The organism is Paenibacillus sp. RS8 (genome assembly GCF_041956825.1).
Lineage (GTDB): Bacteria > Bacillota > Bacilli > Paenibacillales > Paenibacillaceae > Paenibacillus_AQ.
In genome coordinates this window covers 745,825-803,495 of sequence record NZ_CP168131.1, presented here as the reverse complement: position 1 = coordinate 803,495, position 57,671 = coordinate 745,825, and the positions used below count along the sequence as shown (strand labels likewise).

Here is a 57,671-nt window from a genome sequence, read left to right as displayed (position 1 = left end):
TGTATTGGATCAGGCGTTTGTTGAAACGGCAACGGTAAGTCTTGGACGTTGGGAGGCTGAGCTTGGATTAAATATCGATTCATCCAAGTCATATGCCACACGCCGTGAGATGATTAAAGCGAAGCTGCGTGGAAACGGGACGACAACGCCGGAGATGATCCAGCGGACGGCGTCCGCTTTTTCAGGTGGAGTAGTTGAAGTTAAGGAAGTGCCTGATGAGTATCGTTTTGAGATTCATTTTGTGAGTACACTGGGCATACCTCCGAATATGGCAGGGTTGATTCAAATCATCGAAGAGATTAAACCCGCACATTTAGCATATGAATTTGTGTTCAGCTATACGTGGTGGGACTCTGTTAAGGCTTTGACCTGGGAGAATGCTCACAGTAAAACATGGAACGAATTAAGAACTTATAGATAGGAGAGTGACACATGCAAACCACAGGGAATTTGGGCTTAAAAAAGCCAGAGGGAACAGATATTGTTGATATTGCCGATTTGAACGGGAATATGGATATCTTGGATAATGCCGTTACTAGCAAGGTCGATAAAGTTACTGGTAAACAGCTGTCTACGAACGATTACACTACGGCGGAGAAAACTAAGCTGGCGGGTGTTGCTGCGGGTGCAACTAACTATACACACCCGGCTACCCACCCACCAGCTATTATTGCTCAAGACGCGAGTAATCGATTTGTTACTGATGCTGAAAAAACGGCGTGGAATGCTAAAGCCGGTACAGCCGTAGCTACAACTGCTACGAATGGCTTGATGTCTGCTGCGGACAAGACACTACTGAATAACAACACTGGATTCGGTACTACGGCTGGTACAGCAACCGCATATACCCTTACACTTAGCCCAGCACCTACGGTGCTGATAGCAGGACTTAAATTTAGTTTCAAAACACATATTGCTAGCGGAGCCAATCCTACACTCAATCCTAATACTTTAGGGGCCAAAGCAATCAAGAAACCCAATGGAAATGCTGCAACACTTGCCCTGAACGGAGTTTACACGGTTGTATATGATGGGACGGCTTTTATCTTACAGGGTGAAGGAGGTGAGTATGGAACAGCGACAGCAGCGGACGTGCTAGCGGGTAAGACGATAGGGACAGAGGGCGGGCTAATTGATGGCGCGATAGTACAAAGAGGTGCTACGGACGGATACACTAATTCCGTTAGTGCAGCATGGGCAGCGGGTGGTGGATGCTGGGTCCGAATACCAGCGGGGGCATATTTGAAAACTACGGCGGTAGGAAACCCCGAAATACGAGTCACTGATCCTAACGTTGTTCCTGCAAATTGGCTACGAGGGGTATCAATGTTTGGGCAGGATGGAGCTATAGTCAATAGATCTGTGGAGAATAATCACTCTCCGTCAAATGCCGCAGAGATATGGGCGACAGGCGATGTGTTCTTAATGCCGCAAGCGGGCTACTATAATGGGGTTACCTGGACAAAAAGTACATTTCCAACTCTCGTACCTAGTAACGTCCGCGCGGGTGTCTCTATAGGAACCTTAGTTGGCACACTCCAACCCTGGGTTGGTGGGCTTACAACGGTTGACTTTGCAACGCAGGCAGGGGCTGACGGTAAGACTGAGGAAATGTTTAGATTTCCAGCCGGGTTCACTATCGGATCGTTTGCTGGCTCGATTCTTTTCGGAACGTCGAACAACAACAGCCACCAGGATCATTCAATCGTGCTGCAGGACATCCATGGAAATCGGTTAGTGCTAATTCGTCACTTTGTGGACGGATGGTCGATGAACACAACACAGCAAGCTACGGGGCTAATAGTAGATAAGCGGTCGCGGCGAATTACAATGCCTAGTACCCAATATATGTGGGGCTTCGGTCACGATGGGGACATTGCGGCGGACGGATCTTTCTCGAAGCCTTTCAATATGGATGGTGAGGTAATGTTGGTTCACGTCGTAGTAGCATCGCTCGGCGGAGGTTACTCTACTGCCTCTGCACGCGGAGCCGCGGTATGGAATTAGAAGGAGAAAAATAGTAATGTACTTTTGCGCATACAACAGCATCAAAACAATTTACGCGATCTATCACAACGACTGCAGGCGGTATTACCGTAACTAATTCATATAATCAGATTGTAGCTCAAGAATATAAATGGGTGGCTTGGGGCTAAGAAAGGGAGTGAATATAAATGCAAATAGGCAGAAAAATTTATTATGATAACGCCACAGGTAACGTATTAGTTGATACCGGAGAGCGTTCCGGCGATGTGGTGGAGACAACACAGGCGTTGGATTTCACAGTCTATAAAGCACTAGCCGAACGCGTAGCGGAAACGGTGGGGTGCTTAGAGCTTGATTACGAGCAATACAAGCAAGACTTTGCAGCGTGCAGCGGCTACAAGGTAAGCATCGAAACGGGAAGATTGGAGTTTAGCTATCCTGACCCTAACATCGAACCTGACGAGCCGCAAGCGCTTGTATATCAAGTACCTATGTCCGAGCGTATCGAGCTTGTGGAGTCCGATAATGCCGGGCTGACGCTAGAACTAGCGCAAACACAGGCTAGACTCAACCAGGCGGAACAAGACCACGCCGACTTGTTGCTCACTCTTGTAACGGGAGGTGTATTATAATGGATTGGTACGTAATCATTAAAAGCTATTATGACGCAGGATGTTATTCAAAGGATCAAGTTCAAGTATTTGTAACTGCCAACAAGATCACATCAGAGCAAGCTATAGAGATTACAGATAGCGCCATATAGTAGGCGTTGTTATTTTGCCCTCGTAGCTGCTACGGGGGCTGTTTTATTTATCACTTAGAAGGGGGCTGTTATATGACCATTGTGGGAGTAAATTCAGGAGGAGGCGATGCTGAAGCAGCGCCCATTGAGCACCGTTTAGAAGATGTTGAAAATAGACTTGTAGTCATCCAAGACGAGATTTTTAGATTTGGAACGGAACATCTAAGTTTTAGTAATGAGCTTCAAATATTAAAAGAAAAACAATCACGCCATGAGGAAGATGTGAAGCAAATTAAACAATCAACAATAGAAATGAAAATTCAATTTAACGAGATTATGAGACGTTGGGATACTTTGGACTCTCGTGTGTTCCAGCTATTACAACAATCTCAGACAGACAGCAAGAGCGAACGAAAGGTGTTTATCGATCTATTAAAATACGTTCTAGCTGGCACTATCTTTGCTATTATTGCCTTTTTATTTAAAGGAGGGGTATAGATGCTCACTTTGTCCCAAATCCAAGAAAAATCAAGTAAACGTCTAACCAACCTACATCCCGTAGTCCGTTCCGCTGCTACTGCTCTAATCGAACGTTGCTACAAACTCAACATCCCCATTCTCATTACCCAAGGCCTCCGCACAATAGCCGAGCAAGATGCACTCTATGCACAAGGACGCACTAAGCCGGGAGCAATTGTCACGAATGCACGTGGAGGATATAGCTACCACAATTATGGATTAGCCGTAGATTTTGCTCTTTTGCTACCGAATGGATCGAGTGTGTCATGGGATATGCGACTGGACGGGAATAACAATCAGATTGCAGATTGGCAGGAGGTTGTAAAAGAGGCCAAGGCACTTGGATTCGAATGGGGTGGGGATTGGACTAGCTTCAAGGACTACCCTCATTTTCAAATGGCTTTTGGGTTAACGCTCACTCAGCTACGAGCAGGGGCAAAGCCCTCAACATCGGCAGTGGAGGCAGCGTACAAAATCATCAATCGGAAGGAGGAGGAAACCTTGAAGGGTGATGCAATAGCTGTCGTAAAGGTTAACGGAGTTAAGGTTGCAGATGGAGTGCTTGAAAAAGGCATTACCTACGTTCCCGTTCGTATTATTGCAGAAGCGCTAGGAGCACAGGTGGGTTATGATTCCGCCACTAGGACGGTTGAGATTAAAAGTACTCACTAAGGAGGTATCTATCATGGGAACTAGAGAGATTTTAGATGATGTTATGGCGTTTGCCTCTATATTAGCTGTATTCGTACTTGCTTTAGTTCAATTGGTTAAAAATAGTATCAACATCCCCCGTAATGCAGTCCCTGTCATCGGACTATTGATAGGCTTGCTCATCGGAGCGGCAGCGTATCCTTTTACCGAACTGGATATCGTTCTTCGCCTTTGGGCTGGAGGTCTAGCTGGTTTATCTGCGACGGGGTTGTTTGAGCTAGCTTTTAAGGATCGCCCGGGGACGACGAAAGAGTAAATGGATAATAGCTACGAATCATAAAAAAGGGCTGTTCCAAAAAGTCTGAATAGACCTAAGGAAGAGCCCTATTTTCTCCTAACGTAGTTAAACTTTAGAACGAAAGCGTACTTCCAGGCAGCAAAGAGTACAGCCCTGCAAAACCTTCTCCTTCTAATATAGAAGTGACATGATCAATATGCGATTTGGGAGCATGAACGAGCACCGACCGGCGGCTGGGAACCGTTTGGAGCATTTCTCGAATGTCCGGTAAGCCTTGGTGGACTTTATAGCGAATTAATGAGATTGTACAACTCGTGTTGCTAGATTCTTCTCCCAAAGACCCTTTAACGAGACGGTGCCCGAAACTACCTGCCGCCAAATGTCCCGTGAAAATCACATGGTTGTCAGGAGAAGCAGAGAGCTGATGAAAGTACGCTTGTGCTTTTGCCGATTGCATCATCCCGTCATTGGTAAACACGATTGCACCCTTAAGATTCAACAATGCCTTTGCACGTTCGTCTGCATTAGATACAATACTCAAGTTCTTTCTGTTAAAAAGCACATCTACGCGCTGAATAGCGCCCTCTTTCAGCCATTCGGTCTTATCGCTCAAACTTCTTAAAGGTGCTATGAGCTCTTCTTCGACGATCAGCTGATCATCCGGGAAACACTCGCTTGCCCATACGATCAATTCCTGGCTTCTGCCATGGATAGGCACCGGCAGGAGGATTGATCCCTCTCTTTGCAGAGTGTTACAGATCGCTGACTCTAATTGCTGTAACTTTACAAGCTGCTCATCAGGATCAGCCCCATATGCGGCATCGATAATGGATAGATCGACGATATCTTTAGCTCCGGCTTCCATAATCGTTGGTGAATCTGCCATGAGCAGCAGCGACTCCTTCGTATAATCCCCTGAGAAAAATACGACTGTTCCGTCCCATTCGAGGATCAGCCAGACCGAACCTGCTAAATGTCCGCTTCGCCCCCATTGTACTCGAAGATTAGGGTCAATCCTCAGCCAAGTCTGAGGGGGGATATGCTCCTCTAAATACATGAACTCAATAGATTGTTTATCTATTTCTTCGTAAGGTAGTGATACAGACTGAGCGGCCACGTATTTATCCCATGCTTCGAAGTAATCGGGAAGCTGTTTAACAGTAGCTTTCGTTGTCCATACCTTACCTGAATATCCATACTTATATAGTAGGGGAAGTGCTATGGAATGATCCTCATGCGCATGGGACAGAAACACGGCCTGCAAATGTGGGATGATGTCTGTGTCTAGCAGGGGGTATTCACCTGGGCCTTCTTTTTTGACACCACAATCGAGTAGGATACCAGATTGCCCATCTTTGTCTTGCAAAAGATAGGAGGAACGGCCATGCTCTCCGGCCCCTCCCCAAATCGTTAGTGTGCTCATCGTTGTCTCCGCTTTCTATCTGGGCTTAAATATTCTAATACTAGTAGTAATATAGTAGTAACGCCGACAGAGATTACTGCCATGGCCATCCCCATCGCCACTGCACCTTGTTCAAACTGGGCAAAAATATAGGTTGCCGAGGTCTGCATTGAAGGTGGAAGAATGAGTAAGGAGGCTACCAGTTCCCGATTGGATATGGTGAAGGTCATCATCCATCCAGCCACCATCCCCGGAAAGATGAGAGGGAGCAGGATACGGCGGAACACATAAAGCTTGCTTCCTCCGAATACTTGACCCGCTTGCACAAGGGAAGAATCGATCTGCCCATAGCTCGCTTTTACATACTGAACAGTATAGGGGATGAATAGTACAACGTAGGTTAACACAACCATCCAGTAGGTATTATAGAGCGGAATAGGCATCCAGCGAGCATTCCATAGCAGGATTAGCCCTACTACAATTACAATTCCAGGAACTGTATTGGGGAGTAGGCTGAATAGATCTGTAATTTTCTGCTTGAATGTAGCTCCTTTTCCTACAGTTAAGGCAAACCAAGTCCCAAGAATAACCGCGATACTGGAAGCAACAATGGCTAATGTGAAGCTATTCAATAAGGCCTCAAGACCTTGAGAACCCGGTGATAGCAGCTCTGCATAATGCTTTAAGGTTAAATTGCTCCAAGATACGCCTTCTCCTCGCAGCTTTAATAATGAGGCTGTTATGATTGAGAAATATGGAATGCCGATGGATGATAGCAGTAATAGAACAACATATCCCCAACTAAGGACCCCTACGATTCCCGTACTTCTATAACGTTTGGTACGCGTCCCTTTTCCGCCTATTAAGCGATAAGAGAAGCGGCTGCTTATTAGAGTCTGGATGTACCACATGACGAGACAAACTCCGAGCAGCAAGGAAGCTAGTGAAGTAGCTTTTCCAAAATCTATTGGCCAACTAGAGATATACTTATGGATCTCAGAGGTCAGAACATAAAATCCGATCCTACGACCAAAGGTCGCAGGGGTACCGAATTCGGCAATCGTTTTGACGAAGATGAGAAGAGCTCCAAGCCCATAGCTGGATAACAGCAAGGGAATGATTACTCTTTTAAATCTGTAAAAGAACGGAGCACCATGAACAGAGGCTGCTTCCTCCAGATTGCCCCCGATCTGCAAAAGTGCATTACGCAGCAGTAAATACAGGAAGGGGAATAAATGCAGGCTCATGATCAGCACCATCCCTCCATAACTAAAGAAATACGGAGTCAGCACGGAGGAAGCGGGCAGAAACTGTTCCATATACCCACCCGTCTGCATAAATAACATCCAACCCATTGAACCAATGTATGGCGGAGTCATAAAAGGAATTAGTAGCACAACATCCAGCCAGTTATGATGCCCTAAGTCCGTTTTAGCCATAATCCAGGCCAGAGGTAGTGCAAATAGCGTAGTTAGTAGAATAACGCTTACCCCGAGCCCGATAGAATTCAGCAGTACCTCAACCAGGTCATGACTACTCATAATGGTTCGTAGTGGCGCGGCTATATCCAACTGCTCATTGGGATAGATACTGGTCCAAAAAATGAGCAGGAGTGGCAGCAGTACGAGCACTGTCAGTATAAATAAAGCAAGTCCGCCGCTCACCCATTTAAATGAGCGTAAAGAGTTAATATTCATTACGCTTATTTAAAAATTTGTGTGAAGGTCGAGGAAACTTCATCGCTGTGCTCGTTCATCCATTCCCATTTCACATCAAATGTCTTAATTTCATCGAGATTCGCACGATTCTCTGCTTTCACGTCGGTTCTGCCTGGCAATAAGTAGGCTTTAGCAACTAGCGCTTGAGCTTCATCAGATAGGAGATAGTCGATAAAAGCCTTAGCATTATCTACATTTGGGCTTGTCTTAATAATCGCAGCCGGACGAGGGCTGATCACTGTTCCTTCAGCAGGGTAGACGATATCTACAGGCTCACCGTCAGCTTTTGCCTTATAAGCCATGTAATCTACACCTGAAGCAACGACGGATTTAGCGCCGGTAATAACTGGATCAAGTGCCTCTTGATTGGCGCCCGCCATCGCTACACCATTGCTTTTGTATTGTTTAAAAAGATCCCAGCCGCTGTCCCCTTTAGCGCTTAAATATCCAGTTACGAAATCTAGAGCCGAGCCAGATAGCGAAGGATCTGGAATATTGACGGTTCCTTTCCATTCCGCTTTAGTGAGATCATCCCATGAAGTCGGAGGCGTACTAACTTTTTTTGTATTGTAGACAATCCCCAGTGCGGATGCGCTGTAGCTGAAATAATTTCCATCTGCTGTGTCTGACCAATCGCTTACGAGTTTATCTGCATTCACTGCTTCTTTATATGGAAGTAATAATCCATCGTTCTTCATCCCTTGCATAGACGGAAGGGAGGCAAGAACGATAACATCGACTACCGGATTAGACTTCTCTGCTTCCATACGGGCTAATATTTTTCCTGTAGTGCCTTGGAACATTTCGACCTTAACGCCGGTTTTGGCTTCAAAGCCTTCCTTAATTTTATTGGCTAGACCTTCTGGACCTGCACTGTAGACGATAAGATTGCCACTTAGAGCTTTCTCTGTTGGTTGTGGTGCTTCAGTTTGAGCTGTAGTGTTAGCGTTTGAGGTTGGATTGCTTGCGTTAGCTGCAGGAGTGTTAGTAGAGCTACAGCCGGCAAGACTTGCTCCGATTATAGTTGTTAGAAGAAGTGTGCTAAGTCCTTTAGTGTTGTTCATTGGTTTCAATGTGAATGCCTCCCTAATATTTTTTGCATCTTGCTGCATGGAACAGCATCATACGAGCTATTCCATGCAGTGGACGCTTAATTCAGATGATGGATCTGGTGCTCAGAAGCGTAGACCTGGATCGTTTCTCCAACTGGTAGACGTTGATCATGATAAGCGGTCCAAGTAGTTCGGTTCTCCATATCGAGAATGACCTCATAGCGATCACCCATATAGCTCACATGCCGAATCGTCCCCGTAAAAGGAAGAGAGGAAGCATCCTCCTGAGACCAACGTAAATGTTCCGGACGAAGCATTTGCTTATCGGGAACGATCCAGTTGGATTTTCCAATAAAATGAGCTACAAAAGGATGATCTGGTTTCTGATAAATCTCCTCAGGTGAACCTGTTTGTAAAATAGTTCCGCCTTGCATCACGACCACTTCATCTGACATAGACATTGCCTCGGTTTGATCATGGGTGACGTATAGAGCGGTAATGCCCATGTTCCTCACCAAGGAGGTTAACTCCAGCCTCATTTCATCTCGCAAGACCGCATCCAGTGCACTTAGCGGCTCATCGAACAATACAAGCTGGGGTCTAGTAACTACTGCTCTGGCAAAAGCAACCCGTTGCTGTTGTCCACCAGATAGCTGATGGGGAAAGCGTAGCTCCAGTCCTTCCAGCTTTACGGAACGAAGGGCTTGTTGAACCCTAATCCGTAAATCTTTTTTCTGCTTAGAGGCACGAAGTCCGAAGGCGACATTCTCGAAGACAGTTAGATGCGGCCAGAGCGCGAAATCTTGAAAGACCATCCCAAAGTTTCGGCTATGGATAGGGCGACTAATTCTTTTGTTGCCTGAGAAAATAAACTCGTCATCCATTAGGATTTCTCCCGCATCCGGTGTTTCTAGCCCAGCAATCAGACGGAGTAGTGTCGTCTTTCCACAACCTGAAGGACCGAGTAATGTCGTAAAGCTTCCAGCGGGAATCTTCAAATCTGCAGCCTTCAAGGCATGCACATCTCCGAATTTCTTTTCCAATCTGTGGATTGTAATTTCCTTCATCTCTATCTACCTGCCTGTTCTTAAGCTTGTTCTTAGTGTAAAGGTAAAGAATTCCCGCTATATTTGCTGAATGTAACTGTGATATTAACTTTTTTGCCGATTTATTTTAACATTCATAGAATTCTTCTATGGTACCGTTTAGGGAATAGGCGAGGGAGTGGATGATAATGAACCTTAATTTAATCAAGCTGGAAATCGTAGAACTGCTAAATAAACATAAAAAAATAACCACAGTGGCCGATAAACTTGGACTGAAGCAGCCCACCGTTACGTATCATTTGAAGAATTTAGAGCAGCAATTGGGGGAGAAGTTATTTGAATCCAGAATGGATAAAATGATTCTTACGGAGAGCGGGAAAGCGTTTCTTCATTATGCGACTAAAATCAATGCACTGGCTGCAGAAGCGGAGCGGGTTGTAAAAGAGTTCAGTCAGGCGGGGCGAGGAACGCTTAAGATTGGTGCCAGTTACGTTCCAGCTACTTATATTCTTCCGAAAATATTAGGGCTGTTTGGAGAACAACATCCGGGGATTACGATCTCTTTATCGGTTAAGCCTTCCCCTGTGATCAAAGAAATGCTGGCTAGTCATGAGATTGACCTTGGTATTTTGTCTACGGAATCTTTTTATCTGCCTGATCTGCATACTCAAGCTTTGTGTGAAGACGAGCTTGTGCTTGTTTTTGCGCCATCTCACGAATTTGCCGCATTTTCTAATTTAAACCCGGCTATGATTGCTTCAGCGAGTTTTATATTACATGACAAGGAATCAAGTACACGCCAACTGACGGATAAATGGTTTGAGCGTGAAGGGAATGAACCCAGAACCTATATTCTGCTGGATTCACTGGAGGCTATTAAGCAATCACTTATGAGTGGAAAGTACGTTTCGTTTATCTCGCGGCTTGCTGTGGAGGACGAGGTGGCCAGAGGAAGATTGCTAATGCGCACCATTCCAGATTATAATTTTCAAAGACATATTTATTATTCGTATAACCGCGATCGTCATTATTCTCCGCTTATTGGCCTGTTCATCGATCAGATTCGAACACTCCGTATTTAAATACACATACTGAAGGCATTCTAGAGCCATTATATATAAGAAAGAATACATAAAATATAAGGACTGTATAAATTGAGAAATTGGTGTATAATCTTAATTACTGTGTCGCTTTACAGCACAAAAAAGTTGGAGATTTTCACGCGGTTTTATTGTATGATATGAGGAAAGCTTTAATAGAAGATATTTAGACAGACAATAATTAACACATTGATCCGGAAGAGAATGGGGGGAGCAGCATGACCGAACTTACGACTACCGTCAGCAAAAGCAACTCTAACAATCTGCTGCGACGGGACGTACGGTTCTTGGGGAACATTTTAGGAGAGGTCTTGGTTCACCAAGGCGGTAACGAACTACTAGAGATCGTGGAGAAAATTCGCGAAACCAGTAAATCGCTGCGCTCACTATTTTTACCTGAACTGCACAGTGAATTTAAGGAGTTAATCAATTCTTTGGATCCAGAGAACCGTCATCAGGTAATAAGAGCGTTCGCCATTTATTTTCAGCTCGTGAATATTGCCGAACAGAACCATCGGATTCGCCGCAAACGTGACTATGAACGTTCAGCTGGGGAGACAGTCCAACCCGGTTCTATAGAAAGCGCGATTAAAGAGCTTCGTGAACGTGATTTCTCTCATGAGGAAGTTAACGAGATTATTGCAGGATTATCTCTGGAACTTGTAATGACGGCACATCCTACGGAAGCTATGCGCCGTGCTATTCTCGATATTCATAAGCGGATATCTGATGATGTTATGGGTCTGGATAACCCTACTTTAACCTTCCGGGAGCGTGAACAGCTCCGTGAGAAGTTATTAAATGAAGTGATTACGCTATGGCAAACGGATGAACTGCGTGACCGCAAGCCAACAGTACTCGATGAAGTGCGCAATGGGATGTACTATTTCCACGAGACGATTTTCCATGTATTGCCGGACGTTTATCAAGAACTTGAACGTTGTCTGAGTAAATACTACCCAGGACAGAACTGGCATGTACCAACCTACTTGCGTTTTGGTTCATGGATTGGTGGAGACCGCGATGGTAACCCTTCGGTAACTTCAACAGTTACCTCACAGACTTTGCGTATGCAGCGTAAGCTGGCGATTCGGGAATATCAGCGGATTATGCGTGAACTCATGAAATATCTAAGCTTTAGCACTAGTATTGTTAAGGTAACGCCGGAGCTCATTGAATCCATCGAAGCTGATCGTAAGATCATCAATCTCGGCAAGATGGAAGAATGGCGCAATGACAATGAACCTTACCGTATTAAGCTTAGTTATATGATCTCCAAGACACAAAATGTTCTGGATGATGAGAAAAAAGATACTCTTGAGCGTTATTCTACACCTGAAGAGTTTATCGATGATTTGAACGTGATTGACCGCAGCTTACGGCATCACTATGCCGATTATGTGGCCGACACTTATATTAAGAAATTGATCCGCCAAGTGGAGCTGTTCGGTTTCCATACGGCGACACTTGATGTGCGTCAGCACAGTCAAGAACATGAGAATGCTATGACTGAAATTCTGGCGAAAATGAACATTACGCCGGATTACTCCAAACTGTCTGAAGATGAGAAGATTGAGCTACTGGAGAAGCTGTTGAATGATCCACGTCCAATCACTTCTTCTTATCAGACTTATAGTGAGGGTACAGAGGAATGTCTTGCAGTGTACCGGACGATCTTCGCTTCGCAAGAAGAGTACGGCAAACAATGTATCACTAGTTATCTGATCAGTATGGCAGAGGCGGCAAGCGATATTCTGGAGGTTATGGTCTTCTCCAAGGAGGTAGGACTATTCCGCAAAGATAATGACGGTACAGTCGTATGTACGCTGCAAGCTGTGCCACTTTTTGAAACGATTGATGATTTGCATGAAGCACCACAAATTATGAATAGATTGCTCAACATGCCTATCTACCGCGATGCAGTAAGAGCAATGAATGATTTGCAGGAAATCATGCTTGGATATTCAGATAGTAACAAAGATGGCGGCGTGGTTACCGCTAACTATGAACTGCGTGTTGCTCTGAAAGAGATTACAGCTACAGCCGATAAGTTCGGAATCAAGCTGAAGTTCTTCCACGGTCGTGGTGGAGCGCTCGGCCGTGGCGGTATGCCGCTTAACCGCAGCATTCTGGCTCAGCCAGCCTCGACGATTGGCGGAGGCATTAAGATCACCGAGCAGGGAGAAGTGATCTCCTCCCGTTATTCGATGCAAGGGATTGCTTACCGCAGTCTAGAGCAAGCGACATCTGCGCTTGTGACTGCAGCGATCAATGCGAGAATTCCACAAGCGGATTTATATGAAGAGAAGTGGGAAGAGATTGTTGCCCGTATCTCTGAAGTTTCGCTTCACAAATATCAGGATTTGATATTCCGTGATCCGGACTTCCTGACTTATTTCAAAGAATCCACACCTCTGCCTGAGGTTGGAGAGCTTAATATTGGTTCACGCCCTTCCAAACGGAAGAACAGTGACCGCTTTGAAGACTTGCGTGCAATTCCGTGGGTATTTGCGTGGACACAAAGCCGTTATTTGCTTCCAGCGTGGTATGCTGCTGGAACCGGACTGCAGAGTTTCTATGAGGGTAAGGAAGAGAATCTGAAGATAATGCAGCATATGTATGAGAACTTCTCATTCTTTACTACACTGATAGATACGCTGCAAATGGCTATTTCAAAAGCGGACTTGAACATTGCTAAGGAATACGCCAGCATGGGCAAGAACGAGGAAGCGCGTCAACGGATCTTCGGCCAGATTGAAGATGAATTCAAACTGACCTCTGAACTAATCCTGAAAATTACTGGCCAGCAGGATATTCTGGATAACGTCCCTGTGATTCAGGAGTCGATTAGACTCCGCAATCCTTACGTTGATCCGCTTAGTTACCTGCAGGTTCAATTGCTATCTGAGCTTAGAGCGCTTCGTGAAGTTGACGGAGACGATAGCGAATTGCTTCGCGAAGTACTGCTTACCATCAATGGTATTGCCGCTGGTCTTCGGAATACCGGCTGATATAGTATTAAGCACAAAAAGTCCGCCCTTTATTGGGGCGGACTTTTTGTGCTCTAGTACGAGTTGTTATGCTCATAAACTGTATATTGTGTAGGATTTTCTTGAAGAAATATCTCGGAGAAATGACGAATATGAATTTTTTTCCTACCAAGTAACCGAGATGTGGTCAGAGGTAATTGATAAGAATAATAAATTCTGGTGAAAGTGGGCATGGAGAAGGATTTTGGAACTGTAGGAGCGAATGCGATAGCCCGAAAGCTTTCCATAGGAAAGCTAGCATCGTAAGCATATGCTATCCTCAGATTTCGACCGCTATATGCGGTTTATAATCAGGAAATCAGAGGATAACAGCGACCGAAAGTCCAACATTCTTAGGAATGTCATTGGATTCACCCTATCTATTATTCCTAGAAATTAACTCAGTTTACAGAGGAGGTTACAATACAATCCTTGATTTTTATACAAACTTGAATTACGATTTAATTGCTTGTACCGTGGATATTTCAAAATAAATACCAAGGGCGGCAAGTCTGGGGGAGTTAACAGGTGGAGAATTTGGAAGGCAGATTGACAAAGCTCGCCTTAAAAGGCGACCAAAGAGCATTTGCCGAGCTTGTGGAACTATATAAAGACAAAATATATCATCTGGCGTACCGGATGCTGAATAATCGCCATGAGGCGGAGGATATTGTTCAGGAGACTTTTTTGCGTGTGTATAGAAACTTGGATCGGTATGATGATAAACAGAAGTTCTCTACCTGGATTTACCGGATTGGAACGAACCTCTGTATTGATAGATTACGTAAACGGAAACCAACCTATTCGCTCGATGCAGAAATGAACGATCAGGAGGGCCTTGACGGCTATTCATTGATTCCAAGTGATAATGTGACACCTGAGACCGAATTACTGCTCTCTGAGACGCAGGGGCTAATCTATGAGGCGATTGACAGTCTGCCTGTGAAATACAGGTCTGTGATGATTCTTAGATACCTGCAGGACTTATCACTTCAGGAGATCAGTGATGTGCTCGACATGCCTGTAACCACGATTAAGACACGTGTTCACCGCGGTCGTGAATTTTTGCGTAAAAAATTAGGCCCGAAAATGTAATAATTGATTTTTTTTATGAAACATCTTTTGAAGAGCAACGTATGTAAGTTAAGCAAGTCTTATGTGTCCTGACCCTTTGTCTTAGGATAATTAAATAGCACTCATGAAAGGATTGGCTCCTATGGAATGCAAACTGGCCGTCTCTATGATGCACGATTACTTGGATGACGACTTGCCCGAACAGCAGCAGAGGGAATTGAAGGAGCATCTTCTATCCTGTCCAGATTGCCGTGCAAAGTTTAAAGAATTAGAACAGACAGATATGTTGATGTTCTCCCTTATGCATCAGAATCCCGTCGCCTCAGATGATCTTGTGAGCCGGATAATGAGTTCATTGCCAAAGTCCAAGAAAGAAAAAGCTTTTATTACCTGGATCAAGAGACACCCTGCACTTACAGCGGCATCTCTGTTTCTTGTCGTAATGCTAATGAGCACCGTAACTTTTTGGAGTCCAGATAGACAACTTGTAGTTAGAGGAGTAGATCTGGATCAAGTGGTCATCAAAGGGGATACTGTAATCGTACCTTCCGGCAAGATTATTACCGGTGACCTTACCATAGAGAATGGTAAAGCACAGGTATATGGGGAAGTGAATGGTAACGTAACAGTTATTGACGGCTCTTTGTATCAGGCTTCAACGGCTCATATTTCTGGGCAAGTCAAAAGCATAGACCAAGCAGTAAGTTGGCTCTGGTATAAAGTGACGAACATGTTCTCTGAAGTTGCCTACCGTTAATGCGGGCAGTGGTTACCTTGAGCTGGAATATTATTTTGCGCCTCTTTTTCCGGAAAGATGGCGCTTTTTTGTTGCCTTAAATTAGAAAATTTAGAAAATGCGTGAGGCACTAAACTTGCAACTGGAGCCCGAACGTTATAACCTAGATATGATATAGATCTAACAGACATTTTACATAAACCCAGCTAATATGAAATGACGGGGGTTTTAGGCAATGAGTTATTTTACAGATTTAACATGGAAAGACTCCATTAAAGATATAATTGATATCTTGATCGTCAGCTACATTATTTATAAAGTGCTTAATATGGTGCGCGGAACTCGAGCGATTCAACTGCTAAAGGGGATTCTCGTACTGGTTTTGATTTGGGCTGTGAGTACCATCCTAGATCTCTATACGCTCAAATGGCTAATGAATCAAATGTTTACATTCGGGGTGCTGGCGGTCTTTATCATTTTTCAGCCGGAACTACGAAGGGGACTGGAGCAGCTTGGACGAGGCAGATTTTTCGGACGGGCTGGGGAAAGTGATGAAGAGCTCAGTAAATTAATTGGCGAAGTCATTAAAGCCGTAAATTATTTATCACATAGAAAAATAGGGGCATTAATCGTATTCGAGCGAGAGACAGGCCTCAATGAATATACGGAATCGGGTATCGCGATGCGTTCTCTAGTCAGCTCGGAGTTGCTGATTAACATCTTTATTCCTAACACACCTCTGCATGACGGAGCCCTTATTATGCAAGGAAACCAGATTGCCGCCGCTGCTTGTTATTTACCTTTGTCTGAGAACCCTTTTATTAGTAAGGAACTGGGGACACGGCATCGTGCAGCTATAGGGATCAGTGAGGTTGCGGACTCTGTGTCTGTCATTGTCTCAGAGGAGACAGGACAGATTTCTCTGGCCATCAATGGTCAAATTGTGAGGGACATTAAAGAAGAATCAATGATTTCGAAGCTCCATCAAGAGCTAAGTGTAAGTTCATCGCTGAAGGAGAAAGGTTCAACTTTCTGGAAACGGAAGGGGGACAAAAATCATGGATAAGTGGATGAGCAATAACAATTTCAATAAGATTCTTGCCCTTGCGTTTGGGATTATTCTGTTTACAATGGTTCGTGTCGACACAGCACCTGTTGGACAGACCACGGTCGATACTAAGTCGAAGATTATTGAGAATGTAAAGATCGAAGAGGTCGGTCTAGATAAAGATAAATATGTGCTGGAATACAAGGATGTAGATAGTGTCAGTATGGAGGTTAAGGGGAAGAACTCTGATATCTCCTTTCAGTTCTCGGACGACTATAAAGTGACTCTTGATCTAAGTAAGGTTGAGCCTGGAGATAATACGTTGCCACTCTCTTATTCATTACCTAGAGGTGTAACGCTCGTCAGAATGACTCCTAAAGAGGTCAACGTACATGTAGAGCTGCGAAATACAAAGTCTTTTCCCATAACCTTGGTTACCAAGGGAGAACCAGCAGCGGGTTATCAATTGGGCACCCCTGTCATGCAGCCTACAGATACTGTTGAGGTTACGCTTCCTGATAATGAGTTAAGCAAAGTGGTAAAGGTACAAGGCACCATTGAGCTAAATGGGGAGAATGAAACCTTTAAAGAGAAGAAATTGAAGCTGCACGCTTATGATAGTGAAGGAAAAGAAGTGAAGGACGCTGTAATTGAACCAGCTACCGTATCGGTGGAATTGCCAATTACTTTGCCTTTTAAGAGCCTGCCACTGGATATCGGCTTTACCGGTCAACTTCCAGATTCTCTCGTCTTATCGAATGTGACACCAGAACTGGAATCAGTTGTCGTATATGGTCAAGCGAATGCATTAGCTGCTTTATCTACCTATGAAGCAAGTGTTGATCTTAGCGCTATAGATTCTGCAGGAACGAAGCAGCTGAAGGTAGATCTGAAGCCTCCGGCTGGAACTGAGAAGGTCATGCCTGAAACTGTGAATGTTTCATTAACGATTTCAGAAATTGCTGAACGGAAGGTTGAAGCGGTACCCATCAAGTTACAAGGTGTGGGTGATGGGCTAGAGGGAAGTATTGTTAATCCATCAAGTAAGGATATAGACCTTACCTTAACGGGTGCGCCTACTTTGTTAAATCAATTAGATAAGAAAGATTTAAGTGTTGTGGCAGATGTGACTGGGCTTACTGCTGGGACTCATGAGGTTTCTTTACGGGTATCACTGCCCAAATTCATTGCACTGGCTAATTCAGGCGTGCCTCTTACGGTGACTGTGCAACTACTATCACCTGCAACGCCGGTGCCTACACCTCATCCAGATACGGGGAGTGTAACTACTCCTGAGCCAAGCTCTGAGCCTGTTATAGGCGATGAGGGAGCCACTGAGAAGCCCACCCATAGTGGAGAGGCTGGTGGGGGGACAGCAACGCCTGACCCGACAGATAGCAATCCAGAGAATAACGGCACAGCTAACACAAGTGCGAATTCCGAAAATCCTGTAGGTACAGGGGGAACATAACCTTTTATTGAAATACGTCTTTTAGGATATGTCCCAAAGGTACACCAAAATAGTATTCAAGTCATATGATAGAACATTAAGCTAATGTAGCGTATTCAAAGGAGAAAAATAATGGGGAAGTATTTTGGAACTGACGGTGTGCGGGGAGTAGCGAACCGTGAATTAACAGCAGAAATGGCCTATAGCATTGGTCGTTGCGGTGGATATGTACTAGCGGGTAACGTGCATAAACCAAAGGTTGTCATCGGAATGGACACACGTATTTCCGGTCCTTTGCTTGAATCGGCTCTTATTGCTGGTTTGCTGTCTATTGGAGCAGATGTAATCCGTATAGGTGTAGTGAGTACGCCTGCTGTTGCCTATATTACTAGATTATTAAAGGCCGATGCAGGGGTAATGATTTCTGCATCACATAATCCGGTTGAAGATAATGGCATTAAGTTCTTTGGCGGAGATGGTTTCAAGCTTACGGATGAAACTGAGCTGCGTATTGAAGAGCTTATGGATGCTGAGGTAGATGAATTGCCGCGTCCTATCGGTTCAGGTTTAGGCATGGTTACGGTTGATAATGATGCTAAGTACCTCTATTTAGAATATTTGAAGACTACAATTTCTCAGGATTTTAAAGGGGTCAAGGTCGTACTCGACTGTGCTCACGGCGCAGCGTATGAACTTGCACCAAGATTGTTCAGAGAGCTTGGCGCTGAGGTTATTTCTATTGGATCTGAGCCTGATGGCTTGAATATTAATGCTGGATTTGGTTCGACACATCCAGAGACTTTGCGTGAAGAAGTATTGCGTCAAGGAGCGGATTTGGGGCTTGCTTTTGACGGAGATGCTGACCGATTGATTGCGATTGATAATAAAGGTGATGAAGTTGACGGAGACTTTATCCTTTGTATTTGCGGGGATGCAATGAACCGTGCAGGCAAGCTAAAAGATAGTACAATTGTATCAACGGTTATGAGTAATATTGGATTCTACAAAGCTACCGAGAAATTATCTCTGAACACTGCTAAAACAGCTGTAGGTGATCGGTATGTGATGGAAGAAATGCGCCGTGGCGGCTTTAATCTAGGTGGAGAACAGTCTGGACATGTTATCTTCCTTGATTATAATACTACAGGTGATGGTATTCTGACGGCTATTCAGCTGGTAGATACACTTATAGCTTCAGGTAAGCAGCTTAGTGAACTCAAAAGCATGATGACAAAGTATCCGCAAGTACTGGTTAATGTTCGTGTTCAGGATAAGACCAATTATCCTAACAACCAGGCTATCGAAGCGGCTATCGCTGAAGTAGAAGGCAAGCTAGGCGACAATGGCCGTGTGCTTGTACGTCCGTCCGGTACGGAGTCTCTAATCCGCGTCATGGCAGAGGGACCTGATAAAGCAGATCTAGATCTTTATGTGAATCAAATTGTAGAAGTGGTTCAACGCGAATTGGTATAATTCATTCCCATAACTATATAGCCGGTGTAGTGAGCGAGATCAATTCGGACTCATTACACCGGTGTTTATCACTTTTAGGCCGGATCCAATGAACAGGAATTGGAAATTTGGGTTGGTGCAGCATTGCCAAAGTACTACAAGGTGCATATAATAGATTAAGTGTCATTCTAGAAGGAAAGCGGGGATTGTGAGGTTCGCAATAGCAAGCGCCAGAGCTTGGTCGAGCGCGGGGGAGAAGGGAAAGCTGCTACATAGCTATGTAGACAAGGGCTTGAACGGATCACGGCAGACGTAAGCTGACGAGGTGGAGGTGTTCGAAATGTTCGGCGGGGACCTCCCGGTGATGCACCAGAGCCGTAAATGGAGACGGAAAATGGAAGGGCGACCTTTCACACAACGTTTTCATGGGTGCATAAGAAATATAAAAATTCATGTGTGCGCGCATCGTAAAGAAACACGGTAGTTCTGCCACGGCAGAGAAGAAGGCTGTGCATTTCATGAACATAAGATGTAAGTGACAGTTTATTTTGTTGATCCAAAATACAACAGAATATTTGCTTTTTCTCAAAAACATGCCGCACGGCACGTTTCTTTCCTTATGCCGCCACATTACGATAACTCGGACGGGGGAAATTATAATGTGTGGTATTGTAGGATATATTGGTAATCAGAATTCGCAGGGGATCTTGGTTGAAGGATTGAAGAAGCTGGAGTATCGGGGATATGATTCTGCTGGTATTGCTGTATTTACTGGGGAAGGACTGCAAGTAGTGAAAGCACAAGGCCGTTTGGCGAATCTGCAGTCGAAGCTGGAAGGCAGTCCACTGGCAGGTAGCGCCGGTATCGGACATACACGCTGGGCAACCCACGGTAAACCATCCGATGAGAATTCGCATCCACATACGGATAACAGCATGAAGTTCTCGGTCGTTCATAACGGTATTGTTGAAAACTATCTGGATCTGAAAGAAGAGCTGATTGCTGGCGGATGCCACTTTGTCTCCGAAACAGATACAGAAGTGATTTCACATCTGATTGCTCGTGAATATGATGGGGATATCGTGAAGGCTGTGCAAAAAGCGATTACCTTCATGCGCGGTGCGTTTGCATTAGGTGTCCTGACTGAATATGAACCAGATAAATTGGTGGCTGTGCGTCAAGCGAGCCCGCTCATTATCGGTCTTGGCGAAGGAGAAAACTTTATCGGGTCAGATATTCCTGCATTGCTTGAGTATACCCGTAACGTATATATTTTGAACGACGGCGAAATGGCAGTCCTGACAAGAGATGCTGTCGAACTGATGACGATTGAAGGCAACTTTATTTCTCGGGAAATGATTACTGTCGATTGGGATGCAGTTACCGCGGAAAAAGGCGGCTACGAGCATTTCATGTTGAAAGAGATCCACGAGCAGCCTAAGGCTTACCGCGACACTATGCGTGGTCGTATTAATGCCGAAGGCAACAAGGTTGTTTTGCCAGAGTTGAACATGACGGAAGAACAAATCAAGAACATCCGTAACATCCAAGTTGTTGCTTGCGGAACGGCATACAACGCTGGTGTGGTAGGACGTACTATGATCGAATCTTTGGTTCGTATTCCGGTTGAGAATGATATCGCATCGGAATATCGTTACCGTTCACCAATCGTGACACCAGAAACTTTGGTTATCGTTGTCAGCCAATCCGGTGAGACCGCGGATACATTGGCTGCTCTGCGTGAAGCGCAAGCTAACGGTGCACATGTATTGGCGATCACTAACGTAGTGGGCAGTTCTATTGCTCGCGAAGCGAATGATGTGTTGGTAACTTTGGCAGGTCCTGAAATTGCAGTAGCCTCGACCAAAGCCTATACTTCACAATTGGTTGCCTTCGGATTGTTTGCTCTTTATTTAGCTGAAGTTCGTGGTACACAAACCGAAGCACAAGTGGCTAAGATTCTAGCAGCTATGCAAGCTCTACCAGAGCAAGTGGAAGAGATCCTGGCTCAAAAAGAAGCGATCAAAGGTTATGCAGAACAAATTTCTGAGCACAAAAACCTTTTCTTCATCGGCCGCGGCGTAGACTACGCTGTTGCTCAAGAAGGATCCTTGAAGCTGAAAGAAATCTCTTATATTCACTCCGAAGCTTATGCCGCAGGTGAATTGAAGCACGGTACGCTGGCTCTAATCGAAGAGGGCGTTCCGGTTATTGCCCTGGCAACTCAGGAAGCTGTGCTTGAGAAGACTGTGAGCAACATTAAAGAAGTGAAGGCTCGCGGCGCTGACGTGCTTGCGATCACTCATCAAGAGCATTTGACTGACCTGCTTAGATCAGTGGATCAAGTGTTTGTGATTCCTAAGACACTGCCAATGCTGACAGCAGCGTTGTCCGTAGTACCTCTGCAATTATTGTCTTATTATGCTTCTCTTGCGCTGGGTCATGATGTGGATAAACCACGTAACTTGGCGAAGAGTGTTACTGTGGAGTAGGGTTTGTTGGGAATAGACAATGTGTGTAAATGTCTGGTGATATCATAGTTGTGAAATTGACATTAAAGTTTTGAAATAGACATTAAAGTTGTGGAATTAACATTATAGTTGTGAAATAATGATTGGTATCCGGTAATAAAAAAGTGTGTGTCATGACAATAAGGTTTTGTTCTAAACAATAAAGTTTTATGCTTAATTTAGAAAAACTATAGTTAAACAGTCATCTAAGACTAAATTAAATACTTCATACTAACAGTCCTGAAGAAGTACTTACCTTCCTCGGGACTGTTTTTTTATTTATATAGGAGGTGAAAGAGTGAAAACTCTTGGTGATAAAATAAAAAACATCAGAAAAATCAACAAACTGAGTCAGGTCAAACTTTCGTTTTGATTGGTATTTCCCAGGGTACATTGAGTGAATTGGAACAAGATAAGTACAGCCTTCGTTGGAAGCTGTTATGGCAGTAAGAAAAAATTTCGATTTTAATGTAAAATGATTATTATTTTGAAATAATATGGTTTTCGATAACAATAGACTTTACTATGCGAGACTATAACAAAGAAGAATCGAAATAATAAATACACTTAGGGGATTAAAGTCAGAAGATAAAGAAGAGAATAAGTATATAATAGATTTGAAATTATACCGTTATAAAAAGGATGAATTCGGATTAGCATCCTAATTCCTTCATTGCTGGTTCCGGACCGTGATTTAGCTATCCTTCAGCAGACATTGCAATTGCTTTTGTTTCATGAACTGTTCCATATGGATGCTCAGGCGGTGCATAGATAACATAAATTTTAAGGGGACTATTCCCTGTATTGGTTATATTGTGCCATTTTCCAGCAGGTATCATAATTGCATAGTCATCATAGGCCATCACTTGGAAATCCAAATTATCTTTCCTATCACCCATTTGAACAAGTCCCTGACCTTCTTCTATACGTATGAATTGATCAGTTGTCGGATGGACCTCTAATCCGATATCATCGCCAATATTGATACTCATCAAAGTCACTTGAAAATAATTCCCTGTCCATAATGCGGTCCGGTAAGTATTGTTTTGCTTTGCTGCCTGGTCAATATTTATTACAAGTGGACATTGTCCATAATCTCTTAAATTCATTATCTCATAGGGATTACTATTGGTATTATTCCAATTATATTGAGGATGATAACCCTGATAGTTTTTATTCTTGCTGTTATGCATAGGATTATGCCAGTGATAGTGATGACATGATTTATGATACATACTCATTCTCCTCTTTAGATTTAGTGTTTACTTTTATCATATGTAGTTGCCTATATAAAGGAGTGCAAAACCTAAAAATATGGGCAAGAGCCTAAATGATGACAAGACAAACTAGATGGAGAAGTCTTGTAGACATCCTAATTTAATTCTTCGCCTATCCTACAAAGTCTGCCTCTCAATACTAAACACATCCGAGCGAAAATCAGGATAGACCTCTGAAATTCGCTCGGATGTGTTTGTATACCGTCCAGTTCTAACATATTTCACTTCAGGGTAGATGTATTTAGTGTGAACAATCAATATGATTTTTTCATGAAGAGATGAAAAGAAAATGCTGAACTGGAGTAATAACACCTTATTCAGAAATTAATTAGATCGAAGTAATGTATGAGTTCAATGTTCATTATCGATCACCGAAGTCAATTAGTTCTCTAAATACCGGTACAAGGTGGATTTGCTGATTCCCGTTTGTTCTTTAATCTCAGTGAGTGTATATTTTTTGGACTGATACATAAAGATCGCTTTCTCCACGTTTTCATCAGCTTTTCGGGGGCGCCCGGGAACATTCCCCTTTTGCTTCGCTTCAAAGAGTCCTCTTTTGGTTTTTTCGCTAATCACATCACTTTGGAACTCTACCAGGTGCTTCACAATATCACTAAATGAATACCCTTCAGATTTGCTGGTGTCTATATTTTCCGTTATGGAGTAAATATAAGCCTGCTGACTGTCCAGAACCTCAAGCAGCTCCACAAGGTGGCGGGTGGAATCCGCAAAGGCAAATAGTTTAGCAACTATGATGGTATCTCCAGGATTTAAATTGCTCATCATATGGTTAAGATGGGTTCGCCGCTTCGCTGAGGCGTGTTCTTCAACAATAACGGTATCACATGAGAAAGAGGTTAACATTTGTGTTTGTGCTTCGTAATTCAAATCGTCTTGATAAGGTCTCATATATCCAATACGCATTTTGTACGCTCCTTACTTTATAAACCTGCCGTTATCATACCACAAAATTTTGTTTCTAAAAGGTTCCATTATGGGAAGATTGATGCTAAACTGTTTGTAGAAAACCGGCCTGTCATCTTTAAGATTACAGTGCCGAAAAATAAGAGGTGGGAAACAGAGTGATTGAGAAACTAAAACAAAACTGGTTTTTTAATGTGAAGGGAGATGTTCTGGCAGGGATAGTCGTGGCATTGGCGCTGATTCCGGAAGCCATCGCATTTTCGATTATTGCCGGTGTTGATCCTATGGTTGGCCTTTATGCGTCCTTTTGTATAGCGGTCATTATTGCTTTTGTAGGCGGTCGGCCAGGTATGATATCGGCAGCTACAGGAGCCATGGCATTGCTTATGGTTCCGCTAGTCAAGGAGCATGGGCTTCAGTACCTGCTTGCAGCAACGATACTGACTGGAGTGATCCAGCTCGTGTTCGGTGTTCTCAAGATTGCCAGGCTGATGAAGTTTATTCCGAGACCGGTTATGATTGGGTTTGTCAACGCTTTGGCTATCCTGATTTTCATGGCCCAGGTACCACACTTCTGGGGAATTAACGGGATGACGTATGTTTTTGTCGGGATCACGTTAGTCATTGTATATGTTGTTCCCTTATTTTTCAAGGCGGTTCCTGCTCCGCTGATTGCCATTCTTGTATTGACGGTAATAGCCATTTTCACGGGGGTTAACCTGAACACAGTGGGGGATCTCGGTATTATTAAGCAAGAGCTGCCATCCTTTTTTATTCCTGATATTCCGTTTAATTTGGAGACACTGAAAATCATCTTCCCGTATTCCATTGCACTGGCTATTGTCGGCCTGCTGGAATCGCTGCTAACCTCTTCTATTGTGGATGATATGACAGGAACGGACAGCAATAAGAACCGGGAGGCCAGAGGTCAGGGAATCGCGAATGTAATCAACGGTTTCTTCGGCGGTATGGCTGGATGCGCTATGATCGGGCAATCGGTGATTAACGTCAAATCAGGCGGAAGAGGAAGGCTATCAACTTTGGTGGCGGGCACGTTCCTGATGTTCTTGATTCTTGTACTAGGCGATTGGGTGGTGCAAATTCCAATGCCTGTCCTGGTAGGCATTATGATTATGGTATCCATTGGTACTTTTGACTGGTCCTCGTTTACTTACCTGTTAAAAGCCCCAAGAACCGACGCAGCGGTGATGCTCGTAACGGTTATTATCGTGGTGGCTACCCATGACTTGTCCAAAGGTGTCATCGCCGGGGTGATTTTGAGTGCGGTCTTCTTTGTATCCAAAATCTCCAATATTGAAGTCCGGAAACGCGTGGAAAAAGCGAAAACCATATTCGAAGTCGAAGGTCAGCTGTTTTTTGCCTCTGTAGACGGCTTTGTGGATACCTTTGACTTCACAGTAACGGATTCCGATATTGTAGTGGACTTCTCAAACGCTCATATTTGGGATGACTCAGCCGTTGGAGCGATTGACAAGGTAGTCATTAAATACCGGGAGAACAATAACAGGATTGAAATTAAAGGATTGAATTCTTCAAGCCAAAAGATCGTTGATAAACTGGCTGTTTATAATGATGCCAATGCAAAGTTAAGTGCCCACTAATTTGACTTCAGGAGTGAATGAAGGATGTATAACCGGATCGTATTAGCTGTAGATGGGTCAGAGAATTCGCTGAGAGCGACCAAAGAAGCGGTAAAGCTGGTATCTTTAACACCAGGCTGCCAGATAGATGTGATTAGCGTTGCCGACTTCTCTAAATCGAAGAGTGAAATTCTGCATACCCAAGGCAGAGAAGAGCTAGAACTCAAAAGACGGCAAAAGCTGGCGCTTGTCGAAGAAATACTGAAGCAAGGAAATGTTGCTTATAAATTAAAGATTCTGCATGGAGAACCAGGCCCGACAATCATTGAATATGCCAATAAGGAAAAAGTGGAGATGGTTATCATCGGAAGCCGGGGATTAAATGCGCTCCAAGAGATGGTTCTAGGAAGTGTCAGCCATAAGGTTGTAAAAAGAGTGCATTGTCCTGTAATGATAATAAAATAGCAAAAGCTTGCTTTTACCTAAAATTAAAGATCCATCCCCGACGAGTGTCGAGGTTGGATCTTTTGATTCTGGAATCAAGCCGATTAATGGAATAAATCTTCAAGGATCACAAGTACTAACGTTACGCGTTAATCTCCAAAAAAACGTCCAATGGTTTCGTCTAGATTTTCAATGCGTTTTTTGCTTATAATCACCTACTTACTTTAAGTAAAGAGAATAAATATCAAGAACGTTATTCAAGCCATCCAACAATTCTTTAACTTCTGTACTTTTCTCTGGGTCAGCACACTGATCTGAGTAAGTATACGTTATTGGATTTATAGAAATGAGAGGGGTTATAAAATAGTTATCTGAAAGTTCAAATGTTATATTAATCTTTTCAATTTGCTTATTATACTCCATGGAGTTTAGGCATTTTCCTTTGATAATCTGATCTATGGTAGCTCGGGAGATGTCTGTTAGTTTAGATAAAGACAATTTGGAATAACCTTTCTGCCGAAGGAAGGTTACCAAGTTTTTAGCAATTATTTCACGGTGATCAAAAAAATTTAAGCTCATGTTGTAACACCTCATTTATCATTCGATGAGAATATCGGCTTTACTTACACAGAAAGTAGTTGATAGACAGACCTATTCAAAGCAGAGATATGATTATATTTTTTGTTGATTACAACAGTTTTTCCATAATCAACACATCTATAAAAGCTCCATCCATAACTCCTTGTTTCTCAAAAACTCCAACCTGCCGATAGCCCCTTTTTTGATATAACATTTGACCTGCTTGATTGAATGGAAAGGTAAATAGTACAATTTTATAAAATTCTTGTTCCAGTGCAGATTTTTCCAAGACTTCTAGGAGGGTATTTCCTATACCTTGTCCACGAAAGTGACGATCAATATAAATTGAGAGGTCTGCAACACCGTTATAGGCGCACCGATGGGAATAGGGGTTAAGAGAGGCCCAGCCTATCACCTCGTCTTCTCTTACAGCTACTAAAATGCTGTAGCGACCTCGGTGATTTTGGAACCATCCCTCCATAAAAGCCGAATCTTTTTCCTCGGTTTCAAGTGTAGCAATCCGATCTTCGATACCCTGATTGTAAATCCGAAGAATACTTTTCAAATCCTGTAATGTTGCATGACGAACGTTGAGTGTAGACATATCTGAACACTCCTTCTGAATTTAAGTCATTTGCTGATTTATGGTTGTAACTACCGTTGCTCTTTGTGAAGGAGAGATAGGGTATGCGTCTTCAATCATTAGCATCAGGTGTCTATTTAAACCTCATAAATAGTATAATTCTAAAAGTTGCAAAATATAATTGGAAAAATTCAGATTGCCAAATCAGGATTATAGAATAATTATATACTGTTGTTTTACATTGCGTTAACACAAAGTACGATTTAAATATAACAATTTAATTATATAATTATATACAAATAGAAAGGGGCTGAGAAGATGCAACAACCAATTCGTCTTTATTTTCTTTGTATCCAGAATCGTTGCCGAAGTCAAATAGCCGAGGCTTTTGCCAGACATTATGGTGGTAATCATGTGGTCGCTGAAAGTGCCGGACTTGAATCCGGAGATATCCATCCATATACCATTGAAGTCATGAAGGAAATAGGAATTGATATTTCAAACAAAAGCTCAAAAACAATTGATATGAAAACGTTTATGCAATCGAAAGTCATTATAAAGTTATGTGAACAAGTCAATGAAAAATGTCCAATCGTTCCCTTTGCCATCAAAAATATTCAATGGAATGTTACTGATCCGCTAACACTTAACGGCCATCTGGGAGACGTAAGAGCTGCAAGGGACGAAATTCAACAGAAAGTTATTGCACTATTGAAGGAAATGAACATACCAGTTAACGAATAAAAATCTTTATCGATATCGGGTGTAGTATCATCGTATATTCAGTTGTGGACATGTGGATGAACAATTTAAAAGAAGTGGTTTATTGAACGATTATCCAAGACAAATCATTAGAATATATAGATGTTCTTGAATTAAGCTAATGTACCTACAGAAATAGCCTTTCTTGATTTTGAAGGAATCAAACAATAATATATGATTATATATTATTTTGTTCGTATTCTTGAGGGGACTGTGTATATGTTCGATATGGAAATGGCTGAAAAACTGAAATTATTAGGTGACAAAACCAGACTCACAATAATGGGACTACTGAAAGATAAAGAATGGTGTGTGTGTGATCTAGCGGGAATCTTAGATATGACTCAGCCCAATGTCAGCCAGCATTTAAGGAAATTAAAGGCGCTGGGAATGGTTAAGGAAAGAAGACGTGGACAATGGGTATACTATTCACTTGATATGGATGATAAACCCTTTATTCAAACCGTTCTAGATACCTTACCCGATACTCAGACGTTGCTGTCTTTGTTAAAAGAGAACTATACTGAAGCTGATTGTGATTAATCGAATGATTTAATTTCACAAAGGACTAAGCAGATGCTGATTTGTATATTACCTATTGCTTATATAAGCATATGGTTATATAATGATGGAGGAAAAGGAGGAACGGAATATGAGTTTTTCTCTAGATGATTTGGATGAAATATCATTGGTATTAAAGCTTTTGGGGGATAAAACGAGGCTTACCATGATGAAACTGTTGGAGAAGCAAGAATGCTGTGTATGCGAACTTGTCGAAGTTTTCAAAACGAGTCAACCGTCTGTCAGTCAGCATTTACGCAAACTAAAGGATGCAGGTCTGGTAAAGGAAAATCGGAAGGGTCAATGGATTTTTTATTCGATCAATTCTAATAGTAATCATAATGAGTTAATTCAGAAATTGCTGAACTTTGTTCCTTCACAAGATCATGAATTGGAAGAGCTCGATAAGAAAGGTCTTAGAATTTCTTGTAATTAATATACGTACAAGGATCTAAGTGATAAGGAAAACTTATCAAAGGAGATTGATCACTATGAGTCAAAGAGAAAAGAAGTTGTCTTTCTTGGATCGTTATTTAACCTTATGGATCTTTGCGGCAATGGGAATTGGAATTTTGATCGGCTTTTTGGTGCCAAGCTTTTCGGAAAGTTTATCGAAGATGCAGGTAGGATCGACTTCAATTCCTATAGCCGTGGGATTGATTCTGATGATGTATCCACCGCTAGCTAAAGTGAAGTTTGAGAAACTGGGAAGAGTATTTAAGGACTGGAAAGTCCTACTGCTCTCCTTGGTGCAGAACTGGATTATCGGTCCAGTATTAATGTTTCTGTTAGCCATCTTATTTCTGAGCGATATGCCGGAATACATGATCGGTTTGATCATGATAGGTTTGGCTCGGTGTATCGCTATGGTTCTCGTATGGAGTGATCTGGCAAAAGGCGACCCGGAATATACAGCAGGTTTAGTAGCTTTTAACTCCATATTCCAAATTATTTTTTATTCCGTCTTTGCATATTTGTTCATCACTGTAATGCCCGGATGGTTTGGCGTACAGGGAGCAGTCGTTGATATTACGATGGGGCAAATTGCGGAAAGCGTAATGATTTACTTGGGTATTCCATTTGCAGCTGGAATATTGACGCGAGTGATTGCACTGAAGACAAAGGGTGAGGCTTGGTTTGAGAAGGTTTTCTTGCCAAAGATTGGTCCTCTTACTTTGATTGCCCTTTTATTTACAATCGTGTTGATGTTTTCACTTAAAGCAGATTTAATGATTCAGCTACCTATGGATGTCGTTAGAATCGCTATACCGTTATTAATATACTTTGTCATTATGTTTTTCTTGTCCTTCTGGATGTCCAAAAAAGCGGGAACTTCTTATCCGGTAGCAGCCTCACTTTCTTTTACTGCAGCCAGCAACAATTTTGAACTGGGTATTGCAGTGGCCATCGGTGTGTTCGGATTAAATTCAGGGGCGGCATTTGCCGCTGTTATCGGACCGCTTGTTGAGGTGCCTGTTCTTATCGGGCTTGTAAACGTCTCTTTATGGTTCGGAAAGAAGTACTTTAATAAACCGAAACCTGCTGCCTAAACAAAGCATCAAAAATATAGTTACTATTACCTTCAATATAAAGGAGATTATCTATCATGGAAAAGAAAACAATTTACTTTTTGTGTACTGGAAACTCTTGCAGGAGCCAGATGGCTGAAGGCTGGGCAAAGAAATACCTCAGTGATGAGTGGAATATTTACAGTGCAGGTATCGAAGCACATGGTCTTAACCCTAAAGCGGTGAAGGCTATGAATGAAGTAGGTATTGATATCACTTCTCAGACATCCGATATTATTGATTCAGAGCTATTAAATAACGCTGATCTGGTGGTTACCTTGTGTGGAGACGCTGCTGATAAGTGCCCGATTACACCTCCAAAAGTGAAACGGGAACACTGGGGATTTGATGATCCTGCGAAAGCGCAAGGAACTGACGAAGAGAAATGGGCTGTATTCCAGCAGGTCCGTGATCAGGTCGGAGCACGAATTAAACGATTTGCTGAAACCGGCGAATAAGGAATAGTCCAGCCGGGAGAAATCCCGGCTTTTTTCTACAGAAAGGAGCTTAAGTATATGAACTCTATTGAAATCTATGATCCAGCGATGTGTTGTTCCACAGGAGTATGTGGTCCGAGTGTTGATCCGGAATTAATTCGGATCTCTGCAGTGGTGCATAACCTGAAGAAAAGGGACGTCAATGTTTCCCGTTATAACTTGTCCAGTGAGCCGGCTGCTTTTGTTGCGAATGAAGTTGTTAAACAATTACTGACTGATGAAGGTCCAGATGTATTGCCTGTAATTATGGTAGATGGTCAGGTCGTTAAGAAACAAGGTTATCCTACTAATGAAGAGTTAGAGAACTGGACAGGGATTTCGGCTTCTGAACTTACAATGAAGCCTAGAGTGCGTTTAGAACTAAAAGTGAAGTCACAATAAACGAAAGAAGGGTCAACATGTCTATTCGGTTCGATCCACATACCATCCTGAAAACGCAATACTTTTTCTTTACAGGTAAAGGTGGCGTTGGAAAGACCTCAACTGCATGTGCAGCAGCGGTTACTTTAGCGGACGCCGGTAAACGGGTTCTACTCGTAAGTACAGATCCAGCCTCTAATTTGCAAGATGTCTTCGGCCGGGAGTTGTCCAATCAACCAGTCGCAATTGAGGGTGTACCTAATCTTTTTGTCGCAAATTTAGATCCAGAGTCAGCTGCGGAAGCGTATAAAAAGAAAGTTGTCGCTCCATATCGTGGTGTCCTACCTGATTCAGTTATCATCACTATGGAAGAACAGCTATCCGGTGCATGTACCGTTGAAATTGCAGCTTTTGATGAATTTACGACGCTGCTTACTAATGAACAATTAAAGTCTCAATTTGATCATATTCTGTTTGATACCGCACCTACAGGTCATACACTGCGTTTATTACAATTACCATCGGCGTGGAGTGGATTTTTGGATGAAAGTACGCATGGTGCTTCTTGTCTGGGGCCTCTGGCTGGATTGGAATCCAAAAAAACACTATATAACGAAGCCGTCCGCACCTTATCAGATGGTGAAATGACGACCCTAATTCTGGTTACCCGTCCGGAACAATCTCCACTAATGGAAGCGGCACGTGCATCGTCAGAACTACGGGGAACAGGTATCAAGAACCAAATGCTGGTCATTAATGGTTTGCTGTTATCACACAGCGAAGAGGACCCTGTATCTAAAGGGTTTTATAACAGACAGCAGCGGTCTTTGGAACAAATGCCGGCTGAACTCCAGGAACTGCCGAGTTATGTTATTCCATTAGCTCCATTTAACGTGACCGGGCTTGAAAGCTTACGTAATCTCTTTCAATCGGCTCCGTTGGCATCTACTGAAAAAGTAACTGCCGTGGAGATTGACCGTTCCATTCCGGATCTTGGTGGTTTGATTAATGATCTGGAGGAAAGTGGTATTCGGGTGATCTTTACAATGGGTAAAGGTGGCGTAGGGAAATCCACAGTAGCTTCTGCGATTGCTGTAGGGCTTGCAGAACGTGGACACCAGGTTCATCTCAGTACGACAGATCCTGCCGCCCATCTAGAGTATGTGTTTGGAGAGAATTCTGATTGCATCACACTCAGTCGGATCGATCCCAAAATCGAACTGGAGAGATACCAAGCTGCAGTCATTCAACAAAATTCAGAATCGCTAGATGATGAGGGACTCGCTTTTCTAGAAGAGGATTTAAGATCGCCATGCACAGAAGAAATCGCTGTATTTAGGGCTTTTGCTGATTTGGTTGAACATTCAGAAGAGGAAATCGTAGTGATTGATACGGCGCCGACAGGGCACACCCTATTATTGCTTGATGCAACTCAGGAGTATCATAAAGAAATTGCCCGTTCCTCTGGATTGATACCAGATTCCGTTCAACATTTGCTCCCTCGTCTTCGTAATTCGAAGGAAACCAGTGTCGTAATCGTCACGTTAGCGGAGGCAACGCCTTTTTATGAAGCCTCTCGTTTGGAAAGTGATTTGGAGCGTGCCGGCATTCCAACAAAATGGTGGGCCATCAACCAAAGCTTTGCTGCTGCAGGAACAAATGATAAAGTCCTAAATGGGCGTGCTCATGCCGAGCTACAATGGATTAGTAAGGTTGAAGAAATCTCTAATGGTCATGCGGCAATCATTCCTTGGCAACCGGACGAAATTACAGGGTATGAACAATTGAAAGCTTTGACGGGAAAGTATCTTAAGATAGGAAAGAGAGTGAATGAGGAAAAATGACGATTACGGATGAAGCGAAGCAGTTTATTGAGAACATGATGAAGGAGGCAGGCGTCTCTACTTTGCGGTTTGCATATTCCGGGGCAGGATGCTGTGGACCCAGTTACCAATTGTCGTTTGAGAAGCCGCAAGAAAATGATGCGGTGAGTGTAGTAAATCATATTCAAATTGCGGCAGATTCCCGGGTGGCTGACCAAATCAGCGGACTTGTCCTTGATTTTGTAGAGGACGAGCAAGGCGCAGGACTAACTATGAGTGGCGGCAGCGAATGCTGTTAAGCCGACAGGAGAGAGCAATTATGGCAAATTACCACGCACTTATCGAGAATAAAGTATATATTGGTGGAGAGAACGCTTTGCTTGAAGCCCTTAAAGATAATGAGATTACAGATGTGTTTGATCTGAGAGATAACGGAACGGAGGCAGAAGGCTTTCCCGCCGAAGTAACCCGTCATCACTTCCCAATCGTAGAGGATGAAGCAGGTCAAGGGTCTTATGTGAAAGCAGCTATTCAGGCAGTTACAGACGCAGTGAACAGTGGAAAGACGGTGTATTTTCATTGTGCAGGTGGGCGTAATCGCACAGGAACAGTAGCCACTGGAGTTTTACTTGAACTAGAAATGGCTTCTACTGTGGAAGAAGCGGAAGCTTTGGCCAAAGAAAAACGTCCAGACATCAACATCAAGCAAGAAATGCGTGATGTGTTGAGAGGGTTTTACCCGTCGAAATCATAAAATTTTACCATGTAATAGGCTATTTCCAAACGGAGATAGTCTTTTTTTATTTTAATTGTTGTAAAATACAACAGTTGTGTGTTACATTTTAGCGGGAGGGATGAAGATGAAAAGAAAAGGAATACATCAACCAACCATTGAGGATGCCATTGAAATTAGTGGAATTGAAACACTGCATCCTGGAGGCTTTGCTTTAACTAAACGCACTGCAGAGATTGCAGAGCTTAAACAGGGGATGCGGGTTTTGGATGTATCCAGTGGAAGAGGAACTCAAGCAATATTTTATGCAGAGAACTATGGGGTTCAGGTGACTGGATTAGACATCTCCCTAAAAATGATCGAGTCCGCCTCGAACTCTGCTAGGTTGGCCGGTATGACGGGCCGTGTCTCTTTCCGTCAGGGAGATTCTCAGGCATTACCCTTTGATGATGATACCTTTGATGTTGTAATTAACGAATGTGCGGTTGGAATCCCGGATGATTCTGAACAGGTTCTGAATGAAATGGTGCGCGTTGTGAAACCTGGTGGTACCATAGTGATCCATGAATCCATCTGGAAAAAGAAAATGACGGAAAATGAGAAGGAAGAACTAGCTGAAAGGTACGGAACGACTCCTTTGGAATTTGAGCAATGGAATGAAATGCTGAGAAAATCGGGTGTCGTTAACATTATTGCGGAGTATAAAGAATGGTCACAACCGGAAAAATTCTGGAAGGTTAGAAAAGATCGAGATGTTAAGCATCATTCGAAGCTGCTTACATTACCCGAAAGACTGATAACCTTGAAACGGATTGTGCAGAAGCATGGAATTAAAGGTGTATTTAAGGTCATGGAGAACGAGAAGATTTTCTTTAAAGCTGTGCTTGATGGCAAGATAGGATATAGCCTGTATAAAGGGGTCAAAGGTTCGTAATATTTCTCTATTCATTATTGAGGTGAAACCATGGAAAATGTAGATTTACTTAGGAATTTAATGAGAGCTTTCGATAAAAACATTGGTGCTCTAGAGAAAACACAACTCATGTGTTGCGGAGCAACGATCGGACAATGCCACGCTGTTATGGAAATTGGGCTTGCAGGTGAAATCTCACTTATAGATCTGGCTAATGTACTTAATCTGGATAAAAGCACCATGAGCAGAACGGTAAATAACTTAGTAGCAGATCATTGGGTTGAAAGAATTATTGATCCGAACAATAGGCGTTATGTGAAGCTGATGCTTTCAACCAAGGGACAGATTTTAAATGAACAAATTAGTGCTGTTCTTAATGCATACTTTGGAAAGATTATGAATGATATACCGGAGAACAAACGGGAGCAGGTTACAGAGAGCCTAGAACTGTTGATCTATGCGTTAAATAAGAATAACTGCTGTTAACTACATTCTCGGTTAAAAAGAAAGGATGAACATCTATGTCCAAAGTTTTAGATACCATTGTCATTGGTGGTGGGCAGGCGGGTCTCGCATCCGGTTATCATTTGCAAAAGGCTGGACTGGATTTCATGATCTTGGAAGCCGGTGATCAGCCGGCGGGGGCTTGGCCACAATATTATGATAGCCTTAAGTTGTTTTCTCCTGCACGATATTCGTCATTACCAGGTTTCGCTTTCCCAAAAGATTTAAACGAGTATCCATTACGTGATGAGGTTATCTCCTATCTACGTGTATACGCTGAAAAGTTCAAACTTCCATTAATGGTAAATAGCAAAGTGGAACGAGTCGAAGCTGTCAATGGCGGCTTTGATATCATAACTTTAAATGGCAAGAGATATCGAACCAAATCGATTATTAGCGCATCGGGTTCTTTTCATCGTCCATATATTCCTAATCTTCCTGGAACTGAATCTTTTCAAGGAAACCTTCTTCATTCGTCCGAATATAAACGACCTGAACCGTTTCGTGAGCAGCGTGTTATCGTTGTGGGACGGGGAAACTCGGGCGTTCAAATCGCAGTAGAACTGGCTGATTATGCCACCGTATCTCTAGCTGTTCAACATCCAGTCAAATTTACTCGTCAACGATTTCTAGGGCTTGATCTTCATTTCTGGTTGAAGATGACTGGAGTTGACACATTTCCTTTCTATCGAATCGGCAAGGAACCTCCAAGTCCCATTTCAGTATTCGACCTTGGTGGATACCGTAAGAAAATAGACAACGGCAATCCGAATCAAAAACAAATGTTCTCTGGTTTTTATCTTGAAGGTATCATCTGGGCGAATGGAGATAGGGAACCCGCAGACAGTGTGATATTTGCTACGGGCTATCGTCCTAATATTCCGTTTCTTCATCAGACTGGTGCGCTTGCTATGGATGGCAAACCTCTGCATGTTGCCGGTGTGAGCACGGAAGTTCCGGGGCTGTATTATGTAGGGTTGGCTAATCAACGCTCATTTGCCTCAGCTACGATACGAGGCGTAGGGGCAGATGCTAAATATGTTGTACAACATATAACACGGTTCCTTGGAAAACAATAAATCACTTCTTAACAAATTTTATTGATGGTAAGAAGTGGTTAGATATATTATTTGCAAAATGCAAATAAAAACACTATAATGAAAATATCAATAAGGAACTAAATTATTCGATTTTATATTTTTTAGGTTTATATGAATGCTCTGAAAAGAAATCTTGTTTGTTTTTTCTCGTTAATTATTTGCATAATGCAAATAATTAACTGAACCGAACTTAGGAGGTGAAAGTAATGACTAATGATTCAGTGAAGCAAACAGATGAAACTTGTTGTCCAGATACCCAACCAAATGTAAATATCAAGAATGAACAATCGTGTTGTTATCAATCCGAAGATAAGTGCTGTTGTCCTACCGATGAGAATTAGTTGTTGGTATTTATGGTTAAATCATTGATTTGAATCGAAAAAGGAGACCACTACCATGAAAAAAATTGATGTGTTTGATTCAGGGGGATGTTGTTCAACCAACGTTACAGATCCCAAAGCTAAAATGAATTCCAATCGTTTCTCTGCAGCTGCTAATAATTTATTTGTAAAAGGATATGACATTAACAGATATAGTTTATTAAGCCATACAGAAGTATTTAATTCTAATGAACAAGTAAAGAGGCTAATGGATGCTGATTTAAATAATCTACCGATTACGCTAGTTAATGGAGAAGTAGTTAAAACTCATGATTTCCCATCTAATGAAGAGCTTGCAGAATGGCTTAATATTTCCGTCGAAGAGATATTAAAAAAACAAACGGTGAATATTCAAATCAAAGGAAAATAATTAAAACTACTTAGGAGGTACTACAGATGATTCCATTATTTGATGTTAATAAAATTGATATTACACCTTATTTATTTTTCACTGGCAAAGGTGGAGTTGGTAAAACCTCAACAGCATGTGCAACAGCTATTTTCTTAGCAGATCGAGGAAAGAAAGTTCTATTGGTAAGCACAGATCCTACATCCAATTTACAAGATGTATTTAATACGCAATTAGATATGCATTACAAGGAAATACCTGAGGTTCAAAATCTTTTTGTTGCAAATTTAGATCCTGATCAAGCGGCTCAAGAATATAGAGAAAGCGTAGTTGGTCCCTATCGTGGGAAGCTCCCTGATGTGGTCATTCAACAAATGGAGGAACAACTTTCCGGATCATGTACAGTAGAAATCGCATCGTTTAATGAGTTTTCTACACTGTTAACGGATAAGAAAATCCAAGCTGAATTCGATCATATCGTTTTTGATACAGCACCAACTGGACACACTTTAAGATTGCTGCAACTACCCAATGCATGGAATGAGTTCTTAGAGGATAGTACAGAAGGAACCACAAGTATGGGATTGCTTGCTGGGCTAAATGAACGGAAAGATGTATACGAGCAAACGGTTAAGGTATTATCTAATCCCAAACAAACGTCGTTAGTGCTCGTCACAAGAGCAGATCCTGCACCACTAGAAGAAGCCGCTCGTGCTTCAAAAGAACTAGCTGAAACGGGTATTCGTAATCAAATGCTTATCATTAACGGATTACTGAATCATCCTATGTTATCCGATGATACTGCTGCAGCTTTTGCTTCTCGTCAAGAAACAGCTTTAAATAGTATCCCAGAAGTATTAAAATCACTTCCAACATGGGCTGTCCCACTGGTTCCGTTTAATATTACGGGTGTTAGAAATGTGCGTAAACTTTTTGATGAAACTCAAATGATCCCAGACCACACGTCGGAACTTAATGACGTTAATTACCCTCATCTGACGAACATTCTTGATGATATTATGGAGCGTAATCAACGAGTTGTTTTCACGATGGGTAAAGGGGGCGTTGGTAAGACAACGGTAGCTAGTGCAATCGCTATTGGATTAGCAGAACGCGGTAAAAAGGTGCATCTTACAACAACAGATCCAGCTGCTCATCTGGATTATGTTATGCATGAAGATATTAAGTCCCTTATCTCAATGAGTAAGATTGATCAAAAAGAAGAAGTTGAAAAATATAGAGATGAAGTTCTAACAAGAGCACGTGAAACCATGGATGAGCAAGGTGTTGCATATACAGAAGAAGAACTAAACTCTCCGTGTACCGAAGAAATTGCAGTATTTCGTGCTTTTGCTAATATCGTTGAGCGTGCGAACGATGAGATTGTCGTTATTGACACAGCTCCATCAGGTCATACACTTCTTCTACTCGATGCTACCGAATCTTATCATAAAGAAATTGCGAATTCCTCAGGTGAAGTCCCTGTATCTGTTCAAAACTTATTACCTCGATTACGGAATGAACAAGAAACAAGTATTGTTATTGTAACTCTTGCAGAGACAACACCGGTTTATGAGGCAGAACGATTGTCTGTGGATCTACAACGTGCTGGGATTACGCCAAAGTGGTGGGTCGTGAACCAGAGTATGATCATGACGCATACCCAAGATCCAATTCTTCACACAAGAGCATTGGGAGAACAACCATGGATTCAGCGCGTGAATGATACATCCAATGGAAAATTTGCTGTTATTCCAATGCAAAATCAAGAGATTATTGGTTATAAAGCACTTAAACAATTAGTAACAAGCTAAAAAGGAAATGGAGGAAGAAGCTATGAAGATTACGGATAGTGCTAAGGTATTCATTGAGAACATCTTGAAAGATAATGAAGGAAAGATCCTTCGTATATCCCAAACAAGTTCAGGATGTTGTGGTCCAAATGTAAACTTTGCATTGGATGATGCGAAAATAGAGGATCAGGTTCAAATCATTAATGATATTCAAGTTGTGATAGAGCCAGAGACAGTTACTGTCTTAAAGAACATTATTATAGATTTAGATGAAGAGAATTTAGTGATACTGAATGAAGGATCTAGCTGCTGTTAAATTCTATTATGTAATACTTGCAAATTGCAAATAATTAAAGTATAACTAAGGGAAAGGACAGGAGGGAAGTCACTTGGAAAATTTGCGGGATATGTTTCAGATTATGACTCGGCGATTTGGAGTACTGAATAAAGTATGTTGTACGGCTGGTGGAATTGATATCTCTCCCATACAGAGCCACATCCTATATGAAATAGATAAACAGCATAATCCTAACATCCAACAAGTAGCCGATACACTTGGAACAGATATTACAACATTTAGCCGTCAGATCCAAAGTTTAGTTAAAATGAAGCTTGTACAAAAGACACCAGATCCTAGTGATCGTCGTATCTATGTCCTTTCCCTAACCGTTGAAGGAATGTTTATTGCTGAAACGATTGATCAACAAATGAATTCATATTTAACGGAAGTATTTTCGCATATGAATGAGTTTGAGCGCCAAACTGTGATTCGTTCTATTCAGTTGCTTAATGAATCTATGGCTAAGTCAAAAGTGTGTTGTTCACCATAAGGATATGAAACAATCGTATCGTTGCATTTTGCAAATTCATAACATCTAAGGCTTTCAATTAGTGAGGGAATTTTGTTGATTAGCCAAGTAATTAGTGCGCCTTACGACGTATGACCCTGCAGCTCAGATCGATCACATAGCAGTTGAAGCTATCGAAAGTATAATAAACACTTGAGTAAAATTGATTAAATACTCTTAGACAATCGTAATGTCATAAAAACTTAAAGACTTCTATTAGTGGGTATCCACTGAAAGAAGTCTTTTATTTGGAGTGATTCTTATGGGAATTAAGAATTAAATATCGTAATTTAAGTGATACTATAAATTAAAAGTGAATCTTATTCACAGAGGCGTTAACTCAAAATAAACGGGTGGTAATTTCATGATCAATTCGAGACACATGCTGAATAGACCCTATATTAAAGAAGTCATTCGTGAACTTAAACTTATGGGACATGAGGATGATCGTGCTAAAGAGATTTTAATCAAATACTATAGACCGATTAAGAGAAGTTGGGGGTTTGGGCCGAATGCTTACGATTTTGCTAAGGAAATTGACTTTCTTGATAAAGCCGTAAATCGAGAATTCGACTCTTCTGATCCTAATCAGATCTTCATAGGGCATTTGAAAAGTCGAATAAACTCAAAGAATTGAAGATAAACATACTTTGATAAGACGGGATAAATAATGATGAAAAGTTGTGAAATCGGTCAGACTTCATAAAAAGTATTGGAATGACCTCAATGAGAGAAAAATCGGCAGTCATGGACGAGAAAATAAAGTCCATGACTGCCGATTTTTTATGGACTATCGTCGTTAGTTAAACAAAATGTACTTAGTCTTCAATTAAATTTCTACAACAGATAACCTTGTTCTAAAGTTTTTTCGTAAATAAAATACCATACATTTTATACTCTTTTTTTGCTTAATCTTTGTTTATATCCTTCTATTGTACATACATTACCTTATGATCACACCATAGAAAGTCTTCATCTTTAGAAAAAACATACCTTTCAGCATACATCGATGCTCAACTATTCATCTGCACAGCAAACGTACTATCTGGTACCCAGCCAACTGGGGAAGGTAGTCTTCGAATCGTCCTCACATCACCACCCTTTGGCTCAAAGGAAAACTATTTTTGTATTTAGAAATCCATACATGAGAACTGAAAATCCGTTTAACAGCATTAATATTTCGTATAACTGGATTATCTGAGCATAAAAAAGTCACCGTACATTGGCGTACTTAAGCATACACTCCAATTAGTACATCCAAGAGGTTTTGTAATTGCATCAAGCCTCGTCATAAAACTTTTCATGTAATGATTATTACTAGAAGTTACTCCGAAATCATCACTGTTGATATTTTTTTGCGTGGAATAAATATTCAAAAAAAAGATAATGCTTATGTTATTAAATAGATACTGATAAGAGGCTGTTTGAATGATTAATAAAAAATCATCCATTGAGATTGAAGATAACTATAATGGGTTAATAATTTCTTAGAATGAATACATCGAGAGACGCATAACGAAAATGTTGTGCGTCTTTTATTTTATCTTAGGAGTTGAGATCATGGAGAATTCAATTTATAAAACACATTTTAATAGACTCAAGGACGGGAGAGGACAAGGGAGGGGGGAGGATTACATACCTTTTATCCAAGCCAACGATAACAAGGTAGCTTCTGAAGGGTGGTTAACTCGTACTCCCGGCTGGCATTCAAATCGGATACATCATACGCTCTCTAAATATGAATTTCAATATCTTCTTATGCAGGAATGGGCTGAACCAATTATAGACATACGTGAACAATATCCACTTCCTATTGAAGAAACCCAGCGAATTGCACGTAAATTAAATATCAGACATCCACATTTGGATGGACATGATGTTGTTTTAAGTTCGGATTTTATGCTGACGTCAATTGACAGGAAGGATTTAGAGATTGAACTTCCTAGAACGGTTAAACCGACTTACAAACTCTCCAAAAGAACGCTTGAATTGTTTGAAATTGAGAGACGATTTTATCAGGAAAATGGGCTTCATTGGAAAGTGGTGTATGACACAGGAAGGCCGATTAATTTCATCAAAAATATTGACTGGTTACATGATGCAAAACGTCCCGACATTCGCCCAGGCTTGGATAGTCAAGTGGTTGAAATGGTTGCTAAACCAATCTTTGAACGACTTAGAAAAAATGGTACTGCCATATCAATTAGCAAGAGTTGTTTAAAGTGTGATGCTCATATTGGTCTTGAGCCGGGGACTTCAATGTTTATGGTTAAACACATGCTTGCAAATAAACGTTGGATAGCCGATATGAACGTTCGGATACGTGAAAGTGCTCCATTATCCTTAGACCTACCCAAAAAAGTTACGGTGGTGAACTAATGATTTATCAAAACTCAATTATTAGTTTCAATAAAGTGGATTTGGTCAAAAAGAGGTCTTTAGAACGTGTTTTATGGATAGCTCCCGATCGTTCACAAGTGGTGCTAATTAATATAGATGACAAAAAGAAAGTACCATTTCCTCACTTTCGACAATATAATGACTTACTTACGCAATTAGAAGACAAGGCAGTTACTATCGAGTCTGTAGATCCTGACCTTCGTTTAATAGTCCCGGATGAATTGTACCTCAGTAAATACTCGAAAAGAAGAGACGAGAAATTCGCAATCATTGAGAGCATTGTAAGTAAAGAACCTGATATTTATATTCGGGAGCTGAGAGGAAAGTTAGTGAAAGAGGCAGCAGAGACCTTCAATAAAGAGCCAAATTGGGTCTATACATTATTGCGAAAATATTGGTTTTATGGAAAAAACATAAATGGTCTTTTAAATGACTATCATGATGTTGGTGTTCCATCTCAACAAAGGAGGAGAAGTAAAAACTCCGGTCCAAAGCCCAAAGATGGTAATGATTTTGTAGTGACAAGCGAAGAAAAAGAAATATTTAAGAAAGCATTGAAGGAATACCACGCAGATCTAGGGATGAACCTAAAAGCAACTCATAAGCATATGTGCCAAGACTATTACCCAGATGGTCACTACCGAAAGTATGGAGAACTGATTCCAATTGCCGGCGGACCCTCGTATCGTCAGTTTCTCTATTGGTACCATTCAGAGCACAACAAAAAGAAAAAAGCAGTAGCTAAATTCGGAGTAAGAAAGGCAGAAATGAGCTCTAGGTCTCTTCTCAAGTCTGTTAGCAGTGATGTCCAAGGAGTTGGGGAATATTACGAAATTGATTCAACGCCTGCAGATGGCTTATTACTATCGATAGATCATAAAACTGAAATTGGAAGACCTCATGTTTATTTTGTTAAAGATGTCGAAAGCAGATTAATAACCGGCATGCATGTATGTAAGAACCCATCATGGGAAGAGGCGATGGTTGCATTAGAGAATGCCTCAACCGATAAAGTGGTATTTTGTGCTCAACATGGGATTCCAATATCAGAGGAAGATTGGCCTGCCAAACATCTTCCTAGATATATTGTTGGTGATCGTGGAGAAATGAAAAGTAGAAATTCCAACAATCTAGGAATTCTTAACGTTCGTATTGGGAATCCACCTTCTTACCGTGCGGACTTAAAGCCTTATATCGAACAGCAATTCAGAGGCTTTTGTATGCGCATAAAAGAAATCATGTTGGGGGGTGTGCATAAAGAACATAGGGAGAGAGGGGATAGAAACCCTGGAGACAAAGCGGTGTTTACCTTTCAAGCATTTACACAATTGGTGATTTTGTTTGTATTGGAATTTAATAAAAAAGCTTTAAGTGAAGAGTACCTTGTGACTAAGGAAAAATTTATAGACAATGTTGAACTAACACCGTTGGCGATATGGAATTGGGGCATGAAAAAAAACCTTCTTCAAGAGCAGCCACGTGCTTTGATTCGTCATGCGCTACTTCCTAAGGAAAAGTGTCGGGTTACTCGAACTGGTGTGATGTTGAAGAAAATGGGCTACGCCAGTCAACGTGGGGAAGACAGTGGATGGTTTGAAGATGAGCAAATCGAGGGTGAGAAGGAAGTAACAGTGAGTTACGATCCACGTAATTGCAGTAGTGTATTTATAAAGCTCAAAGATGGGAAAGAAGAGCAACTTTTCTTAACCGAAAAATTCAAAGAATATGAAGGGCTACATTTTGATGACGTAAAAACCATTATGGATTATAAGAAAAATCAGCTTAAAAAGGCAAACAAGGAAAGGAATCAAATAGAGGGCGAGTTGGATGCGGTGGCCAAAAAGTTAAACCTAATAGGACTCATCAAAACAAAGGATGCCCAGAAAGGTAAACCTAAATCTTCCAGATATAAGAACAAACGGATCAAGAGAAAGTTTGAGAAAAGAAGTGAGTCGAGTGCAAATGCTTGGACTGCAACTACTACTTTTTCAAATAATTCAACTTCACCCGTTGCAAGTGTACGGAAGGAAAGCCCTCAAAATAAACAAATGCCACAATTAAATAAGATGCAGATGTTTCTTTTAACCCAGAGCAAAGAAAAGGAGTCTAATCATGGTCAATAGTCGAGAACGCTTTAACTATTTAAAGGGCAGACAAGTTAAAGCGGAATACCGTGAACAGATTGTGGAGGCCTATCAAGGAAATCCTTTTATTGAAGCGTTGCCGCCCAGAAAATCACAAGAACAGTTATATCAGATGTTGGACTCAGTACCTCGCTACACTGGAGATATCAATCAACTAAATGCTGAAGAACGTGTAGAACTCATCCAACAAATCAAACCAGGGTATTGGAAACCGCTTAGTACTCATTTTGAAAGATACAGAAACTTATATAACATGATAAAAATTGGTTACCAATCCCGAAATCCGTTAGCAGCTATTTACCAGAGAGAAATGGCGATTGGGCTTGATAAAATTCTATCAGCTGGAACTGATGAACTCGGGCGGAATTTAGCTGGTAATTTACAAACGGCTCAAATGATGGCTGATATTGGACTTAGTGGGATGGGGAAATCGAAATCATATGAAAGACTATTAAGTATGTTTCCACAAGTTATTCACCACGCACAATATGAAAATGAGCCATTTCCTTGTAAACAGGTGGTATGGCTTCATATCGAATGCCCAAGTAATAAATCTGTTGGAGCACTTTGCCGGAATTTTTACTGGGCGGTTGATAAGTTACTAGGGACACAATATTACGAAGATCTGGCTGAAAAAGATGGACGTGCAGAAGTCCTTGCTAAAAGGATGTCTAAGGTAGCTGGACAAATTAGTTTAGGCGTACTTGTGATTGACGAAATACAGCGGATACACAGAGGGCACTCCGGTGGCGAGGAGAAAATGATTGATTTTATTACTGAACTTACAAATTCGATTGGTATACCAATTGTGCTAATTGGTACATTTAAAGCGCTCTACCTATTTAAGAATTCTCTGGCTAACACCCGGAGGGGGATTCCAGATGGTTATGCGGAAAACATTACGGATCGGATGAAGGATGAAATAGAGTGGGAGATGTTCCTAGGAGGACTTTGGGAACTTCAATACACGAATAAGTTCACACCACTAACTCCAGAGCTTAAAGCCAGAATGTATTATCACACCCTTGGCATACCCGACTTTGCCGTAAAATTGTTCATGCATGTTCAATGCCGAGCTATTCTATATGAAGATGATGAAATAATCACTGCTGAATTGGTAGAAAAAGTAGCAAACACAACCTTCAGACTAGTTCAGCCGATCTTTGAACGTATCAGGGGAGGGGAAGGCATTGATCCCGCAGAATATAAGGATTTAAAACCAGATTGGATCACTTTTAAGGAATATCTGATGGAAGCACAGCACCGCATCACTATAGACGGACACCTCTCGGAGGAACACAAGCTTATCCTATTGCAGCATAATCGTAGAGTGTTAATTGATCAACTAGTTACATTCGCGATGAAAATGGGGTGTGCTGAAGATATTGCATTAACATATGCAGAAAAGGTCGAGTTACACAATCGGGAAGTCGGTAATGATATGGAATTGTTGTACTTAGAATTGGCCAAGCTTGTATTCGAAGGTAAATCAGATAAACCAAAAGAAAGTGTTACAGAAGTAGTTAGAACTACAAGGAAAAAGGGAAGCAATAAGCCCATAAAGCTTGATTTAGACGAAACTGATATTCGGACTATTGTTTCTCAAGGAAAATTAGACAATCTAAGTGTTGATGAGGCGCTTCGTAATGCGGGGTTAGTTGGAGAATTTGATGAGTTTGTATAAAGCGTTGATAGGAGGACTTTATGGGGAATTTAGTTTCTTTTCCTTTAACGTATCCTGACGAGGATTTCCGTAGTATTGTTTTTCGATATTATCTTCGTTCTCCGATTACCTTCACAAAAACAAAGTATGAACTTTTTGGCGAATACGGTCCAGCGAAAGCTGCATTGATTCCTCTTAATTTATCCCGAATTGAAAACCAATTTGGGCTTACAGGTACATTTGCGCAAATGATTGTGGAGAATCACACCTTCTATCCATTTTTGCGACCATTTATCCAGAATGAAACACAGTTAAGGTTTTGGGAAGTTATGTATTTAAGTAATTACGAAAAAAAAAGTAGAAGCCTGCTTATTAGACGTATCCAATCACTTATTCATTCTACTCCTCGGTATTGTTCTGATTGTATGAATGAGGACTTTTATAAATATAGAATTGTTTATTTACACCGTATTCATCAATTTTCCTTTTTGCATAAATGCCTCAAACATAACTCAAAGCTGATCGATGTATGCCCTATATGCGATATCTCCTTAACTAACGAAAACTGCAGCCAGATGCTTATTGAGCCAATATGCCCTAACGGACATGAAATTTTTGCAAATGATAAGTATTCCGGCAAAACCCTGGATGACGACCAACGTTTAATTGATGATATAGCCGTTTTAATGAAGCAGAAAAACTCTAACTTAGATACTAGTTTTATTAAGTTTATTTCTTATGCCGGAGCAAAAGGTTATATTCACTTTCGAGGTGACTTTATTTATAAAAAAAGACTACTATCTGATTTAAGAGATTTCTACGGTTCTGAGTATTTAACATCACTTGGACTTAATCTAGATTATCTTATGAGCGAAAAAGTATTAGTACGATTTCTTCAAAAGAATAGTCTCAAGGATAATTTCATCTTATATTTATTGGTCATGAGGTTTTTTGCAGGTAAAGTAGAGAATTGGTTTGTCAAAGATGAGAATTATTCTATTCCTATTCCTATTCCTTTTGGGAACGGACCATGGCTATGTATCAATACAATCTGTCCTCAATACAATAAGAGGGTTATTTCAAAATTGGTACGAAAAGCACATGAGTGGGTTACAGCTCGATTAACCTGTCCTTACTGTGGAATGATTTATACTAGGCGTGGAATGCCTAAAGCGGAAGATGAAACTCAATATAGTATCGAGACTATGGGCTCTTTGTTTATTGAACAAGCAGTTCACCATTATGAAAAAGGACTGACGTTAGATGAAATAGCGACTAAGCTGTTATCTAATCGGACAACAATAAGGAAATACCTTATGCCACATAGGGGGTTAACACGAAGTAAGGCATATCCAGGGGACATTGATCCGGCTGCTGTGTTAGAACTTGGGTATCGTCAAGCGGCTGCAACTGAACTGCCAAAGATTGAGGAGTGTAGAAATACTTTGAAGGAGGCCCTAGCTACATTGGGGTCCAGCGCCTCACGACAGAACATTCGAAAATATAACATACACCGATATGATTGGTTAATGAAAAATGACAGAGTGTGGATGGAGGAGAGCTTACCATCGAGAAAACCGTTACCTAAGAAAATTAAAATAAATAAGGTAGATGAAGAGATGTTCGTAATAATGAAGAAGGCTGTAGAGACGGTGAAAAACGATCCACCTACAAGACCAATTTGCATGAGTTCCTTCTTTAAAGTCGTACCTAAATTTCTTAAGGCTCGTTATTATAATTTTCAAAATCATTTGCCTCGTACAACAGAACTACTGAAATCAAATATAGAATCTATTGATGACTACGCAATTAGGATATTTCCATATGTAGTTGAGCAATTTTTAAAATCTAGATACAGAAAGTTAACCATAAAGCGACTTCAGACATTTACGGGAGTATATAAGAAATGTTCACCTGAAGTATTAGATTGGGCAGTACAAGAAGCATATAAATACTATAAGTAACAAATGAAAGAGAAGGGATTATCAATGATTTATTTTCCACCACCATTTCCAGACGAGTTGTTATATAGCGTTTTAGCTCGATATCATGCTCGATCTGGTAACGAGAATACTAAAATGACAATGAGAGATTTGTTCGGCAAAAAGACTGTTTGTGCAGTGACTGATTTTCCTGGACATCTTCAGCCACTTCACACGCTTATTCCCGGGAATGCCATTTCTGTCGCTACCTTGTTGGAAGAACACACTTTACTGCCGTATTTCCAGTCTTTTATTCCATCAGAGCGATATACTTGGGTAGTTGAGGAAATGATTTATGGAGAGGGACAATCAATCTATATGAAAATGGGGCTTCCGCCCAGTGGGGTAATTAAGCCAAGTTATCTTCGATATTGCCCGGAATGTGTAGAATTAGATCGTGGAGAATATGGAATAGCGTATTGGCATAGAAGTCATCAACTTTCTGGGGTAGCGGTCTGTTCAACCCATAACCTATTTCTCGTTTCTTCCTCGATTCTGTATGCCCAACGAAGAAATAAGCATGAGTTTATCATGCTTGAGTCAATAGTAGATGATGAACGACCTTCGTTAACTCGTCAAGGTGGGGAAAATGAATTTTTGATAGCTACGCGTTCAACTGAATTATTGCAAATGAATAAGCAGTATATAAACCAAGATAGTTTAAGAAAAAAATACCTTCAAAGATTGGCACAGAGAGGGATGTTAACTGCAAGGGGGAATATTAAATTCCGAGAATTGCTACCTGACTTTATTAGTTTTTATGGTAAAGATTATCTACATACACTTGGTTGTTCTATTGATGAAGACAGACAGCATACCTGGTTACATAAAATGCTTCGAAAACCCCGGCATGCCATACATCCTCTAAGACACCTCCTTGTACAGATATATTTAAAAATTGATTTAGGTAACTATGAGGAGGAGAGCGGAACAGCTTCTATTAATCCATTTGGCGAAGGGCCATGGCCATGTTTGAATAAGGTAGCAATGCATTATCGAGAAGAGGTAATTGATAGTGTATGCGTAACAAGGTGTTACAATACGGGAAGGCCTGTTGGAACGTTTATTTGTGGATGTGGGTTTACTTACTCAAGAAGAGGGCCGGATTCTAATGTTAAGGATAATGATAAGCTTCATATTGGACGAATTAAACAGTTTGGTCCGGTATGGATAGATAAATTAAAAGAGTTGAATAAAGATAAAACGCTTGGCTTACGTGAGAAGGCTAGACGATTAGGAGTTGATCCTGGGACGATCAAGAAGCAAACTGAAAAACTAGAAACTAATATTCCAATAATCTCAGACAAATTACCGGGATTACCTATACCTCTGAACAGGTCAATTAAGATATATTCAAAAAAACAGGTCGGTAAAAAGTGGACAAGAGTGGACTGGAGTGCAAGGGATGAACTGCTTGCGCAAGAGATTGATCGAGTTGTTAATGATGTTAAGAAATCGAATAAGCATCCTGTGTCTAAAAACGAGGTAGGAAGACTTCTAAACTGTTCGACAATGTTACGCACAAAGCTGGATAAACTGCCGTGTACTTCGGAACGATTAAATATGTTAACAAGGAAGAGAGTTAAATGAAAAGTATTTAAATTTCCATACACAGCAGCACGACATTATATTAGGAAGATAGTTACAATCTATTGCAAATAATGTAGAATTGTATCGATAGTACATTCTTCCATAAGTGGTGAAAATATATGTTCAATCGTTCACAACCAACTAGTCCTATTACGAAAAAACTGTTTCTTGAAGATAGACCACTGAAAAATAGTAGCGGAGATAAGTTTCAATATACTCAAGTTGCGGAAGTGATTTGTGACGTATTAGAGCAAAATAATTTCCCTGTACATATTGGTCTTTTTGGCCCATGGGGATCAGGTAAAACATCAGTGATTAAATTGTTGGAGAATAAAATTAATTCAGATACTAATACGAGTGAAAAATATCTTCTCAAAACCTTAAGTGTTTGGAAATTTGCAGATGATGCACCATCATTACATAGAAAAATTGTTCGTCAAGTTCAAGCAGAACTAGGGGTTGTTAATGAAGAGGGTTTATCAATAGAATCCAGCAATACAGATACTGCAATGGGGTCGGGAATATTTGCTCTTTTCATAAAAAATAAATCCTTTAGAATAAGTGCGATTTTCTACATCTTATTTTTAGTTGCAATAATCGTAACGAATGTCGTAATACATTTACCTCGAGTTAACGCAATACTTTTAGCACTGATTTCTCCCGCGACATTTGCTTTGGGAATAGGTGCTCTTAAAATATTTTTGGGTAATTTTCAAATAACCAGCCAAGTAGGAAGAAAAACCTTAGCGCTGTTGCATAGTGACCAGTATGAGGCAAGGTTTGAAGCAAGCGTTGAACAATATCTTAAGAAAAATAACGGAAAAAAATTGATATTAGTTTTTGACGATTTAGATAGGTTGCCCCCAAAACAATTATTAGCAGCCCTTAATACAATTAAAACCTTTTTGCATTCTAGTAACTGTGCTTTTATTTTACCTTGTGATGAAACAGTTCTACGAAATGGGATCAAAATAGCATTTGAGGAAAAAGAAATTATTCAAGAAGGTGAATCTCAAAAGAGTGATGAAAGTTACGTATCAGATTTTATGAGTAAGACATTTGATTATATTATTCATTTACCAATCGTTGAACAAAGAAATATGAAAACATATGCAAGAGAGCTGGTAACTGAGCAACAATTATCATGGATTGACGAACCGGTAATAAACCTTAATAGAATTATGGGTGTACTAATACACTCTGAAACCAAGACTCCAAGGCAAGTGAAAACATTGATTAATTCGTTTGTTGCTAACTGGGAACTGGCCAAAAAACGAGATAATGAATCCGGAATAAAATTGTTAACAAAAGAACCTCAAGCTATTGCTATGTTTACGGTGCTTCAAACTGATTATCCTGATTATTATGAATCTTTAATTAAAGACCCTTATTTAATTACTCGGAATGACAATACAAGGAATCAGGATAACTTGAAAGCTTATTTAAGTCGGGTAGAAAAGTTTATCCCAAAAAATGATCCGCGACCATTTATTTACTTCAGTAATGAGAAATTGAACCCTGCGACCGGTAAACCAGACGTACAGAAAGTGATGAATTTCTTAGTGAATGGTCAAGTAAGTGAATTTAAAAATTCCTTTTCAAGACTCACAGCAAGTGATAAGGAAATTCTGTTTTCTTCAGCTATTTCTGATCTCAATGATAACCCTGGAATCGAAGTCGAGAATTGTTTAAAAAGTTTGATTGAATCTGAAGTAGATCTTTCTGAGGTAGTTTCGGATATGGAACTACATAATTGGGATCTTTTATTAAGGGAAAATATTAATTGTTTAGTAGAACACATTCCCTCTAAAGTTTGTAATGTATTAAATTATCTTTCATATGATAATAAGACATGGAGAGATTACGGTTCTAGGTTGAATGTGGAGGGTAATTTAGAAGACTTAATTGAACTCTGGGTCAACCATCCGTCAAGTGTTGAAAAGTTTGGTATACAGGATCTTGGGGAACAGATATCAAACTCAAAAATTGAAGATAACGATGGATACTCACTAATCCAAAAAATCTTTGGTTTAAATGAGGGCCATTCAATGCTCTCGCAGATTGAATGGATTAAAGTAATTGAAAAATCATTGCCGCTTAACTATAGTCCTGACTATACATTTGAGGCATGTATCAAAGAGATCAATAATAAAACGGATAGTAATATTACAGCTAATTTACTGAATCATTTTCTAGATATATATAATTTTAAGACAGAAGAGTTTATTGATGGAATCGGTAGAGTATGGCGCAGCATCTATTCAGGATCTGTTGAGGAGATTGGAGGATTCATAAAATTATTTGCACACGATTCTTTTTCAGGATTTGATGAAGATGATCTCTCCATAATAAACTCCTTTATGAAAGATGCGAATTATAATGAATTGAAAACTGTAGTTGATGAATATCTTTCAGAAGAGGAATACGAAGAGAAATTAAACCGATATATGAGTTGTTTTCCGGATTCTCCAGGTATACCTGGTTACTGTGCAACCAACTTTAATTTTGATTTGGAAAAAGAGACTATGGAGTTATACTTAAGTGTTCTCGTTAATAGGCATAATCACCTTAAAAATAATAATATTCTAATAAAAAAAATTAAAGATGAATTAGAGGCTACAGCGTCGCAACAAGTGAGATCAAAAGTGCTGGAAGTAATTCAAGTATTGCAACAGGTTAACGACTATAAAGAAGCTCTATACAACAGTCGAAATGAATTGATGCCTCTTGATAATATAAACATCTGGTACCGATGGTCAGAAGAGGTTTTTATAGAAAGATTAGAATTGTTCTTTTCACTTTATAAAAATGATAAGGATGCTATGGAATGGATACTGCAAAGTGTTGATTCGATGGCAAATATAGCAGCAGGGTATTACAATCCAGGACTACCCTACTCGAGTAACTCTTCACGATATCTGAATATTCTTACCAATCAATTAGTATCTGAATATATCGAAATTGAGTGGGAGGACACAATAAATCAGTGGAAGAACATCAAGGCTATGCATAATAACAGTAGGTTTGATATGTTTAACTATTTAGAATCTCCTACAAGATCACAAGTGATTAGCCGATTAAGCAATCGTTGCAATTTGAGTAGTACCATTTACAATGGACTATTAAAAGATCATTATGATCTTGCAATTAATAACCATCGAGAGGCCGTGTTTATGAGATGGGAGACCATTGGTAACGAATTTAGAAGCGAAGTTATGCAAACAATGTTCCGGCTATCGGATGAAACAGTAGAAACTTGCAGCAAATTACTATTAAAACATTTTAGTGTAAATCCACAAATTAGCTACTTAAATGAGTTAGTTGAATGGGAGATACCAGAGGATTATCGAATACTATATCTTACAGACATAGTAGATAAATTGCCATTAGAGGATTGCGTAGATTGGGTGACAGAAACAGTGGCTTTAATGAATAGAGAAGGGTTTAACAAGTGGATGGGCTTTTCCGTTCAATATGCTGCTGAATTAGGTAAAATACAATACAACTCTTTAAAAGCAGCGTTAGAGACCGCACTTGATTTAGGGCAAGAAAGGGCTAAGCTTGCATTAACAGTATTATCAAAAGTGAATTTAAGTAAGTCTGATTTGAAATATTTTAAGGAAAAAGTTATCCAATATCATAATGTGTATCCTGAGCTAGTAAATCATTTTAGGTATCGGTTCAAACTCTAACTATTACTAGAATTTGGACATTTCACAACTATAATGTTACTGAAAATTGAGATGAAAAGTTATTTCACAACTTTAATGTAACTTTATTATTGGTGGAAAACTAAAAAACCTTATTAATTCAAGGTTTTTCATTTCACAACTATAATGTTATTGAACATCTGGTGATAAAAAAGTTGGGAACCAGTAAAGAAAGTATGGAACCAATGATAAAAGTGTGGAACCAAATTACATTAATGAGCCGTCCTGCATTTTGAGGACGGCTCATTTTTGCGTATATTGTCAGTAGAAAATGAAGATCGAAACTGGGAAATAAAGTATTAGACTGAAAAATAAAGTATTAGACTCGAAAAATATAGTTGTAGACTGGTGCTCTGTACGAAGCCTGGTTTCCTGTTCGGCACGATTGGCGGCCGTCAGGAGCAGCTGCAGCTCGAGCTCCCGGCGGCTCTTGGACGATGTCGGGTTTCGTTCGGCACGGCTGGCGACAGCGGCCGTCACGAGTAGCTGCAGCTGGTGCTCCTGGTTCTCTTTAGAAGCGCCAGGCAGCGGAGAGTCAACTGGTGACATCGACCAACTCGCTTCGGAAGCTTCAGTCTAATACTTTATTTTTTTCTTTCAGCAGCCGCATTCAGTAAGCTATCAGTAGAAATTAAAAAGATGACTCCTGATGAATTCAGAAGTCATCCTAGCTATCTAATGCTTTAATACCGTTTTCAACACTGTCCTTAATGAGGTTACAGTTCATTATAAAACATAGTTTCATTTTGTTTATCTCAATTAATCACAGCTATTGCACAATGCGCCGGCCAGGGAACCTTTTTTGTATAAGGTATTACAGCCAGGACAATAGTCATATAGATCCTTGTGATCTTCACAAACTCCATCTCCAGAATCGGTGTAATAAACTACATCCGAATTACAGTGAGAGCAACTATCATTGTAGTCATCCAGGTAGCTTTTTGTTTCCTCATACCCATTAATACCAAATCCACCAACTGTAAACTTCGCAGTTCCAGGCTTGATTGACAAATTATCTTCATCATTCTCTAAAGTGAATTCTACTGAGAATTTGCCATTGATCCAACAGTTGCCTTCAGTTGAAGTGATTTCTTCACCATATAAGATCGAGCTAACTGCAATTTCAATCTTTGTATTAAAATTTCCTTGAATAAATGCCTTTTCATGATGGTAATCAATCGATTCAACGGTAAGAATCACATCGGTAGTATCTTCTGGATAACCGGTAATTTCTACATCTGAAATAGGATCTTCAATGTAAGGCTGAAGATCACCACTGTGAACTAGATAGGAGTCCAGATCATGTTTCTTATTGAAAATTTCACTCCAGTCTATTCCGTCAAACAATTCTTCAATTAACTCATCAGAATACTCATCAAGATACATTAGGTGTGTATCAATTTCGATTTGATTGATAGTAGAAACATATTTTAATAGGTTCTGCCCTGTTGACATTATAAACTTTTCACCAACGATTTCACTGAACTCTTGAGAAAGTTCATAACGCGCACACAATGGTTGATCGTTGTCCAAAACCCACCAGTCTTCCTTAATATCATTTGTAACAAATATTACACTTTTGTTTTCTGATTTAGCCTTTAAGAGTGTTTGTTTCCATAAAATCAGATCTCCAAATTTTCTTTGTTTAGTTGGGTCATCCGTATCTTTGGATACATCCTTGTAGCCTGGGGGAATTAAATGTTTATAACGAACTTTCCCTTCTTGATACAATGAAATCAACTGTGCAACAGAGAAATGCTTTCCTGTTGCTCCCGATTCTACGAGTCCATGTACGAATTTCTTTACGGCATCTGCTTTCAGAACCTTTTTATTATCATCAATCTGCTGCTTAATGTTTTCTTCATACTGTACAGTGGCCTTTTGCATTTCATCTATAAAACCAGTAATTTGAGATTTGAGCTCATCAATAAGTGGATACTTTAACTCCAAATGTTTAATGAAGTCACCTTCAAGTGTATTCTTATTTTTCTCGATTGTGCTTTGGATCTGTTTTAAGAATACTTGGTACTTGTTAAAATTGCGACCATGTTCTTTTTTGTGATTTTTTTCAAACTCTTGAACAACTTGAGCTGGTAACCAAAATTTATCTTTAGCTGATTGAAGTATCTCAATATACTGATTAATCATTTCCGGAGATTGGCTATACAAACGGAGAAATACATTTGTATCTAGGACTATCAATGGATCCGAGTCCCAAACTATTTTGAAATTATCGAAATTATCAATCAACTTGATCTCCTCCACATGGATGATAGGACCAGACAAGTATATCGTATCAGATAAAAGTAAATATATCCAAAAATTTCGCTGAAACAACGGAATGTTCGACGAAAATTGTAGAGTGATAGTATTAATCGATTATTACGATTCAATCCATTTTTATTATCAGCCGAGTTGCCAGTGATCACCAGAATTAGCTGGTACATAATAAATTCGAGCTTTTAAGCCATGGAGACATGGATACCGAGTAGGGTGTTTTTGTGTTTTGATGGTTTTCTGTGTTTATACCTTATATAGCGGTGAACAAAACGTAACTGCTTACAAACCTAATTTAAAACTGAAATGCTAATGGGCATACCATGGAAGAGGCTCATATGAAAGCTGTGGTTTTCGTTGAGATCAACAGGTAAAAAGGGTAGCTTAGTGTTGTTAGTATGCATGGTGCAGCACATATTGAAACTCTTCAACTTAATAGAGTTAATCGCTTCATTTAATTATTTAAGGTATGTTATGGGTATGATCGGATTAGTGGAGTAATCAAACAGGATGTAAAGGCTTGGCTGAAATATTAATACAAAGAAGGAAAGGGGCTCGGCGAACCGATGGCAGCAGCTACGGTGAATAATCACCGTGCGCACCTGTCGCTCTTTATGACCTGGCTGCTTGAACAGCGTCCTCATTTGCTTTCGGATGACCCGATAAGGGATAGGAAAATTAAAGACATTCAACTAGAGGTCCCGATGTAAAACCTTCTAGACCGGCTGGAAAGATTCTATACTGTCAAAATCAGAGCTCGGTGGGGGGAGCGAACCAGGTTAGGAAAAAAATGCTGTAGAAAGAAATTAAAGTGTTAGACTGAAAAATAATTAGACTCGGAAAATAAAGTTGTAGACTGGTGCTCTGGACGAAGCCGGACTTCCCGTTCGCCGCGACCGGCAACTGCGGCCGGTACGAGTAGCTGCAGATGATGCGCTCCTGGTTCTCTTTAGAAGCGCCAGGCAGTGGAGTGTCAGCCGATTACATCGACCAACTCGCTTAGCAAGCTTCAGTCTAATACTTTATTTTCTGGTTTGTTTCGTTTAGGGCACTCACTGGATGCTGGAGTCTAATACTTTTTTTTTGGCTGACGATTTTCATTACCGAAATCCGCGTAAAATCAACTACTCCAGTCTAATACTTTATTTTTTTCATTCAAATGCGACGTTAAAGATATTTTTAAAAGCTTAATTTTGGAGAATAAAGCTGCTACTAGCCAATTTAGAGCTGGCACCTTTATTGCTAAAGGGGCCAAGTTCTTTTCCTTTGCTCAGGATAAGAACTTGGTCCCTTTGTCGAAAATCGAAAGGAATATGGTATTATTGCAAATTTAAAGAGTATCTAACTGGAATGGTGGACAATGGATATTTGACTTATAAGGAAAAATATGTAACGGTAAGGTCGAAGAAAGTCAAACACTGTGTTGTATTATGAGGAGGCTAAATAAATGGCTATTTTTCCGGGAAATCGTGATTTGAATGAACAAGAGATTCAATTTCTTATTATGCGGATTGAGAGGAAGGAGAAAGCAACTGACATTAGATACATTGGGCCTTCAGCAGCCTCATTTAAATTTGAGGGAGTTGTCGGAAATTAGAAGGTTATTTTTGATGTGGACAACCAGTCATTTATAATAATTACCGATGAAGATTAAGTAGAACATTTTGTCGATGATAGTGAAATTAAAATAATCTAAGTCCTAGGCTACCTTTTGTGGTAGCCTTTAAGTTTTCAAACTAACTGTAATTACGACATGTTCAATTATGATATCGATAACTTCATTTGTGTTGCGTCTGAGCTCTCCATTAGCGAGAAACTGAAACAGCGGCCATTTTCACTTGACACGCCGCCACCCGGAAGCAACCAGATGTCTCTCCTTTATATAGTACTACTAAGAAAGCTGCAGGAAAGCATTCTAGTAGGAATACATCCCGTTTGATTTACTGAAAGCAACTCACTGAAGTTTTCATGTCCAGAACAGGGCTTCATCGGAAATAGGATCAAGTTCTTGTCCTCCGACCACATTGCTGTCTAAAGTCAAGAACATAGTCCCATAAGAGCCCGCGCCAAGCGCGGGTTTTCTGTTTTAAGGGACCAATTTCTTTCCTTTGCTCAGTATCATAAGTAGGGGCAAGTTTTTTAGAGAAAAACTCGCAGAAGCCTGTATTTTCAGCATGATAACTGTAGGAGTGGGTTAGGTCATACTCCGGTCTGAAAGATAAATAAATACCCTTCTGTGAAGTTTTACACAGTATAACGATTGGAGAGGAGTCTAATATTACGAGATATAGGAATCTCTCCTCTTCGACTATATTTCTTATTATTAGAATTATCTATTTCATCATAAAAGCCTCATGTTATTTAATTTCTTGACGAGAATTCTTCTGTATTAATTATGAATGTTTCTCTATCTTTAACATCAATTTCATTGACAACTTTATATACTCGATTATTACTCAAGGAATCTATTTCAAATTGAATAATCACAAAATT

General features: G+C 40.7%; 52 protein-coding genes (2 of these 52 only partly in view). 42 read left to right on the top strand and 10 right to left on the bottom strand.

What is annotated here, in order from left to right:
• From ACDZ28_RS04790 to ACDZ28_RS04760, 7 genes are all read left to right on the top strand, one after another.
• Positions 1-421, top strand: partial view of a putative phage tail protein gene (locus ACDZ28_RS04790; RefSeq protein ID WP_375104138.1) — the 3' portion only. It extends 191 nt beyond the left edge of the window; only the last 421 of its 612 coding nucleotides appear in the window; its start codon lies beyond the left edge, outside the window; the stop codon is at positions 419-421.
• A gap of 11 nt (positions 422-432) precedes the next feature.
• Entirely contained in the window at positions 433-2,007 is a 1,575-nt protein-coding gene (locus tag ACDZ28_RS04785; RefSeq protein WP_375104137.1) for a hypothetical protein, read from the top strand.
• Between the two features lie 245 nt (positions 2,008-2,252).
• Positions 2,253-2,618, top strand: a complete 366-nt coding sequence (locus ACDZ28_RS04780; RefSeq protein ID WP_375104136.1) for a hypothetical protein — start codon at positions 2,253-2,255, stop codon at positions 2,616-2,618.
• Positions 2,618-2,749, top strand: a complete 132-nt coding sequence (locus ACDZ28_RS04775; RefSeq protein ID WP_375104135.1) for an XkdX family protein — start codon at positions 2,618-2,620, stop codon at positions 2,747-2,749. The genes ACDZ28_RS04780 and ACDZ28_RS04775 overlap by 1 nt, the downstream gene beginning before the upstream one ends.
• A gap of 72 nt (positions 2,750-2,821) precedes the next feature.
• Positions 2,822-3,226, top strand: a complete 405-nt coding sequence (locus tag ACDZ28_RS04770; RefSeq protein ID WP_375104134.1) for a hypothetical protein — start codon at positions 2,822-2,824, stop codon at positions 3,224-3,226.
• Entirely contained in the window at positions 3,227-3,919 is a 693-nt protein-coding gene (locus tag ACDZ28_RS04765; RefSeq protein WP_375104133.1) for a M15 family metallopeptidase, read from the top strand.
• 13 nt (positions 3,920-3,932) lie between these two features.
• The gene (locus tag ACDZ28_RS04760; protein WP_375104132.1) at positions 3,933-4,214 is read left to right on the top strand and encodes a holin; all 282 of its coding nucleotides are present in this window, start codon (positions 3,933-3,935) and stop codon (positions 4,212-4,214) included.
• A 94-nt stretch (positions 4,215-4,308) separates the two neighbouring features.
• Here ACDZ28_RS04760 and ACDZ28_RS04755 read toward each other — a convergent pair whose 3' ends face one another.
• The 4 genes from ACDZ28_RS04755 to ACDZ28_RS04740 form a co-directional block, all read right to left on the bottom strand.
• The gene (locus ACDZ28_RS04755; RefSeq protein ID WP_375104131.1) at positions 4,309-5,619 is read right to left on the bottom strand and encodes an MBL fold metallo-hydrolase; all 1,311 of its coding nucleotides are present in this window, start codon (positions 5,617-5,619) and stop codon (positions 4,309-4,311) included.
• Complete coding sequence (locus ACDZ28_RS04750) at positions 5,616-7,295, bottom strand: ABC transporter permease (protein ID WP_375104130.1); 1,680 nt, start codon at positions 7,293-7,295, stop codon at positions 5,616-5,618. Before ACDZ28_RS04750 ends, ACDZ28_RS04755 begins: the two co-directional genes overlap by 4 nt.
• A 5-nt stretch (positions 7,296-7,300) precedes the next feature.
• A complete protein-coding gene (locus ACDZ28_RS04745) occupies positions 7,301-8,380 on the bottom strand; it encodes an ABC transporter substrate-binding protein (protein ID WP_375105308.1) in 1,080 nt (359 codons plus the stop codon).
• Between the two features lie 86 nt (positions 8,381-8,466).
• Positions 8,467-9,435, bottom strand: a complete 969-nt coding sequence (locus ACDZ28_RS04740; protein ID WP_375104129.1) for an ABC transporter ATP-binding protein — start codon at positions 9,433-9,435, stop codon at positions 8,467-8,469.
• A gap of 167 nt (positions 9,436-9,602) precedes the next feature.
• On the opposite strand from ACDZ28_RS04740, the gene ACDZ28_RS04735 reads away from it, so the two are divergent.
• The 8 genes from ACDZ28_RS04735 to glmS all read left to right on the top strand — a co-directional run bounded on the left by ACDZ28_RS04735 (position 9,603) and on the right by glmS (position 21,795).
• A complete protein-coding gene (locus ACDZ28_RS04735; protein WP_042131177.1) occupies positions 9,603-10,496 on the top strand; it encodes a LysR family transcriptional regulator in 894 nt (297 codons plus the stop codon).
• 236 nt (positions 10,497-10,732) lie between these two features.
• Positions 10,733-13,525, top strand: coding sequence for a phosphoenolpyruvate carboxylase (gene ppc / locus ACDZ28_RS04730; RefSeq protein WP_375104128.1), 2,793 nt, complete (start codon positions 10,733-10,735; stop codon positions 13,523-13,525).
• A 546-nt stretch (positions 13,526-14,071) separates the two neighbouring features.
• Positions 14,072-14,638, top strand: coding sequence for an RNA polymerase sigma factor SigW (gene sigW / locus ACDZ28_RS04725; RefSeq protein ID WP_036681288.1), 567 nt, complete (start codon positions 14,072-14,074; stop codon positions 14,636-14,638).
• Between the two features lie 121 nt (positions 14,639-14,759).
• Positions 14,760-15,374 (top strand): zf-HC2 domain-containing protein, encoded by a 615-nt coding sequence (locus ACDZ28_RS04720; RefSeq protein WP_042131175.1) that lies wholly within the window; start codon positions 14,760-14,762, stop codon positions 15,372-15,374.
• Positions 15,375-15,588: 214 nt separating this feature from the next.
• The gene (cdaA, locus tag ACDZ28_RS04715; protein ID WP_042131174.1) at positions 15,589-16,419 is read left to right on the top strand and encodes a diadenylate cyclase CdaA; all 831 of its coding nucleotides are present in this window, start codon (positions 15,589-15,591) and stop codon (positions 16,417-16,419) included.
• Positions 16,412-17,872 (top strand): YbbR-like domain-containing protein, encoded by a 1,461-nt coding sequence (locus tag ACDZ28_RS04710; RefSeq protein ID WP_375104127.1) that lies wholly within the window; start codon positions 16,412-16,414, stop codon positions 17,870-17,872. Before cdaA ends, ACDZ28_RS04710 begins: the two co-directional genes overlap by 8 nt.
• 111 nt (positions 17,873-17,983) lie before the next feature.
• Positions 17,984-19,324 carry a phosphoglucosamine mutase gene (gene glmM, locus ACDZ28_RS04705; protein WP_042131172.1) on the top strand — a complete coding sequence of 447 codons (1,341 nt, stop codon included), beginning with the start codon at positions 17,984-17,986 and terminating at the stop codon, positions 19,322-19,324.
• A gap of 638 nt (positions 19,325-19,962) precedes the next feature.
• On the top strand, positions 19,963-21,795 hold the full coding sequence (glmS, locus tag ACDZ28_RS04700) for a glutamine--fructose-6-phosphate transaminase (isomerizing) (protein ID WP_042131171.1): 1,833 nt from the start codon (positions 19,963-19,965) through the stop codon (positions 21,793-21,795).
• Between the two features lie 716 nt (positions 21,796-22,511).
• Here glmS and ACDZ28_RS04695 read toward each other — a convergent pair.
• Positions 22,512-23,048 (bottom strand): cupin domain-containing protein, encoded by a 537-nt coding sequence (locus tag ACDZ28_RS04695; protein WP_042131170.1) that lies wholly within the window; start codon positions 23,046-23,048, stop codon positions 22,512-22,514.
• A gap of 423 nt (positions 23,049-23,471) precedes the next feature.
• Complete coding sequence (locus ACDZ28_RS04690) at positions 23,472-24,014, bottom strand: recombinase family protein (RefSeq protein ID WP_042131169.1); 543 nt, start codon at positions 24,012-24,014, stop codon at positions 23,472-23,474.
• Positions 24,015-24,172: 158 nt separating this feature from the next.
• Here ACDZ28_RS04690 and ACDZ28_RS04685 point away from each other — a divergent pair, with 158 nt between their 5' ends.
• On the top strand, positions 24,173-25,636 hold the full coding sequence (locus ACDZ28_RS04685; RefSeq protein WP_081954204.1) for a SulP family inorganic anion transporter: 1,464 nt from the start codon (positions 24,173-24,175) through the stop codon (positions 25,634-25,636).
• A 24-nt stretch (positions 25,637-25,660) separates the two neighbouring features.
• On the top strand, positions 25,661-26,080 hold the full coding sequence (locus ACDZ28_RS04680; protein ID WP_042131167.1) for a universal stress protein: 420 nt from the start codon (positions 25,661-25,663) through the stop codon (positions 26,078-26,080).
• Between the two features lie 198 nt (positions 26,081-26,278).
• On the opposite strand, the gene ACDZ28_RS04675 is transcribed toward ACDZ28_RS04680, so the two are convergent.
• Both ACDZ28_RS04675 and ACDZ28_RS04670 read right to left on the bottom strand, forming a co-directional pair.
• Positions 26,279-26,638 (bottom strand): helix-turn-helix transcriptional regulator, encoded by a 360-nt coding sequence (locus tag ACDZ28_RS04675; protein ID WP_042131166.1) that lies wholly within the window; start codon positions 26,636-26,638, stop codon positions 26,279-26,281.
• A 109-nt stretch (positions 26,639-26,747) separates the two neighbouring features.
• Positions 26,748-27,242: an arsinothricin resistance N-acetyltransferase ArsN1 family A gene (locus ACDZ28_RS04670; RefSeq protein WP_042131165.1), complete on the bottom strand. Its 495-nt coding sequence runs from the start codon at positions 27,240-27,242 to the stop codon at positions 26,748-26,750.
• A gap of 297 nt (positions 27,243-27,539) precedes the next feature.
• On the opposite strand from ACDZ28_RS04670, the gene ACDZ28_RS04665 reads away from it, so the two are divergent.
• The 23 genes from ACDZ28_RS04665 to ACDZ28_RS04555 all read left to right on the top strand — a co-directional run bounded on the left by ACDZ28_RS04665 (position 27,540) and on the right by ACDZ28_RS04555 (position 52,883).
• The gene (locus tag ACDZ28_RS04665; protein ID WP_042131164.1) at positions 27,540-27,965 is read left to right on the top strand and encodes an arsenate reductase ArsC; all 426 of its coding nucleotides are present in this window, start codon (positions 27,540-27,542) and stop codon (positions 27,963-27,965) included.
• A gap of 237 nt (positions 27,966-28,202) precedes the next feature.
• On the top strand, positions 28,203-28,526 hold the full coding sequence (locus ACDZ28_RS04660) for an ArsR/SmtB family transcription factor (protein WP_375102297.1): 324 nt from the start codon (positions 28,203-28,205) through the stop codon (positions 28,524-28,526).
• A gap of 109 nt (positions 28,527-28,635) precedes the next feature.
• Positions 28,636-28,980 carry a metalloregulator ArsR/SmtB family transcription factor gene (locus ACDZ28_RS04655; RefSeq protein WP_042131163.1) on the top strand — a complete coding sequence of 115 codons (345 nt, stop codon included), beginning with the start codon at positions 28,636-28,638 and terminating at the stop codon, positions 28,978-28,980.
• A gap of 55 nt (positions 28,981-29,035) precedes the next feature.
• On the top strand, positions 29,036-30,094 hold the full coding sequence (gene arsB, locus ACDZ28_RS04650) for an ACR3 family arsenite efflux transporter (protein ID WP_042131162.1): 1,059 nt from the start codon (positions 29,036-29,038) through the stop codon (positions 30,092-30,094).
• 56 nt (positions 30,095-30,150) lie between these two features.
• The gene (gene arsC, locus ACDZ28_RS04645; RefSeq protein ID WP_042131161.1) at positions 30,151-30,570 is read left to right on the top strand and encodes an arsenate reductase (thioredoxin); all 420 of its coding nucleotides are present in this window, start codon (positions 30,151-30,153) and stop codon (positions 30,568-30,570) included.
• Between the two features lie 57 nt (positions 30,571-30,627).
• Positions 30,628-30,990, top strand: a complete 363-nt coding sequence (gene arsD, locus ACDZ28_RS04640; RefSeq protein WP_042131160.1) for an arsenite efflux transporter metallochaperone ArsD — start codon at positions 30,628-30,630, stop codon at positions 30,988-30,990.
• Positions 30,991-31,007: 17 nt separating this feature from the next.
• The gene (gene arsA / locus ACDZ28_RS04635; protein ID WP_042131159.1) at positions 31,008-32,813 is read left to right on the top strand and encodes an arsenical pump-driving ATPase; all 1,806 of its coding nucleotides are present in this window, start codon (positions 31,008-31,010) and stop codon (positions 32,811-32,813) included.
• A complete protein-coding gene (locus ACDZ28_RS04630; protein ID WP_042131158.1) occupies positions 32,810-33,091 on the top strand; it encodes an iron-sulfur cluster assembly accessory protein in 282 nt (93 codons plus the stop codon). The genes arsA (ACDZ28_RS04635) and ACDZ28_RS04630 overlap by 4 nt, the downstream gene beginning before the upstream one ends.
• Before the next feature lie 20 nt (positions 33,092-33,111).
• Complete coding sequence (locus ACDZ28_RS04625; protein WP_042131157.1) at positions 33,112-33,546, top strand: dual specificity protein phosphatase family protein; 435 nt, start codon at positions 33,112-33,114, stop codon at positions 33,544-33,546.
• A gap of 106 nt (positions 33,547-33,652) precedes the next feature.
• Positions 33,653-34,459 (top strand): class I SAM-dependent methyltransferase, encoded by an 807-nt coding sequence (locus ACDZ28_RS04620; RefSeq protein WP_052414751.1) that lies wholly within the window; start codon positions 33,653-33,655, stop codon positions 34,457-34,459.
• Positions 34,460-34,519: 60 nt separating this feature from the next.
• Positions 34,520-34,924: a MarR family winged helix-turn-helix transcriptional regulator gene (locus tag ACDZ28_RS04615; protein ID WP_197069718.1), complete on the top strand. Its 405-nt coding sequence runs from the start codon at positions 34,520-34,522 to the stop codon at positions 34,922-34,924.
• A gap of 35 nt (positions 34,925-34,959) precedes the next feature.
• Positions 34,960-36,021: an FAD-dependent oxidoreductase gene (locus ACDZ28_RS04610; protein WP_375104126.1), complete on the top strand. Its 1,062-nt coding sequence runs from the start codon at positions 34,960-34,962 to the stop codon at positions 36,019-36,021.
• 417 nt (positions 36,022-36,438) lie between these two features.
• Positions 36,439-36,792 carry an arsenic metallochaperone ArsD family protein gene (locus ACDZ28_RS04605; RefSeq protein ID WP_042131154.1) on the top strand — a complete coding sequence of 118 codons (354 nt, stop codon included), beginning with the start codon at positions 36,439-36,441 and terminating at the stop codon, positions 36,790-36,792.
• A 26-nt stretch (positions 36,793-36,818) separates the two neighbouring features.
• A complete protein-coding gene (gene arsA, locus ACDZ28_RS04600; protein ID WP_375104125.1) occupies positions 36,819-38,585 on the top strand; it encodes an arsenical pump-driving ATPase in 1,767 nt (588 codons plus the stop codon).
• 22 nt (positions 38,586-38,607) lie between these two features.
• Positions 38,608-38,880 carry a hypothetical protein gene (locus ACDZ28_RS04595; protein ID WP_052414750.1) on the top strand — a complete coding sequence of 91 codons (273 nt, stop codon included), beginning with the start codon at positions 38,608-38,610 and terminating at the stop codon, positions 38,878-38,880.
• A 73-nt stretch (positions 38,881-38,953) separates the two neighbouring features.
• The gene (locus ACDZ28_RS04590; RefSeq protein ID WP_042131152.1) at positions 38,954-39,394 is read left to right on the top strand and encodes a MarR family winged helix-turn-helix transcriptional regulator; all 441 of its coding nucleotides are present in this window, start codon (positions 38,954-38,956) and stop codon (positions 39,392-39,394) included.
• A gap of 382 nt (positions 39,395-39,776) precedes the next feature.
• On the top strand, positions 39,777-40,049 hold the full coding sequence (locus ACDZ28_RS04585; RefSeq protein WP_042131151.1) for a hypothetical protein: 273 nt from the start codon (positions 39,777-39,779) through the stop codon (positions 40,047-40,049).
• Positions 40,050-40,972: 923 nt separating this feature from the next.
• The gene (locus ACDZ28_RS04580) at positions 40,973-41,791 is read left to right on the top strand and encodes a heteromeric transposase endonuclease subunit TnsA (RefSeq protein WP_042131150.1); all 819 of its coding nucleotides are present in this window, start codon (positions 40,973-40,975) and stop codon (positions 41,789-41,791) included.
• Positions 41,791-43,935, top strand: coding sequence for a Mu transposase C-terminal domain-containing protein (locus ACDZ28_RS04575; RefSeq protein ID WP_052414749.1), 2,145 nt, complete (start codon positions 41,791-41,793; stop codon positions 43,933-43,935). Before ACDZ28_RS04580 ends, ACDZ28_RS04575 begins: the two co-directional genes overlap by 1 nt.
• Before the next feature lie 61 nt (positions 43,936-43,996).
• The gene (locus tag ACDZ28_RS04570; RefSeq protein ID WP_375104124.1) at positions 43,997-45,640 is read left to right on the top strand and encodes an ATP-binding protein; all 1,644 of its coding nucleotides are present in this window, start codon (positions 43,997-43,999) and stop codon (positions 45,638-45,640) included.
• Between the two features lie 20 nt (positions 45,641-45,660).
• Positions 45,661-47,583: a TnsD family Tn7-like transposition protein gene (locus ACDZ28_RS04565; RefSeq protein WP_375104123.1), complete on the top strand. Its 1,923-nt coding sequence runs from the start codon at positions 45,661-45,663 to the stop codon at positions 47,581-47,583.
• A 3-nt stretch (positions 47,584-47,586) separates the two neighbouring features.
• Positions 47,587-49,191 (top strand): TnsD family Tn7-like transposition protein, encoded by a 1,605-nt coding sequence (locus ACDZ28_RS04560; RefSeq protein WP_081954202.1) that lies wholly within the window; start codon positions 47,587-47,589, stop codon positions 49,189-49,191.
• Between the two features lie 119 nt (positions 49,192-49,310).
• A complete protein-coding gene (locus ACDZ28_RS04555; protein WP_042131146.1) occupies positions 49,311-52,883 on the top strand; it encodes a P-loop NTPase fold protein in 3,573 nt (1,190 codons plus the stop codon).
• 777 nt (positions 52,884-53,660) lie between these two features.
• Here the strand turns inward: ACDZ28_RS04555 and ACDZ28_RS04550 are convergent.
• A complete protein-coding gene (locus ACDZ28_RS04550) occupies positions 53,661-55,151 on the bottom strand; it encodes a PIN-like domain-containing protein (protein ID WP_375104122.1) in 1,491 nt (496 codons plus the stop codon).
• A gap of 593 nt (positions 55,152-55,744) precedes the next feature.
• Between ACDZ28_RS04550 and ACDZ28_RS04545 the strand changes: the two genes are divergently transcribed.
• A complete protein-coding gene (locus ACDZ28_RS04545) occupies positions 55,745-55,888 on the top strand; it encodes a hypothetical protein (protein WP_375104121.1) in 144 nt (47 codons plus the stop codon).
• Positions 55,889-56,625: 737 nt separating this feature from the next.
• Complete coding sequence (locus tag ACDZ28_RS04540; RefSeq protein ID WP_375104120.1) at positions 56,626-56,775, top strand: hypothetical protein; 150 nt, start codon at positions 56,626-56,628, stop codon at positions 56,773-56,775.
• A 764-nt stretch (positions 56,776-57,539) separates the two neighbouring features.
• Here ACDZ28_RS04540 and ACDZ28_RS04535 read toward each other — a convergent pair.
• Positions 57,540-57,671, bottom strand: partial view of a hypothetical protein gene (locus tag ACDZ28_RS04535; RefSeq protein WP_375104119.1) — the 3' portion only. Its footprint extends 963 nt past the window's final position; 132 of the gene's 1,095 nt are visible here — the last part of the coding sequence; its start codon lies off the right edge, out of view — the gene reads right to left on this strand; its stop codon occupies positions 57,540-57,542.

Coding starts and splice junctions, on each gene's coding strand:
- ACDZ28_RS04785 (WP_375104137.1), top strand. CDS start 433: ATGCAAACCACAGGGAATTTGGGCTTAAAAAAGCCAGAGGGAACAGAT.
- ACDZ28_RS04775 (WP_375104135.1), top strand. CDS start 2,618: ATGGATTGGTACGTAATCATTAAAAGCTATTATGACGCAGGATGTTAT.
- ACDZ28_RS04770 (WP_375104134.1), top strand. CDS start 2,822: ATGACCATTGTGGGAGTAAATTCAGGAGGAGGCGATGCTGAAGCAGCG.
- ACDZ28_RS04765 (WP_375104133.1), top strand. CDS start 3,227: ATGCTCACTTTGTCCCAAATCCAAGAAAAATCAAGTAAACGTCTAACC.
- ACDZ28_RS04760 (WP_375104132.1), top strand. CDS start 3,933: ATGGGAACTAGAGAGATTTTAGATGATGTTATGGCGTTTGCCTCTATA.
- ACDZ28_RS04755 (WP_375104131.1), bottom strand. CDS start 5,619: ATGAGCACACTAACGATTTGGGGAGGGGCCGGAGAGCATGGCCGTTCC.
- ACDZ28_RS04750 (WP_375104130.1), bottom strand. CDS start 7,295: ATGAATATTAACTCTTTACGCTCATTTAAATGGGTGAGCGGCGGACTT.
- ACDZ28_RS04745 (WP_375105308.1), bottom strand. CDS start 8,380: ATGAACAACACTAAAGGACTTAGCACACTTCTTCTAACAACTATAATC.
- ACDZ28_RS04740 (WP_375104129.1), bottom strand. CDS start 9,435: ATGAAGGAAATTACAATCCACAGATTGGAAAAGAAATTCGGAGATGTG.
- ACDZ28_RS04735 (WP_042131177.1), top strand. CDS start 9,603: ATGAACCTTAATTTAATCAAGCTGGAAATCGTAGAACTGCTAAATAAA.
- ppc (WP_375104128.1), top strand. CDS start 10,733: ATGACCGAACTTACGACTACCGTCAGCAAAAGCAACTCTAACAATCTG.
- ACDZ28_RS04720 (WP_042131175.1), top strand. CDS start 14,760: ATGGAATGCAAACTGGCCGTCTCTATGATGCACGATTACTTGGATGAC.
- cdaA (WP_042131174.1), top strand. CDS start 15,589: ATGAGTTATTTTACAGATTTAACATGGAAAGACTCCATTAAAGATATA.
- ACDZ28_RS04710 (WP_375104127.1), top strand. CDS start 16,412: ATGGATAAGTGGATGAGCAATAACAATTTCAATAAGATTCTTGCCCTT.
- glmM (WP_042131172.1), top strand. CDS start 17,984: ATGGGGAAGTATTTTGGAACTGACGGTGTGCGGGGAGTAGCGAACCGT.
- glmS (WP_042131171.1), top strand. CDS start 19,963: ATGTGTGGTATTGTAGGATATATTGGTAATCAGAATTCGCAGGGGATC.
- ACDZ28_RS04695 (WP_042131170.1), bottom strand. CDS start 23,048: ATGTATCATAAATCATGTCATCACTATCACTGGCATAATCCTATGCAT.
- ACDZ28_RS04690 (WP_042131169.1), bottom strand. CDS start 24,014: ATGCGTATTGGATATATGAGACCTTATCAAGACGATTTGAATTACGAA.
- ACDZ28_RS04680 (WP_042131167.1), top strand. CDS start 25,661: ATGTATAACCGGATCGTATTAGCTGTAGATGGGTCAGAGAATTCGCTG.
- ACDZ28_RS04675 (WP_042131166.1), bottom strand. CDS start 26,638: ATGAGCTTAAATTTTTTTGATCACCGTGAAATAATTGCTAAAAACTTG.
- ACDZ28_RS04670 (WP_042131165.1), bottom strand. CDS start 27,242: ATGTCTACACTCAACGTTCGTCATGCAACATTACAGGATTTGAAAAGT.
- ACDZ28_RS04665 (WP_042131164.1), top strand. CDS start 27,540: ATGCAACAACCAATTCGTCTTTATTTTCTTTGTATCCAGAATCGTTGC.
- ACDZ28_RS04660 (WP_375102297.1), top strand. CDS start 28,203: ATGTTCGATATGGAAATGGCTGAAAAACTGAAATTATTAGGTGACAAA.
- ACDZ28_RS04655 (WP_042131163.1), top strand. CDS start 28,636: ATGAGTTTTTCTCTAGATGATTTGGATGAAATATCATTGGTATTAAAG.
- arsB (WP_042131162.1), top strand. CDS start 29,036: ATGAGTCAAAGAGAAAAGAAGTTGTCTTTCTTGGATCGTTATTTAACC.
- arsC (WP_042131161.1), top strand. CDS start 30,151: ATGGAAAAGAAAACAATTTACTTTTTGTGTACTGGAAACTCTTGCAGG.
- arsD (WP_042131160.1), top strand. CDS start 30,628: ATGAACTCTATTGAAATCTATGATCCAGCGATGTGTTGTTCCACAGGA.
- arsA (WP_042131159.1), top strand. CDS start 31,008: ATGTCTATTCGGTTCGATCCACATACCATCCTGAAAACGCAATACTTT.
- ACDZ28_RS04630 (WP_042131158.1), top strand. CDS start 32,810: ATGACGATTACGGATGAAGCGAAGCAGTTTATTGAGAACATGATGAAG.
- ACDZ28_RS04625 (WP_042131157.1), top strand. CDS start 33,112: ATGGCAAATTACCACGCACTTATCGAGAATAAAGTATATATTGGTGGA.
- ACDZ28_RS04620 (WP_052414751.1), top strand. CDS start 33,653: ATGAAAAGAAAAGGAATACATCAACCAACCATTGAGGATGCCATTGAA.
- ACDZ28_RS04615 (WP_197069718.1), top strand. CDS start 34,520: ATGAGAGCTTTCGATAAAAACATTGGTGCTCTAGAGAAAACACAACTC.
- ACDZ28_RS04610 (WP_375104126.1), top strand. CDS start 34,960: ATGTCCAAAGTTTTAGATACCATTGTCATTGGTGGTGGGCAGGCGGGT.
- ACDZ28_RS04605 (WP_042131154.1), top strand. CDS start 36,439: ATGAAAAAAATTGATGTGTTTGATTCAGGGGGATGTTGTTCAACCAAC.
- arsA (WP_375104125.1), top strand. CDS start 36,819: ATGATTCCATTATTTGATGTTAATAAAATTGATATTACACCTTATTTA.
- ACDZ28_RS04595 (WP_052414750.1), top strand. CDS start 38,608: ATGAAGATTACGGATAGTGCTAAGGTATTCATTGAGAACATCTTGAAA.
- ACDZ28_RS04585 (WP_042131151.1), top strand. CDS start 39,777: ATGATCAATTCGAGACACATGCTGAATAGACCCTATATTAAAGAAGTC.
- ACDZ28_RS04580 (WP_042131150.1), top strand. CDS start 40,973: ATGGAGAATTCAATTTATAAAACACATTTTAATAGACTCAAGGACGGG.
- ACDZ28_RS04575 (WP_052414749.1), top strand. CDS start 41,791: ATGATTTATCAAAACTCAATTATTAGTTTCAATAAAGTGGATTTGGTC.
- ACDZ28_RS04565 (WP_375104123.1), top strand. CDS start 45,661: ATGGGGAATTTAGTTTCTTTTCCTTTAACGTATCCTGACGAGGATTTC.
- ACDZ28_RS04560 (WP_081954202.1), top strand. CDS start 47,587: ATGAAAGAGAAGGGATTATCAATGATTTATTTTCCACCACCATTTCCA.
- ACDZ28_RS04555 (WP_042131146.1), top strand. CDS start 49,311: ATGTTCAATCGTTCACAACCAACTAGTCCTATTACGAAAAAACTGTTT.
- ACDZ28_RS04545 (WP_375104121.1), top strand. CDS start 55,745: ATGGCAGCAGCTACGGTGAATAATCACCGTGCGCACCTGTCGCTCTTT.
- ACDZ28_RS04540 (WP_375104120.1), top strand. CDS start 56,626: ATGGCTATTTTTCCGGGAAATCGTGATTTGAATGAACAAGAGATTCAA.